This is a genomic window from Ruegeria sp. HKCCA4812, from assembly GCF_013034245.1.
Taxonomy (GTDB): domain Bacteria; phylum Pseudomonadota; class Alphaproteobacteria; order Rhodobacterales; family Rhodobacteraceae; genus Ruegeria.
Map to the genome: position 1 here is coordinate 1 of NZ_WQFQ01000010.1, position 53,864 is coordinate 53,864.

61 protein-coding genes (1 of these 61 running past the window's edge) are annotated in these 53,864 nt (G+C 58.7%); 38 read left to right on the forward strand and 23 right to left on the reverse strand.

Features of this window, described 5'->3' with window-relative positions; genetic code table 11:
* Positions 1–251 precede the first annotated feature (251 nt).
* The 7 genes from GOW04_RS19485 to GOW04_RS19515 all read left to right on the forward strand — a co-directional run bounded on the left by GOW04_RS19485 (position 252) and on the right by GOW04_RS19515 (position 5,960).
* Positions 252–1,406: a phosphoserine transaminase gene (locus GOW04_RS19485; protein WP_171233707.1), complete on the forward strand. Its 1,155-nt coding sequence runs from the start codon at positions 252–254 to the stop codon at positions 1,404–1,406.
* 64 nt (positions 1,407–1,470) lie between these two features.
* Positions 1,471–3,066 carry a phosphoglycerate dehydrogenase gene (serA, locus tag GOW04_RS19490; protein ID WP_171233708.1) on the forward strand — a complete coding sequence of 532 codons (1,596 nt, stop codon included), beginning with the start codon at positions 1,471–1,473 and terminating at the stop codon, positions 3,064–3,066.
* Positions 3,067–3,185: 119 nt separating this feature from the next.
* On the forward strand, positions 3,186–3,914 hold the full coding sequence (locus GOW04_RS19495) for a metallophosphoesterase (protein ID WP_171233709.1): 729 nt from the start codon (positions 3,186–3,188) through the stop codon (positions 3,912–3,914).
* A gap of 36 nt (positions 3,915–3,950) precedes the next feature.
* Entirely contained in the window at positions 3,951–4,829 is an 879-nt protein-coding gene (serB, locus tag GOW04_RS19500; protein ID WP_171119969.1) for a phosphoserine phosphatase SerB, read from the forward strand.
* 42 nt (positions 4,830–4,871) lie between these two features.
* Entirely contained in the window at positions 4,872–5,201 is a 330-nt protein-coding gene (locus GOW04_RS19505) for a helix-turn-helix transcriptional regulator (protein ID WP_171119968.1), read from the forward strand.
* Entirely contained in the window at positions 5,189–5,617 is a 429-nt protein-coding gene (locus tag GOW04_RS19510; RefSeq protein WP_171233710.1) for an SRPBCC domain-containing protein, read from the forward strand. Before GOW04_RS19505 ends, GOW04_RS19510 begins: the two co-directional genes overlap by 13 nt.
* A gap of 22 nt (positions 5,618–5,639) precedes the next feature.
* A complete protein-coding gene (locus tag GOW04_RS19515; protein ID WP_171233711.1) occupies positions 5,640–5,960 on the forward strand; it encodes a YciI family protein in 321 nt (106 codons plus the stop codon).
* Positions 5,961–5,965: 5 nt separating this feature from the next.
* Here GOW04_RS19515 and GOW04_RS19520 read toward each other — a convergent pair whose 3' ends face one another.
* Positions 5,966–6,964 (reverse strand): asparaginase, encoded by a 999-nt coding sequence (locus GOW04_RS19520; protein ID WP_171233712.1) that lies wholly within the window; start codon positions 6,962–6,964, stop codon positions 5,966–5,968.
* A 179-nt stretch (positions 6,965–7,143) separates the two neighbouring features.
* On the opposite strand from GOW04_RS19520, the gene GOW04_RS19525 reads away from it, so the two are divergent.
* The 4 genes from GOW04_RS19525 to GOW04_RS19540 all read left to right on the forward strand — a co-directional run bounded on the left by GOW04_RS19525 (position 7,144) and on the right by GOW04_RS19540 (position 10,201).
* Positions 7,144–7,680: an invasion associated locus B family protein gene (locus GOW04_RS19525; protein WP_171119964.1), complete on the forward strand. Its 537-nt coding sequence runs from the start codon at positions 7,144–7,146 to the stop codon at positions 7,678–7,680.
* A gap of 142 nt (positions 7,681–7,822) precedes the next feature.
* On the forward strand, positions 7,823–7,993 hold the full coding sequence (locus tag GOW04_RS19530) for a hypothetical protein (RefSeq protein ID WP_171119963.1): 171 nt from the start codon (positions 7,823–7,825) through the stop codon (positions 7,991–7,993).
* Between the two features lie 117 nt (positions 7,994–8,110).
* Positions 8,111–9,298, forward strand: coding sequence for a 23S rRNA (adenine(2503)-C(2))-methyltransferase RlmN (gene rlmN, locus GOW04_RS19535; protein ID WP_171230550.1), 1,188 nt, complete (start codon positions 8,111–8,113; stop codon positions 9,296–9,298).
* 285 nt (positions 9,299–9,583) lie between these two features.
* Positions 9,584–10,201: a cytochrome P460 family protein gene (locus tag GOW04_RS19540; RefSeq protein WP_171233713.1), complete on the forward strand. Its 618-nt coding sequence runs from the start codon at positions 9,584–9,586 to the stop codon at positions 10,199–10,201.
* Between the two features lie 6 nt (positions 10,202–10,207).
* Here the strand turns inward: GOW04_RS19540 and GOW04_RS19545 are convergent, their stop codons facing one another.
* The 3 genes from GOW04_RS19545 to GOW04_RS19555 all read right to left on the reverse strand — a co-directional run bounded on the left by GOW04_RS19545 (position 10,208) and on the right by GOW04_RS19555 (position 13,188).
* On the reverse strand, positions 10,208–11,869 hold the full coding sequence (locus GOW04_RS19545) for a U32 family peptidase (RefSeq protein WP_171233714.1): 1,662 nt from the start codon (positions 11,867–11,869) through the stop codon (positions 10,208–10,210).
* Between the two features lie 63 nt (positions 11,870–11,932).
* Positions 11,933–12,271: a hypothetical protein gene (locus GOW04_RS19550; RefSeq protein ID WP_152459322.1), complete on the reverse strand. Its 339-nt coding sequence runs from the start codon at positions 12,269–12,271 to the stop codon at positions 11,933–11,935.
* Positions 12,268–13,188, reverse strand: coding sequence for a DnaJ C-terminal domain-containing protein (locus GOW04_RS19555; protein WP_171233715.1), 921 nt, complete (start codon positions 13,186–13,188; stop codon positions 12,268–12,270). Before GOW04_RS19555 ends, GOW04_RS19550 begins: the two co-directional genes overlap by 4 nt.
* A 160-nt stretch (positions 13,189–13,348) precedes the next feature.
* On the opposite strand from GOW04_RS19555, the gene GOW04_RS19560 reads away from it, so the two are divergent.
* Positions 13,349–13,732 carry a hypothetical protein gene (locus tag GOW04_RS19560; protein ID WP_171233716.1) on the forward strand — a complete coding sequence of 128 codons (384 nt, stop codon included), beginning with the start codon at positions 13,349–13,351 and terminating at the stop codon, positions 13,730–13,732.
* Here the strand turns inward: GOW04_RS19560 and GOW04_RS19565 are convergent, their stop codons facing one another.
* Both GOW04_RS19565 and GOW04_RS19570 read right to left on the reverse strand, forming a co-directional pair.
* Complete coding sequence (locus tag GOW04_RS19565) at positions 13,733–14,830, reverse strand: cystathionine gamma-lyase (RefSeq protein ID WP_171233717.1); 1,098 nt, start codon at positions 14,828–14,830, stop codon at positions 13,733–13,735. It abuts the gene before it with no gap.
* Positions 14,831–14,833: 3 nt separating this feature from the next.
* Positions 14,834–15,676, reverse strand: coding sequence for a TIGR00730 family Rossman fold protein (locus GOW04_RS19570; RefSeq protein WP_152459318.1), 843 nt, complete (start codon positions 15,674–15,676; stop codon positions 14,834–14,836).
* A 79-nt stretch (positions 15,677–15,755) separates the two neighbouring features.
* Between GOW04_RS19570 and GOW04_RS19575 the strand changes: the two genes are divergently transcribed.
* The 3 genes from GOW04_RS19575 (at position 15,756) to dapD (ending at position 18,246) form a co-directional block, all read left to right on the forward strand.
* A complete protein-coding gene (locus GOW04_RS19575) occupies positions 15,756–16,667 on the forward strand; it encodes a threonine/serine dehydratase (protein WP_171233718.1) in 912 nt (303 codons plus the stop codon).
* 44 nt (positions 16,668–16,711) lie between these two features.
* Positions 16,712–17,311 carry a GntR family transcriptional regulator gene (locus GOW04_RS19580; RefSeq protein WP_171119956.1) on the forward strand — a complete coding sequence of 200 codons (600 nt, stop codon included), beginning with the start codon at positions 16,712–16,714 and terminating at the stop codon, positions 17,309–17,311.
* A 107-nt stretch (positions 17,312–17,418) separates the two neighbouring features.
* Positions 17,419–18,246: a 2,3,4,5-tetrahydropyridine-2,6-dicarboxylate N-succinyltransferase gene (gene dapD, locus GOW04_RS19585; protein ID WP_171230556.1), complete on the forward strand. Its 828-nt coding sequence runs from the start codon at positions 17,419–17,421 to the stop codon at positions 18,244–18,246.
* 139 nt (positions 18,247–18,385) lie between these two features.
* On the opposite strand, the gene GOW04_RS19590 is transcribed toward dapD, so the two are convergent.
* On the reverse strand, positions 18,386–18,799 hold the full coding sequence (locus GOW04_RS19590) for a hypothetical protein (RefSeq protein ID WP_171233719.1): 414 nt from the start codon (positions 18,797–18,799) through the stop codon (positions 18,386–18,388).
* Positions 18,800–19,136: 337 nt separating this feature from the next.
* On the opposite strand from GOW04_RS19590, the gene GOW04_RS19595 reads away from it, so the two are divergent.
* Positions 19,137–19,481, forward strand: coding sequence for a hypothetical protein (locus GOW04_RS19595; protein ID WP_171119954.1), 345 nt, complete (start codon positions 19,137–19,139; stop codon positions 19,479–19,481).
* On the opposite strand, the gene GOW04_RS19600 is transcribed toward GOW04_RS19595, so the two are convergent.
* Positions 19,478–20,536 carry a transporter substrate-binding domain-containing protein gene (locus tag GOW04_RS19600; protein ID WP_171230558.1) on the reverse strand — a complete coding sequence of 353 codons (1,059 nt, stop codon included), beginning with the start codon at positions 20,534–20,536 and terminating at the stop codon, positions 19,478–19,480. The genes GOW04_RS19595 and GOW04_RS19600 overlap by 4 nt on opposite strands.
* Positions 20,537–20,746: 210 nt before the next feature.
* On the opposite strand from GOW04_RS19600, the gene dapE reads away from it, so the two are divergent.
* Genes dapE through rnr form a run of 3 tightly spaced genes read left to right on the forward strand, consistent with a single transcriptional unit; the run spans position 20,747 to position 24,771 of the window.
* Complete coding sequence (gene dapE, locus GOW04_RS19605; RefSeq protein WP_171233720.1) at positions 20,747–21,886, forward strand: succinyl-diaminopimelate desuccinylase; 1,140 nt, start codon at positions 20,747–20,749, stop codon at positions 21,884–21,886.
* A 3-nt stretch (positions 21,887–21,889) separates the two neighbouring features.
* On the forward strand, positions 21,890–22,465 hold the full coding sequence (locus GOW04_RS19610; RefSeq protein ID WP_171233721.1) for a TIGR04282 family arsenosugar biosynthesis glycosyltransferase: 576 nt from the start codon (positions 21,890–21,892) through the stop codon (positions 22,463–22,465).
* 47 nt (positions 22,466–22,512) lie between these two features.
* On the forward strand, positions 22,513–24,771 hold the full coding sequence (gene rnr, locus GOW04_RS19615; RefSeq protein WP_171233722.1) for a ribonuclease R: 2,259 nt from the start codon (positions 22,513–22,515) through the stop codon (positions 24,769–24,771).
* On the opposite strand, the gene GOW04_RS19620 is transcribed toward rnr, so the two are convergent.
* Together GOW04_RS19620 and GOW04_RS19625 are read right to left on the reverse strand one after the other, a co-directional pair.
* Positions 24,762–25,148, reverse strand: coding sequence for a DUF1801 domain-containing protein (locus tag GOW04_RS19620; RefSeq protein WP_171233723.1), 387 nt, complete (start codon positions 25,146–25,148; stop codon positions 24,762–24,764). The two genes, rnr and GOW04_RS19620, sit on opposite strands and share 10 nt — an antisense overlap.
* Positions 25,145–25,843 (reverse strand): glutathione S-transferase family protein, encoded by a 699-nt coding sequence (locus GOW04_RS19625; protein ID WP_171233724.1) that lies wholly within the window; start codon positions 25,841–25,843, stop codon positions 25,145–25,147. Before GOW04_RS19625 ends, GOW04_RS19620 begins: the two co-directional genes overlap by 4 nt.
* 85 nt (positions 25,844–25,928) lie before the next feature.
* Here GOW04_RS19625 and GOW04_RS19630 point away from each other — a divergent pair, with 85 nt between their 5' ends.
* Together GOW04_RS19630 and GOW04_RS19635 are read left to right on the forward strand one after the other, a co-directional pair.
* Complete coding sequence (locus tag GOW04_RS19630) at positions 25,929–26,642, forward strand: YafY family protein (protein ID WP_171233725.1); 714 nt, start codon at positions 25,929–25,931, stop codon at positions 26,640–26,642.
* Positions 26,643–26,704: 62 nt separating this feature from the next.
* Positions 26,705–28,021 carry a lytic murein transglycosylase gene (locus GOW04_RS19635; protein WP_171233726.1) on the forward strand — a complete coding sequence of 439 codons (1,317 nt, stop codon included), beginning with the start codon at positions 26,705–26,707 and terminating at the stop codon, positions 28,019–28,021.
* A 53-nt stretch (positions 28,022–28,074) separates the two neighbouring features.
* On the opposite strand, the gene GOW04_RS19640 is transcribed toward GOW04_RS19635, so the two are convergent.
* A complete protein-coding gene (locus GOW04_RS19640) occupies positions 28,075–29,472 on the reverse strand; it encodes an aspartate aminotransferase family protein (RefSeq protein ID WP_152459305.1) in 1,398 nt (465 codons plus the stop codon).
* Positions 29,473–29,549: 77 nt separating this feature from the next.
* The gene (locus GOW04_RS19645; protein ID WP_152459304.1) at positions 29,550–30,233 is read right to left on the reverse strand and encodes a GntR family transcriptional regulator; all 684 of its coding nucleotides are present in this window, start codon (positions 30,231–30,233) and stop codon (positions 29,550–29,552) included.
* A gap of 140 nt (positions 30,234–30,373) precedes the next feature.
* Between GOW04_RS19645 and GOW04_RS19650 the strand changes: the two genes are divergently transcribed.
* The 5 genes from GOW04_RS19650 to GOW04_RS19670 all read left to right on the forward strand — a co-directional run bounded on the left by GOW04_RS19650 (position 30,374) and on the right by GOW04_RS19670 (position 35,665).
* Positions 30,374–31,459 carry a polyamine ABC transporter substrate-binding protein gene (locus GOW04_RS19650; RefSeq protein WP_171233727.1) on the forward strand — a complete coding sequence of 362 codons (1,086 nt, stop codon included), beginning with the start codon at positions 30,374–30,376 and terminating at the stop codon, positions 31,457–31,459.
* Positions 31,460–31,534: 75 nt separating this feature from the next.
* Complete coding sequence (locus GOW04_RS19655; protein WP_171233728.1) at positions 31,535–32,662, forward strand: ABC transporter ATP-binding protein; 1,128 nt, start codon at positions 31,535–31,537, stop codon at positions 32,660–32,662.
* The gene (locus GOW04_RS19660) at positions 32,662–33,552 is read left to right on the forward strand and encodes an ABC transporter permease subunit (protein ID WP_152459301.1); all 891 of its coding nucleotides are present in this window, start codon (positions 32,662–32,664) and stop codon (positions 33,550–33,552) included. Before GOW04_RS19655 ends, GOW04_RS19660 begins: the two co-directional genes overlap by 1 nt.
* The gene (locus GOW04_RS19665; protein WP_152459300.1) at positions 33,549–34,367 is read left to right on the forward strand and encodes an ABC transporter permease; all 819 of its coding nucleotides are present in this window, start codon (positions 33,549–33,551) and stop codon (positions 34,365–34,367) included. The genes GOW04_RS19660 and GOW04_RS19665 overlap by 4 nt, the downstream gene beginning before the upstream one ends.
* Positions 34,364–35,665, forward strand: coding sequence for an FAD-binding oxidoreductase (locus GOW04_RS19670; RefSeq protein ID WP_171233729.1), 1,302 nt, complete (start codon positions 34,364–34,366; stop codon positions 35,663–35,665). Before GOW04_RS19665 ends, GOW04_RS19670 begins: the two co-directional genes overlap by 4 nt.
* Before the next feature lie 9 nt (positions 35,666–35,674).
* Here the strand turns inward: GOW04_RS19670 and GOW04_RS19675 are convergent, their stop codons facing one another.
* From GOW04_RS19675 to GOW04_RS19685, 3 genes are read right to left on the reverse strand one after another with little or no spacing between them, the layout of a single operon-like run.
* Positions 35,675–36,541, reverse strand: coding sequence for a phosphotransferase (locus GOW04_RS19675; RefSeq protein WP_171233730.1), 867 nt, complete (start codon positions 36,539–36,541; stop codon positions 35,675–35,677).
* 53 nt (positions 36,542–36,594) lie between these two features.
* Positions 36,595–37,257, reverse strand: coding sequence for a flagellar hook capping FlgD N-terminal domain-containing protein (locus GOW04_RS19680; RefSeq protein ID WP_171233731.1), 663 nt, complete (start codon positions 37,255–37,257; stop codon positions 36,595–36,597).
* Between the two features lie 3 nt (positions 37,258–37,260).
* On the reverse strand, positions 37,261–38,484 hold the full coding sequence (locus tag GOW04_RS19685; protein WP_171233732.1) for a flagellar hook-length control protein FliK: 1,224 nt from the start codon (positions 38,482–38,484) through the stop codon (positions 37,261–37,263).
* A gap of 110 nt (positions 38,485–38,594) precedes the next feature.
* On the opposite strand from GOW04_RS19685, the gene GOW04_RS19690 reads away from it, so the two are divergent.
* Positions 38,595–38,870, forward strand: coding sequence for a rod-binding protein (locus GOW04_RS19690; protein WP_171233733.1), 276 nt, complete (start codon positions 38,595–38,597; stop codon positions 38,868–38,870).
* Entirely contained in the window at positions 38,860–39,219 is a 360-nt protein-coding gene (locus GOW04_RS19695) for a flagellar biosynthesis protein FlgN (protein ID WP_171233734.1), read from the forward strand. Before GOW04_RS19690 ends, GOW04_RS19695 begins: the two co-directional genes overlap by 11 nt.
* Positions 39,220–39,310: 91 nt before the next feature.
* On the opposite strand, the gene GOW04_RS22180 is transcribed toward GOW04_RS19695, so the two are convergent.
* Positions 39,311–39,439, reverse strand: coding sequence for a hypothetical protein (locus tag GOW04_RS22180; RefSeq protein ID WP_256367488.1), 129 nt, complete (start codon positions 39,437–39,439; stop codon positions 39,311–39,313).
* Between GOW04_RS22180 and GOW04_RS19700 the strand changes: the two genes are divergently transcribed.
* The 4 genes from GOW04_RS19700 to GOW04_RS19715 all read left to right on the forward strand — a co-directional run bounded on the left by GOW04_RS19700 (position 39,429) and on the right by GOW04_RS19715 (position 42,284).
* Complete coding sequence (locus GOW04_RS19700) at positions 39,429–40,640, forward strand: flagellin (RefSeq protein ID WP_171119936.1); 1,212 nt, start codon at positions 39,429–39,431, stop codon at positions 40,638–40,640. The two genes, GOW04_RS22180 and GOW04_RS19700, sit on opposite strands and share 11 nt — an antisense overlap.
* Before the next feature lie 77 nt (positions 40,641–40,717).
* Complete coding sequence (flaF, locus tag GOW04_RS19705; protein WP_170345565.1) at positions 40,718–41,092, forward strand: flagellar biosynthesis regulator FlaF; 375 nt, start codon at positions 40,718–40,720, stop codon at positions 41,090–41,092.
* Complete coding sequence (gene flbT / locus GOW04_RS19710) at positions 41,092–41,493, forward strand: flagellar biosynthesis repressor FlbT (protein ID WP_152459291.1); 402 nt, start codon at positions 41,092–41,094, stop codon at positions 41,491–41,493. Before flaF ends, flbT begins: the two co-directional genes overlap by 1 nt.
* Positions 41,490–42,284 (forward strand): DUF1217 domain-containing protein, encoded by a 795-nt coding sequence (locus tag GOW04_RS19715; protein ID WP_171233735.1) that lies wholly within the window; start codon positions 41,490–41,492, stop codon positions 42,282–42,284. Before flbT ends, GOW04_RS19715 begins: the two co-directional genes overlap by 4 nt.
* 100 nt (positions 42,285–42,384) lie before the next feature.
* Here GOW04_RS19715 and GOW04_RS19720 read toward each other — a convergent pair whose 3' ends face one another.
* The 3 genes from GOW04_RS19720 to GOW04_RS19730 form a co-directional block, all read right to left on the reverse strand.
* On the reverse strand, positions 42,385–43,959 hold the full coding sequence (locus GOW04_RS19720; RefSeq protein WP_171233736.1) for a DUF427 domain-containing protein: 1,575 nt from the start codon (positions 43,957–43,959) through the stop codon (positions 42,385–42,387).
* 106 nt (positions 43,960–44,065) lie between these two features.
* Positions 44,066–44,767, reverse strand: coding sequence for a helix-turn-helix domain-containing protein (locus GOW04_RS19725; RefSeq protein ID WP_152459288.1), 702 nt, complete (start codon positions 44,765–44,767; stop codon positions 44,066–44,068).
* The gene (locus GOW04_RS19730) at positions 44,739–45,026 is read right to left on the reverse strand and encodes a hypothetical protein (protein WP_171119933.1); all 288 of its coding nucleotides are present in this window, start codon (positions 45,024–45,026) and stop codon (positions 44,739–44,741) included. The genes GOW04_RS19725 and GOW04_RS19730 overlap by 29 nt, the downstream gene beginning before the upstream one ends.
* A 176-nt stretch (positions 45,027–45,202) precedes the next feature.
* Here GOW04_RS19730 and GOW04_RS19735 point away from each other — a divergent pair, with 176 nt between their 5' ends.
* From GOW04_RS19735 to GOW04_RS19750, 4 genes are all read left to right on the forward strand, one after another.
* The gene (locus GOW04_RS19735; RefSeq protein WP_171233737.1) at positions 45,203–45,661 is read left to right on the forward strand and encodes a hypothetical protein; all 459 of its coding nucleotides are present in this window, start codon (positions 45,203–45,205) and stop codon (positions 45,659–45,661) included.
* Between the two features lie 110 nt (positions 45,662–45,771).
* On the forward strand, positions 45,772–46,389 hold the full coding sequence (locus GOW04_RS19740; RefSeq protein WP_171233738.1) for a ribonuclease HII: 618 nt from the start codon (positions 45,772–45,774) through the stop codon (positions 46,387–46,389).
* Positions 46,390–46,496: 107 nt separating this feature from the next.
* Positions 46,497–47,597 (forward strand): site-specific DNA-methyltransferase, encoded by a 1,101-nt coding sequence (locus GOW04_RS19745; protein WP_171233739.1) that lies wholly within the window; start codon positions 46,497–46,499, stop codon positions 47,595–47,597.
* A gap of 140 nt (positions 47,598–47,737) precedes the next feature.
* Positions 47,738–49,120, forward strand: a complete 1,383-nt coding sequence (locus GOW04_RS19750; RefSeq protein ID WP_171233740.1) for an adenylate/guanylate cyclase domain-containing protein — start codon at positions 47,738–47,740, stop codon at positions 49,118–49,120.
* A gap of 79 nt (positions 49,121–49,199) precedes the next feature.
* On the opposite strand, the gene GOW04_RS19755 is transcribed toward GOW04_RS19750, so the two are convergent.
* Together GOW04_RS19755 and mutY are read right to left on the reverse strand one after the other, a co-directional pair.
* Positions 49,200–50,336, reverse strand: a complete 1,137-nt coding sequence (locus GOW04_RS19755; RefSeq protein WP_171233741.1) for an alkane 1-monooxygenase — start codon at positions 50,334–50,336, stop codon at positions 49,200–49,202.
* Between the two features lie 61 nt (positions 50,337–50,397).
* On the reverse strand, positions 50,398–51,453 hold the full coding sequence (gene mutY / locus GOW04_RS19760; protein ID WP_171233742.1) for an A/G-specific adenine glycosylase: 1,056 nt from the start codon (positions 51,451–51,453) through the stop codon (positions 50,398–50,400).
* 81 nt (positions 51,454–51,534) lie between these two features.
* On the opposite strand from mutY, the gene GOW04_RS19765 reads away from it, so the two are divergent.
* Together GOW04_RS19765 and GOW04_RS19770 are read left to right on the forward strand one after the other, a co-directional pair.
* The gene (locus GOW04_RS19765) at positions 51,535–52,041 is read left to right on the forward strand and encodes a DUF721 domain-containing protein (RefSeq protein ID WP_152459280.1); all 507 of its coding nucleotides are present in this window, start codon (positions 51,535–51,537) and stop codon (positions 52,039–52,041) included.
* A gap of 13 nt (positions 52,042–52,054) precedes the next feature.
* Complete coding sequence (locus GOW04_RS19770) at positions 52,055–52,717, forward strand: DsbA family protein (protein WP_171233743.1); 663 nt, start codon at positions 52,055–52,057, stop codon at positions 52,715–52,717.
* A gap of 39 nt (positions 52,718–52,756) precedes the next feature.
* Here GOW04_RS19770 and lpxK read toward each other — a convergent pair whose 3' ends face one another.
* Both lpxK and GOW04_RS19780 read right to left on the reverse strand, forming a co-directional pair.
* Positions 52,757–53,758, reverse strand: coding sequence for a tetraacyldisaccharide 4'-kinase (lpxK, locus tag GOW04_RS19775; protein WP_171233744.1), 1,002 nt, complete (start codon positions 53,756–53,758; stop codon positions 52,757–52,759).
* Positions 53,745–53,864: the final stretch of a 3-deoxy-D-manno-octulosonic acid transferase gene (locus GOW04_RS19780; RefSeq protein WP_171233745.1), read on the reverse strand. It continues 1,119 nt past the right edge of the window; the window shows 120 of its 1,239 coding nt (coding positions 1,120–1,239); its start codon lies beyond the right edge, outside the window — the gene reads right to left on this strand; the stop codon is at positions 53,745–53,747. The genes lpxK and GOW04_RS19780 overlap by 14 nt, the downstream gene beginning before the upstream one ends.

Consider the following 53,864-nt stretch of genomic DNA (forward strand, 5'->3'; position numbering starts at 1 on the left):
GAAACCTCGTCTGCACATGCCCCCCAATGGACGCATACGCAGACGCCGCGGAATAACATCAAAAAACCCCGCCGAGTTTCGGCGGGGTTTTTCGCCAATAGGAAACTCATGTTCTGATTTGTGCCCTTTTTGGATGTCGTTTTTACCCAGCGAAGCGTCTTTTTCGCTTGCTGCGGGTGCGAAGGGCCCATAGCTCTTTGCGTGGGACACCCCTCCCCAACGAGGGGCGTGTATCTGGAAGGGTAATACAGATGAGTACTCAAAAACCGGCGACGCGGCCGGCCAATCCGCGTTTTTCCTCGGGCCCTTGCGCCAAACCCCCCACATTTGATCTGACCAAACTGGCCGATGCGGCCTTGGGACGCTCGCACCGTGCCGCCGTTGGCAAGGACAAGCTGAAAGCGGCCATCGAAGGTACGCGCGAGGTGCTTGGCATTCCGGCGGATTACAGGATCGGCATTGTTCCCGCCTCGGACACGGGCGCGGTTGAGATGGCTCTTTGGTCGCTATTGGGCGAACGCAAGGTCGAGATGCTGGCGTGGGAAAGCTTTGGGTCCGGTTGGGTGACCGATGTGGTCAAGCAGCTTAAGATCGACGCCGAGGTGAAGACCGCCGATTACGGACAGATCGTGGATCTGGCATCGGTCGATTTCGCCAATGACGTCGTATTTACCTGGAATGGCACGACTTCGGGCGTGCGCGTACCGAATGGCGATTGGATCGCCGATGATCGTCAGGGTCTGACGATCTGCGACGCAACCTCGGCCGCCTTTGCGATGGACCTGCCTTGGGACAAGCTGGATGTGACCACCTTCAGCTGGCAGAAGGTTCTGGGCGGTGAGGCCGCGCATGGGATGCTGATCCTGTCGCCCCGTGCTGTTGAGCGCCTGGAGAGCTACACGCCGGCATGGCCGCTGCCGAAGATTTTCCGCCTGACCAAGGGTGGCAAGCTGATCGAAGGCATCTTCACGGGGGCGACGATCAACACGCCGTCAATGCTGGCGGTTGAGGATTATCTGTTTGCACTGGATTGGGCCCGTTCGGTGGGCGGTCTGAAGGGCCTTATTGCCCGCGCGAACGCCAATGCCGATGCCGTGCATGCGTTCTGCGATCGGAACGACTGGATCGAAAACCTGGCCGAAGACGCTGCGACGCGGTCGAACACATCCGTCTGTCTGAAATTCACCGACGCCCGAATTCAGGACGGCGCAAGCTTTGCCAAGGCCGTGGCCAAACGGCTGGAGTCCGAGAATATCGCGCTGGACATCGGTGCCTATCGTGACGCGCCTGCGGGCTTGCGGATCTGGTGCGGCGGTACGGTCGAGACCTCGGATATCGAAGCGATGCTGCCTTGGCTAGCATGGGCCTTTGAGGCCGAAATCGCGGCGCAAACAGAAGCCGCCTGATCGCATCCCATCTTCACCGGGCCGCATCGGCCCGGACCTTTCAATACATTCAAGGACCACAAACATGGCTCCCAAAGTACTCGTTTCCGACAAACTCAGCGAAACCGCCGTTCAGATTTTCCGTGATCGCGGCATCGACGTGGATTTCATGCCTGATCTGGGCAAGGACAAGGACAAGTTGGCCGAGGTGATCGGCCAGTATGACGGTCTTGCCATCCGCTCGGCCACCAAGGTCACGCCGACCATTCTGGAAAAAGCTGACAAGCTGAAAGTGATCGGCCGCGCCGGAATTGGCACTGACAATATCGACAAGGAAGCAGCGTCGAAAAAAGGTGTGATCGTGATGAACACGCCATTCGGCAACATGATCACCACTGCCGAACACGCCATTGCGATGATGTTTGCCGTGGCGCGACAGATCCCCGAGGCCTCGACTTCGACCCATGCGGGCAAGTGGGAAAAGTCCAAATTCATGGGGATCGAGCTGACGAACAAGACGCTCGGCGTCATTGGTGCGGGGAACATCGGTGGCATCGTGTGCGAGCGCGCGCTTGGCCTGAAGATGAAAGTCATCGCCTATGATCCCTATTTGGGCGAAGAGAAAGCCGCCAAGATGGGCGTGGAAAAGGTAGAGCTGGACGAGTTGCTGTCCCGCGCCGACTTCATCACCCTGCACGTGCCGCTGACGGATCAGACCCGCAGTATTCTGAGCCGTGAAAACCTTGCCAAAACCAAGAAAGGCGTGCGCATCATCAACTGCGCTCGGGGCGGTCTGGTCGATGAGGATGCCTTGGCCGAGGCGCTGCAATCCGGTCACGTTGCGGGCGCCGCGTTTGACGTGTTCAGTGAAGAACCCGCCAAGGACAACCCCCTGTTCAACCTGCCCAACGTGGTCTGCACGCCGCATCTTGGTGCGGCAACGACTGAAGCGCAGGAGAATGTGGCGCTGCAAGTGGCCGAGCAGATCTCGAATTATCTGCTGACAGGTGCGGTCGAGAACGCTTTGAACATGCCCAGTGTGACGGCGGAAGAAGCCAAGGTGATGGGGCCGTGGATCAAGCTGGCCGGCCATCTGGGCAGCTTCATCGGCCAGATGACGGATGAGCCGGTCAAGGCGATCAATATCCTGTATGATGGTGTGGCCGCTGAAATGAATCTGGCGGCGTTGAACTGCTCGGTGGTCGCCGGGATCATGAAGAAGTTCAACCCCGAGGTGAACATGGTGTCGGCCCCGGTTGTCGCCAAGGAACGTGGGATCAAGATCTCTACCACCAACCAGGACAAATCGGGTGCCTTCGAAGGCTATATCAAAGTTACCGTTGTGACCGACAAGCGCGAGCGTTCCATAGGTGGCACCGTGTTCAGCGACGGCAAACCGCGGTTCATCCAGATCAAGGGCATCAATATCGACGCCGAGGTCGGTGCCCATATGCTCTACACCACCAACGAAGACGTGCCGGGCATCATCGGTGCTTTGGGGCAGACCATGGGCGAAAACAACGTCAACATCGCGAACTTTACCCTTGGTCGATCCGAGGCTGGCGGAGAAGCGATTGCGTTGCTTTATGTCGACGAACCCGTTCCGGCTGAGGCACGCGCCAGGCTGGCGGAAACGGGTCTGTTCACGCAGATCAAGCCGCTGGAATTTGATGTCACCTGACGTGGCCTGTTGAGTTTGAGAAACAGTTCAGGACCCGGTTGACCGAAGGCCCGGGTCCTTTGTTTTCTCGGGCTGCAATCTGCGGCACAAGCGAGCTGAACCTTACCGTCGGAGGATCTATGACACAGCCAGTCTACGTTGTTGGTGATCTGCACGGGCAGGTGGCCGAGCTGGAACGCGCGCTGTCTCTGATCCGGGGCGATGGCGGCCCGGACGCCCAGATCGTGTTTCTGGGTGACTACGTGGATCGCGGCCCGGACAGCCGCGGGCTGATCGAGCGTCTGATTGTCGGGCGCGATGCGGGCCTGAACTGGATCACTCTGCTGGGCAACCATGATCGCATGTTCGCCTGGTTCATGGAGGATACGCCGCGCCACGATCCGCATTTGCTTGTCGGCTATCATTGGCTGCATGAAAGGCTGGGTGGTGTCGAGACCCTGCGCAGTTACGGCTTGGAGTTCGAAGGCCAGATGCGTCTGGAAGATCTGCATCAGATGGCGCAGGCGGCGGTGCCGAAATCGCACCTGACCTTTTTGCGAGATCTGGTTCTGATGCATCAGACGCCCGAGCTTGCCTTTGTTCACGCAGGCATTCGCCCGGGCGTACCGCTCAACGCGCAGCGGGGCAATGACCTGGTCTGGATCAGGCAGGATTTTCATGCTCATCGGGGTCCGCATCCCAAGCTGATCGTGCATGGCCATACTCCGGTAGACCGGGCAACGCATTATGGAAATCGCGTCAATCTGGACACAGGTGCCGGATATGGGCGCCCGGTGGGTGTCGCGGTGTTCGAAGGGCAGACCTGCTGGGAATTGACCGATCAGGGCCGTTTGCCGTTGACCCCCTAGATCACCTCGCCCGGCCAAGAAATTTGGAGATTGAATATGTATGTGGCCACTTTGCTGACCAATCCGGCAGCGCCTTCGCTGGACAGCGCATTGCCCGAGTCATTGCGCAATGCGTGGGGTGGCGGGGACATCCTCTGGCTCAACCCGGATGAGGCGGCAGAGTTCGAGTTGAACGCCATCCCCGACAATCGCTGGGACGTTTGGGCAGACCTGCAAGGGATGGGGGTGGACCTGATCGTGCAACCTGCGCAAGGACGGCGCAAACAGATGCTGCTGGCCGATATGGACAGCACGATGATTCAGCAGGAATGTATCGATGAACTGGCGGATGAGGCCGGCGTCGGCGACCGGGTCAAGGACATAACGGCCCGCGCCATGAACGGAGAGCTTGATTTCGAAGGCGCCCTGATCGAGCGGGTTGGTTTGCTGAAAAATCTGGATGAACGCGTCATCGGCAAAGTTCTGCAGGAACGGATCACCCTGATGCCCGGAGGCAGGGAATTGCTGGCGACGATGCGGGCCAACGGGGCCTATACAGCATTGGTATCCGGTGGCTTTACGGCCTTTACCGCGCGGGTGGCAGAGCTTTTGGGGTTTGATGAAAACCGGGCCAACACTTTGCTGGCGGAAGATGGCAAGCTGACCGGAGACGTCGCGCGTCCTATTCTGGGGCGTCAGGCCAAGGTCGAAGCGCTGGCGCAGATTTCAACGCGTCGGGGTCTGTCGGAAAGTGACGTGATCGCCGTGGGTGACGGGGCCAATGACCTTGGAATGCTTGGCCGGGCCGGGACTGGGGTTGCCCTTCATGCCAAACCGTCGGTGGCCGCACAATGTGATGTGCGGGTGAATCACGGCGACCTGACGGCGCTGCTTTACCTGCAAGGCTATTGCCGCGCCGATTTCGTAGGCGGCTGATCAGGGCTATCTTTTATTTAACATTTGTGTTAAATAAGGGGTATGAACACACTTCTGACCACGTTTTCCGCTTTGTCCGATGCCACCCGGTTCTCGATTGTCGAGCAACTGATGGAGCAGGGCGAACTGCCTGCCGGTGATCTGATCGACGGGCGCGGCATGTCCGGCGCCGCGATTTCGCGCCACCTCAAGGTGTTGCGCGAGGCCGGGTTGGTGCAGCAACGCGTGCAGGGAACCCAGCGCATGTATTCCATCCGATCCGAAGGATTGCGGGCGATTGCCGACTGGACGATTTCCAAGCGGCAATTCTGGGAAGGCAGCCTGGATCGTCTGAGTGAAATAATTGAAAGGGAGAATTCATGGCCGACCTGAAACTGGAACGGGAATTCCCCGTCAGTCCCGAAGAACTGTTTGCATGGATCAGCGATGGTGCCAAGCTGTTGCAATGGTGGGGGCCCGAAGGGATGCACGTGCCGGACCACAACCTGGATTTCTCGCGCACCGGTCCTTGGTACTCGGTGATGGAGAACGGCGAGGGCCAGCAATACAAGGTTTCGGGCCACGTGACGCATGTCGACCCGCCTAAATCGGTGGGTTTTACATGGGGTTGGCATGACGATCAGGATCAACGCGGTGCCGAAAGCCACGTGACCCTTTCCGTTTCCGCAACCGGAAACGGTGCCCGCCTTGTGCTGGACCACCGTGAACTGGCCGATGCCGAAGCAGCTGCGAACCACACTCAGGGTTGGACGTCTTCGCTGCGCAAACTCGAAGCACTTTGCACTTAGTTTTTTGTTACGGAGGAGCGATATGCCCAAGTTTCTGTTTGTCTATCACGGGGGTCACACCCCGACCGACCCCGCCGAGATCGAGGCGACAATGGCCGCCTGGGGCGCCTGGTTTCAGGATATGGGAGACGCCCTCGATATCCCCGGAAACCCGGTGGGGCAGTCTTACACCGTCAGCAACAACGGAGTGGCCGATAACGGCGGCGCAAACCCGGCCTCGGGCTTCACGGTGATCAAAGCTGACAATATCGACGCTGCGACCGAGATGGCCAAGGGCTGCCCGATGGTCGTCAACGGCACAGGCTCGGTTGAAGTGGCCGAAATCCACGAAATCGAGATGTGAGGGCCTTAGTCGGGGAAACCCGTCGCAGGCTTGATCACGCCGCATTCCAGCCCGCGACGGCTGTATTGCGTGGCGTTCATGAATTTGCGGGTGGCCGGGTGTTCGGCCTCCAGCACGCCAAGGCTTACCAGTATCGCGGCAATCGCGCATTCACTGGCGCGGGTGGTGCCATCGGTGATCTTCAGCGCAACGCCCATGCGTTTTTCCGGGATGATGGCCACGAACACGGCCTCGGCCCCGGTTTTGATGGCCACACGTCCGTTCATCGCGCGCATCAGCTCGGTGCAGGCCCGGGTCTCACCGGCGACAAGTTCCGGGTGTTTCACCATCGCGGCCACCAGCTGCATCGCTGCATCGCTGGAACGGTCGGACCGGTCTGCGGCTGAAGCAAACCAAGCCATCGAACGTGCCAAACCGAAAAGAGATGTGGCGAAATTCGGGGCGGAGCAGCCATCGATGCCGTATGCCGGGCTGTTCTCAGCCGTTGTTTCTTCGACGGCGGACAGGCAGGCTTGTTGCACCGGATGATCAATTTCAAGGTATTCCGGCCCGGCGCCCATATGCTGTGCCAGAGTCAGAAAGCCGCAATGCTTGCCGGAACAGTTGTTGTGGATCTGGCAAGGCGTGTCGTCCGCCAAAATCAGCCGGTCGCGCGCGGCGGTGTCGGCGGGCTCCTGTGGGCCGCACCGCAGATCGTGCTCGTTCAACCCCAGATGGTCCAGCCACGCCGTCACGCGATCTGTATGGATCGCCGCCCCGTTATGCGAGGCGCAGGCCAACGCGAGGTGTTCGCTGGTCAGCCCGTATTTCGCCGCCGCCCCTGATGTGACCAGCGGAAGCGCTTGAATCATCTTGGCGGATGACCGCGGATATATGACGGATTGCGGGTCGCCCCAACTGCGCACGATCTGGCCCGTGTCATCGCAAATAACCGCATGACCCAGATGCAGACTTTCCAGCAGAGGGCCGCGCCAAAGTTCTGTCATGGGTACGGGCTGCGTCATCTGGACCTCCGAAATTTATGCGCAAAATTCTGCCAATCGCCCTTTCGCCTGTGGCGAAATCTGCGTTAGTGTGTGTATGTCGGCAATCATCGGAAGACGCAAACGAATAGACGAACTGGCAGGGTTCGCAGACGTGTCCGATGGGTATGAGGTAAGGGTCGAGCTAGGAGGCTGGACAAATGGGATCAATGCTCGTTCGCACAATAGCGGGCCTGTGTGTGGCAGGCATCGCAGCAACATCTGCAATCGCCCAACAGGCGACAAGCACCAACCGCGTTGCTGCAAAAACGGATTGGAGCGTTTTTGTCGAAGACGATCCCACCGAATGCTGGAGCGTCTCGGCACCCAAGGAAACCGTAAACACCCGCGGTGGACGTGTGGTTTCCGTACGGCGCAGCGATATCCTGCTGTTTGTGTTCTATCGCCCGAATGCCGAGGTGAAAGGCCAATTGACCTTTACCGGCGGCTACCCGTTTGCCGCGGGTTCGACGGTGAACCTGAATGTGGACGGGACCGAGTTCGAACTGTTCACAGAAGGCGAATGGGCCTGGGCCGCATCGGATGCGGATGATGCCAAGATCATCACCGCCCTGAAGCGCGGAACCGAGGCTGTTCTGACCGCCCGGTCCGAGCGCGGTACGCAGACGAAAGACACCTTCTCGCTGCTGGGCTTTACCGCAGCGATTGAAGACGCTGAGAAGCGCTGCACCAACTGATCTTGTCGCGTCGAGTGTTGAAAAGGCCCCGCCTCGTAGCGGGGCTTTTGACGTCTGGTCATCTGCCAGTTTTGATCCGTATCAAAGTTTCGCGCTCGGCAATGTGAACTAAGTGGTTCAGCCACCTAGAGAGGACATCGTGATGAAACAGAAAACTTGGATCACTCTGGTTCTTGCCGCATCCGTCGCCGTACTGAGCGCTTGCGAGAAGAACGCTGATTCCTATCCGATATCGGGCGAGCAATGTGGCCCGGAAGATCCGGTTCAGACCCTGGACGCCAGTGATTGCTACACACCGCCGCCGGTAAACTGATCAAAAAGGCCCGGCATGTGTATCGTGCCGGGCCTGCCAGCTTAGGAAACCTTTTGATCTTTGCACAGGTTCCTATATAGAGGCGCATCCCAAGCCCGATTCCTTTGAGATACGCCAATGTCGCCCAAAGCGCCGATCACCCAAGACGTCATGACCATCCCGCGCAAATTGCCCGACGGGAAGATCAACCTTGTCGGTCTTACGCGCGACAGGTTGCGCGACACCTTGATTGAACACGGCACGCCCGAGAAACAGGCCAGGATGCGCACCGGCCAGATCTGGCAATGGATCTATCAATGGGGTGTGCGCGATTTTGCCCAGATGACCAATCTCGCCAAAGCCTATCGCGCACAACTGGCCGAGCATTTCGTGATAGAAATCCCCGAAGTGGTCACGCGTCAGGTGTCCGAGGATGGTACCCGCAAGTATCTGTGCCGCATCGCCGGCGGGCATGAGGTCGAGGTGGTCTATATCCCCGAAGAAGATCGCGGAACCCTGTGCATCTCGTCTCAGGTGGGCTGTACGCTGACCTGTTCGTTCTGTCACACCGGAACCCAAAAACTTGTACGAAACCTGACATCCGCAGAAATCGTCGGCCAGATCATGATGGCGCGCGACGATCTTGAAGAATGGCCAACCCCCGGCGCACCCAAGGACGAAACTCGCCTGCTGTCGAACATCGTTCTGATGGGCATGGGCGAGCCGCTTTACAATTTCGAAAACGTGCGCGATGCGATGAAGATCGCCATGGACCCCGAGGGCATTTCTCTGTCGCGCCGGCGGATTACCCTGTCGACCTCGGGCGTGGTGCCCGAGATCGCGCGCACGGCCGAGGAAATCGGGTGCCTGCTGGCGATCTCGTTCCACGCCACCACCGATGAAACCCGCGACGTTCTGGTGCCCATCAACAAACGTTGGAATATCGAGGAACTGCTGACCGCTTTGGCCAGCTATCCCAATGCTTCGAATTCCGAACGGATCACGTTTGAATATGTGATGCTGGACGGTGTGAATGACAGTGACGAAGATGCGCATCGTCTGATCGATCACATCAAGCGACACAACATTCCGGCCAAGATCAACCTGATCCCGTTCAACGAATGGCCCGGCGCACCGTACAAGCGCAGCTCGAACAACCGCATCCGCGCCTTCGCCAACATCATCTATCAGGCCGGCTATGCCTCGCCCATCCGCAAGACACGCGGTGAGGACATCATGGCGGCTTGCGGTCAGTTGAAGTCGGCGACCGAACGGGCGCGCAAATCACGCAAACAAATCGAGGCCGAAACGGGTCTGAGCCGATAGGGTTTGGTCCATCTGGGCCAGGCTTGATCGGATCGCGCCTTAAGTGTTTTCAGGCTCTGTCTGCACGTCACAATTGTTTTGTTCAAACTTAATGTTTCAGATGCTGAAACCACATGCATAATTTGCTATATTTCTCGTGCCCGTCGCTGAATTTGCCTCTTCAATTCGATGCACAAGCCGGTGAGGTGTCCGGGTCAGAGATGGCGAGTTTTTGCGATTCCGCTAGACTGTTCCGAGTGGTGCAGAAAGCGCTCAGGTGAACTGAATTTCAGGTGGGCCACGATTATGAATGCAAGTACTTTTTCGATCATCCGTTTTGGTGCCGCCGCGCTTGCTATCGTCTCGGGTTCAGGCTTGGCCTTCGCTGACGGCCAGGACGCTCATATCGCAATCGAAAACCCTGCCGAGCTGAGCAAACAAGAGGCTTTGGAACACTACCGATCCCTCAATCGCCGCATGGCGCGTGGCTACGCCGTGGCGCAACTGGACCTGATCCTCAACTACCAAAGCTGGCCGCTTTTTAACGATGCGCCCTATATTTCGGCAACCCACGGGCAAAGGTATGTGAACAGCTATGCCAATCGCATGGCGCATAACTACGCGACATTGCAGGAAGGTGAAAAACTTCCCATGGGGTCGGTTCTTGCCAAGGACAGCATGACCGTGACGGATGAAGGTCACGTGCATCCCGGTGCCATGTTCGTAATGGAGAAACTGGCAGAAGATGCCAGCCCGGACACGGCGGATTGGCGTTACATCATGGTCTTGCCGGACGGCTCGGTCTTTGGGGACACTATGGGCGACCGCGCCGGTGCCGTGGCCTATTGCCATGTCTGCCACGAACAGGTGGCAGATCGGGACTACACGTTTTACGTGCCGGAAGAGTATCGAACACGCGACTGAGCAGGCTCAGGCTTGTTGTGCGCCCGGCAGTTTCAGTTCCGTCGCCTCGCGGCGGCTGAGTTGTTCGCCCTGCTTGCGCTTTGACAGAACTTCACGGGCCAGCGCGTATTTGTCGTCCTGCCAGAAAATCAAGCAGCCGTTGCAACCTTTGCCACAGCAACCCTCGGTGCCGATGCGGTTGGTTTTGAAACGGCGTTCGGTGCCGTCTTCGCCGATCTTTCCAACCAGGGCGTCGCGACGGCGGGCGTAGGCGCCAGGGTTGTCACGGCCCGAGGTTTCCAAACCCTGCACCAGCTTGTCAAAGCGGATGCGGCTCCAGTGTTCGTCGGTCAGGGCGCGCTCCTTGCGCAGAACGGAATAGGCGGGGAACCGGGCGCGCAGATCGTCGATATCCTCGTGGTCGAACAGGGTGAAGGGCAGGCGGATCACTGTTTTGGTGCTGCCATGCACCACGTCCATCTGCGCACCATCGGATGCGCGTTCGAAATCATAGACCCGCAGCAGAACCGTCTCGCGCGAGATGGGCGAGACGAAATCCAGCACATCGCCCGGTTCCAGCTTGTTCTTTACCTCGACCAGAAAGGCATCCTCGGTCACTTCGGTGACGATCCCGGCATATTCCCACTGCGCGATGGACGCCGTGTGCTCGTAATCATGGGCGTAGTTGGTCAGACGCCCTTCGTGGAAGGCCAGCGTATAGCCGCGGTTTCCCACGGTCTCCAACTCGCGCATATAGGGTTTCGGGTCCCAGTTCTGGGGGTCGGCATAGTAATCGTCGATGGCCATGCGATAGGCGCGTGCGACGATGGCGGCGTAGTATTCCGACTTGCCGCGCCCCTCGACCTTGAGGCTGTCGACCCCGATCTTCAGGTATTCGTCCAGCTTGGGCATGATGCACAGATCGCGCGAATTGAGGATGTAGGAACCGCGATCGTCTTCCTCGATCGGCATCAGATCACCGGGGCGGCAGCCTTCTTCCAGCAGGAATTCGAACAGGTCGGCGTTTTCTTCGGTGATGCGCAACTCCTGATGGGTGCCGTCCTTCAGGCGCAGTTTCAGCGCATAGTTCCAGCGGCAGGAATTGGCGCAGTTGCCCTGGTTCGCGCCGCGTTCCGCCATGAAGTTCGACAGCAGGCAACGGCCCGAATAGGTCATGCACATGGCACCGTGGACGAAGGCCTCGAGCTTGATGTCGGGGCATTTTTCACGGATCTCCACCAGTTCGGGGTAGGAAACCTCGCGCGCCAGAACCACCAGTTCCGCGCCCTGATCCTGCCAGAACTTCACCGACAGCCACGAACAGATATTGGCCTGGGTCGAGATATGCAGCGGCAGTTCCGGCGCGCGGTCGCGGACGTACTGGAACACGCCGGGGTCGGCGATGATCAACCCGTCGGGCCGCACTTTGCGGACCGTGTCGATATATTCGTCCAGCTTCGGGATGTCCTTGTTGTGCGAAAACAGGTTCAGCGTCAGATAGGCGCGCCGGCCATGGCTGTGGCAGAACTCGACGCCCTCGATCACTTCTTCCAGCGAAAACTCGGATTTCGTGCGCAGCGACATATCGGGCGTGCCCAGATACACCGCATCCGCCCCGTAAAGGACAGCGAGTTTCAGTTTGCGCAGATTGCCCGCAGGCATCAGCAATTCGGATCTGGACTGGGTCATGGCGCCACTTGTAAAAGGATCAAGCCGGCCTTCTAATCCAAATGTTTCGAGTCCAAAACCCCGTTATCTGCGACGGAATCGCGCTGTGCCGATCACTTCAACCAGTTGCTGACGAACTGGTTCGGGTTGAGCCTCGACCGCGTTCAAAACCTCGCGCAACTCGGCCCGCAGCCCATGCATCTGATCAATCAGCGAGATCATCATCGACAGTGCATCTGCCTCCATGTCGTACTGTTCGTGCAACTCGCAGGCAAGTTCCAGACGGGCGACGTCGATACTGTGATAGATCAGCCCTTGGTCTGATTGTTCGGGGATCACAATCTCGGCCGCCAGATATTCGGTCAGCCGATCCGAGGTCAGTCGGGCGACGGTTTCGATCAGTTCCTTCTCGGTCAGGGTCATGACGGCATTCCTTTCCGCGGGTCGTAGCTGTGTGTTTTGCGCCAGGTCTCCATGAACTGTTTCAGATCGTCATCGATTTTGTCGGGCATCGAGACGGTCAGTTCGATCAACTGATCCCCACGCTCGGATGAGCCGCGTTTTTTGACACCCTTGCCCCGCAATCGCAGGGTTTTACCACTGCTGGTGCCCGCTGGTACGCTGACATTCACGCCGCCATCAATCGTAGGGGCGGGGACTTTGCCGCCCAGAATCGCCTCATCAATGCTGATGGGCAGGGTGATGTGGATGTCGTCGCCCTGACGATCAAACACCGGATGGCTGGCGACCGAGACAGTTACCAGAGCATCGCCCGGAGGGCCTTCACCATATCCCGGGGCCCCTTTGCCCCGCAGGCGGATGGTTTGGCCGTCGGTAATACCTGCGGGGATTTTGACTTCGATCCGGTCGCCGTCGGGCAGGGTCAATTTCTGACTGGCGCCGAACACGGAGTCCAGGAAGCTGATTTGAAGCGAGTAGTTCAGATTGTGACCCGGTGCGTGAAACTGGTGGCCGCGCTGGCCCCCAAAACCGCCGCGACCACGCATGAACTCGGCGAAGATGTCTGACATGTCGTCGGGATCCGCCTGACGCCCCCGATAGGGGTTTCCAGCGGCCTCGGCATACTCTCGGTAATACTGCTGTTGCGGGTGCTCCTGACCCGAGGCGTCTATTTCCCCGTTGTCAAAACGCGCACGTGTTTTAGGATCTTTCAACAGATCATAAGCAGCCGCGGCGGCCTTGAACTTGGCCTCAGCCGCGTCATCGCCCGGTTTCAGATCCGGATGGCAATTCTTGGCGATACGCCGGTAGGCTTTTTTGATATCGGCTGTACTGGCGTCCTTCGAGACACCAAGAACGGTGTAGGGGTCGTCGCTCATATCACTCTCTCAGGTCAAGGACGAGTCTGATCAGGATGAAGGTGTTCTACCATGCGATTTCAACGGGTAAAACGAAAGAGGCGATTGAATTGTTTCGTAAAATCCCGAAGACCTGATAGTATCTGCATATTTATAATTGTCGAATGACGGAGACCACCGCATGTCACGCAGAATAAAATCCGCCCTGGCCCTGCTGGCCGGGAATGCCATTGGGTTGTTGCTTGCCGCGCTGATATTGTCGGGATTTGCGATCAAGCCGATCTCGTTCATCGTGGTAGTGATTGTCTTCACCGTCGTGCAGGTTGTCGCTGAACCCCTGATCCTGAAAATTGGCGAAAGGAAAGCGCCCGCCCTGAAGGGTGGGATCGCCCTGATCGTGACCTTCGTGGGCCTTTTCGTGACCGACCTGATTGCTGCCGGGCTGACCGTTGGCGGGGTTTCGAACCTGCTTGCGGCAACATTGCTGGTCTGGCTGGGGGCGTTGATCGCCAGCGTGGTGCTGCCGATCTACGTGTTCAAAGAACTGCGTGAGCCCAAAAAGTAATCACACAGCGTTCAGGCTGGCTTCGATAGCTTGCCACAATTCTTCCACGGGTTCGCACCCGACGGACAGGCGGATAAAGGCCGGATCAACGTCGTCGCCCCAGCGCGCGCGCCGCTCGGCCGAGCTGTGAACGCCCCCGAATGACGTGGCCGGGCGCAGAAGCGGGCAATTGTTGATGAAGGCTTCGGCCTGTTCTTCGCTGTTCAGCGTCAGGGACAGAAGAAAGCCGAAACGTGTGGTCTGTTCTTGCGCCAGTTTATGCGACGGGTCGTTGGCCAGCCCGGGATAGCGCACCTGTTTCACTGCGGGATGTGCCGCCAGGCGTTCGGCCAATACTTCGGCCGAGCTGCACATCCGGTCGAACCGAACGTCCAGCGTTTCAAGGCCGCGATGCAGCAGCCATGCTTCATGTGGCCCCGGTATCGAGCCAGAGACTTTCCGCCATTCCCCGACCCGTTCCATGATGTCGCCGTTGCGGCTGGCCACATGGCCCATCAGCATGTCGGAATGCCCGCCCATCGCCTTGGTATCGGACGAGACAACCATGTCGATGCCTAGATCAAGAGGACGCTGACCCAGCGGAGTCATCGTCGTATTGTCGGCAATGGTTATGCCCCCGACAGCGCGCACCCGATCCGCCACCTCGGTCAGATCGATCATGTCCAACCCCGGATTCGAGGGGCTTTCAGCAAAGACAACATCGAACCCGTCAAAACCGCCTTCGGCAAAGGCGGTGGTGGGGCGTTCTTCAACGATCACACCCAGCCGCGACAGGAAACGATCGGCCAAAAGGCGCGTCACGTAGTAGCCGTCGGAGGGGATCAGCAGGCGTGATCCGGCCTTTGCGGTGGCAAACAGTGCCGCGGAAATCGCCGCCATGCCCGAGGGAAAGCTGAGGCAGGGCGCGTCCTCCAAATGCGACAGAACATGTTCCAGATGCACCCAGGTCGGGTTGTCCACCCGACCGTAACTCGCCCGCCCGTCCGGGGTGCCCGGCAGGTGGTACATGCTGCTTTGGGTCAGTGGCAGCGCTACGGGTTCGCCCTTGCTCAGGGTATTTCCACGCAGATGCAGCATCTCTCCGGTCTTGGGTGCCATGGTTCAGCGCCCCGGAATTTCGTCGCGGGGCGGGGCGGGCTCCCAGTTTTCGATGATCTCGACCGCCTCCTGCGCCGTGTCCACAAAGCGGAACAGATCAAGATCCTCGTCCGAGATGGTTCCGGCATCGGCCAGCGCTTTCCAGTTGATGACCTTTTCCCAGAATTCGCGACCAAACAGCAGGAAGGGCACGCGGTCCATCCGGCCGGTCTGAATCAGGGTCAGGGATTCGAACAGCTCGTCCATGGTTCCGAAACCGCCGGGGAAAATCGTGATGGCGCGCGCGCGCATCAGGAAGTGCATCTTGCGGATGGCGAAATAGTGGAAGTTGAAGCTGAGATCCGGCGTCACATAAAGGTTCGGGGCCTGCTCGTGCGGCAGAACGATATTCAACCCGATAGAGCATCCGCCCGCGTCCTGTGCCCCACGGTTGCCTGCCTCCATCACACCGGGGCCGCCGCCCGTGACGATCACGTTTTCACGGCAGCCGGTCTCGTTCGATTTCACGGTCATCAGCCGCGCGAACTCGCGCGCCTCGTCGTAATAGGCCGACAGACCAGCCAGCGTTTCCGTTCGTGCGGTGTGTTTCTGCGATGGTTCAGGGATGCGCGCGCCGCCGAACATCACGATGGTCGAGGTGATCTCGCGTTCGCTCATGATCATCTCGGGTTTCAACAATTCCAGTTGCAGACGTACCGGGCGCAGCTCGTCCCGGCACAGGAATTCGTCATCGGCAAAGGCAAGGCGATAGGCGGACGATCGCGTTTGCGGCGTGTCCGGCACTTCGCTCGCGGTCGAGCGATCTGTCTGCGCATCGCGAAACGGATTGTGGCGGTCTTCTCTCATGGGTGATCGATCCCTGCTTGCGTGTTTTCCAAACAGCTATAGGGTTCGCGGGCAGAGTGCCAGTCACGGAAAGACAAGAATGAATTGGAAGAGCGAAATATCAGCGGCGCGGGATCGTATCGCCGGACATACGCAGGTGACGCCGGTGATCGAGAGCCGAATTCCGGGCCATCCCATTGAGCTGAAGCTGGAGCACATGCAGCACACGGGCAGTTTCAAGGCGCGCGGTGCGTTCAATACGTTGCTGAGCCTCGACGTACCCGATGCAGGTGTCGTGGCTGCATCCGGCGGCAATCATGGTGCAGCGGCGGCCTTTGCGGCGCAGGCGCTTGGTTATCCGGCCAAGATTTTCGTGCCCGAACTGGCAGGGCCATCCAAGATCGCATTGATCCAGCAAACCGGCGCGGATCTGAGCGTTGTGCCCGGCGAATACGCCAATGCGCTGACACAGGCCCAGGCGCATGAAGCGGAAACCGGAGCGATGCAGATTCACGCCTATGATGCGCCGGCTACCGTGGCGGGGCAGGGGACCTGCTTTGCGGAATGGGATGCGCAGGGGCTACAGGCAGATACGGTTCTGGTCGCTGTCGGCGGGGGTGGGCTGATCGCCGGCGCGTTGGCCTGGTTTGACGGAGCGCGCAAGGTCGTGGCAGTCGAACCCCAGACCTCCTGCGCATTGAATGCGGCGTTGCAGGCCGGTGAACCGGTGGATGTTTCCGTATCCGGCATCGCGGCAAATGCGCTGGGCGCGCGCCGGATCGGGCAGATCTGTTTCGACCTGGCACAGGGGATGACGTCGGTCCTGGTGTCGGATGATGCCATCGCGGCGGCTCAGAAGATGTTGTGGCAGGCGCATCGTATTCTGGTGGAACCGGCGGGCGCTACGGCGTTGGCAGCCTTGACCTCGGGCATGTATCGGCCCGAACCGGGCGAGCGCGTGGCCGTTCTGGTGTGCGGCGCGAATATCGCGCCGGACCCGCTTGCGGGGTGAATTATCTGGTTGAGGATAGCTGTCGTAGATTTTATCTATAATTTATGACCGCTACGATCTCGGACACGATTTACCAGAACCTCAGCCAGCAAATCATCACCGGAGAGCTGAGCGCCGGGGAAAAGCTGCGGCAGGATCATATTGCCCGCACCTTTGACACCAGCCATGTTCCGGTGCGTGAAGCCCTGTTGCGGCTTGAGGCGCATGGATTGGCCCGGCACGAGCCGCGCCGGGGCATGCGGGTTACGGCGCTGGACCCGGCAGAGGTGCGAGAGGTCATCGAAATGCGCGTGGCGCTGGAAACACTGGCGTTGCAGCAATCGGTGCAGAACATGTCTCCGGTCGCATTGGACAAGATCGATCGCGCACGCATCGCCTGTGACGAGGCGCAGACGATGCCCCAATGGGAAGCGTTGAACAGAGCATTCCATCGCGCCATCCTGACACCTTGCGGGTTGCCCCGTCTGTTGCACACCATCGACGATCTACATATCGCAAGCGCACGCCACTTGTTTGCGCACTGGCGGTCGAAATGGGTGCAACAAACTGACAAGGATCACGCCGCACTTGTTCAGGCGCTCAGGCGGAAGGACCTGAGCACGGCAAAAGGTATTCTGACCCGACATATACGCCGCGCCAGCTGAATAGCGCCTTTCAGACGCAAAACGGCCCGTGTTCGTCGCATTGCGCCATTGGCCCGGCTTGCGTATAGGCCAAACCAACATGAACAGATTCTGTAGGGAGACGCCCCATGTCCAACGCGCAATTGGAAGCCGCCATCGAAGCCGCCTGGGAGGCGCGCGACACGATCACACCCGCCACGGCAGGTGAACAACGCGAAGCGATCGAAGACACGCTGGACGCGCTGGACAGTGGGTCGCTGCGTGTTGCCGAAAAGCTGGAAAACGGCGACTGGCACGTGAACCAGTGGGCCAAAAAGGCGGTTCTGCTGGGCTTTCGCATCAAGGACATGGAAATTCAGACTGGCGGTCCGCAGGACGGCGGTTGGTGGGACAAGGTGGACAGCAAGTTCGCAGGTTGGGGTGAAGATCAATGGCGCTCGGCTGGATTCCGTGCGGTTCCCAACTGCGTTGTGCGCAAGTCGGCCTATATCGCGCCGGGCGTGGTGCTGATGCCATCCTTCGTCAACCTTGGCGCCTATGTGGATGAAGGCACCATGGTCGACACCTGGGCGACCGTCGGCTCATGCGCGCAGATCGGCAAAAACGTCCACCTGTCGGGCGGTGTAGGCATCGGCGGCGTGCTGGAGCCGATGCAGGCCGGCCCGACCATCATCGAGGACAACTGCTTTATCGGCGCGCGCTCCGAGGTGGTCGAGGGCTGCATCGTCCGCGAAGGCTCGGTTCTGGGTATGGGCGTGTTCATCGGCAAATCCACCAAGATCGTGGATCGGGAAACCGGCGAAGTGACATATGGTGAAGTCCCGCCCTATTCGGTGGTCGTTGCGGGTTCGATGCCGTCAAAGAATAACATAAGCCTGTATTGCGCGGTGATCGTGAAGCGGGTGGATGAAAAGACCCGGTCGAAAACCGGCATCAACGAATTGCTGCGGGACTGATCGCCCCGGTTGTACAGAAAGGCCGGAGCTGAACCGCTCCGGCCTTTCCAGTTTTTGGGGTGTTTGACTTATGCGACCGCACCTTGGTCAGAGCCGGTCCTGAGATTGTGTCCAGGCTCGGACGAACGCTCTGTGTGGGTCAGCGATTTTCACCCTGCATAGCGTCAACTTCTGAGTTTCCTGCGTTGGTTTCCGCACCTTCGCTTTCGCTGTCGCCGCCGCTTTCGTTGTCGCCGCCGCCTTCGTTGTCGCCGCCGCCTTCGTTATCACCGCCGCCTTCGTTATCACCGCCGCTTTCGTTATCGCCGCCGCCTTCGTTGTCGCCGCCGCCTTCGTTGTCGCCGCCGCCTTCGTTATCACCGCCGCCTTCGTTATCACCGCCGCCTTCGTTATCGCCGCCGCTTTCGTTATCGCCTCCGCCTTCGCTTTCACCGCCGCCGTCTTGGGCGTAAGCTGCACTTGGCGTCACAAAAGACAGCACGGCGACAGAAGGTACTCCGGAAAGCACAATCACACTTGCAGTTGTCATCATTAACTTGGACAGAACACTCATTTTAATTCTCCTGTAAAAAATGACTTACGCAGTGGCTGCATCTTAGAGTTGGCTTCTCTTCACCGTTGTGAAAGGCAGGAAACGCGTCGAACTCAGCAGGAAATGGCCAAAAATGAGGCCAAAATGTGGCAGAAATGTGCCCGATTCAACTCAGGGAATGGAGATGAAACGCTGCTCAATTTTTGGGCGAAAACGGGAAAAGGGCTTTGCTGAGTCGCATTTCTGCAAGTCCTCAGTGCCTATGGGCGGGGCAAGGGGCTGCGTAAGATCCCATACTTAAAGCTAGGATCGATGGAAGCAGTTGACCCTTCAAAACGCCGCGCGTAATGCAGGGCCCATGGAAAAGCGCAAGAAGCCCTCACGTCAGCAAGTCTATACCCTTCTGGTCCAGATCGGCCGTAAGGATGGCGACGGGCTGCCCGACGGTGCGACCGGGGCGGCACTGATCTGCTACGCCAGTGGCGTGGACGAAGCCGAAGCCGTGCGCGAGACGGTGGCTATTCTGAAGCAGGCCGACACCGCGCCTTTGGATGTCACCGGGTACGGGACCTTGGCCGAGCGTGAGGCACAGGGACATGAAATCGAACCTGACGAACGTGCCCTGATGCAGCGTGCTCTGGATGAAAACGCCGTGATCGTCGCGCAGATGACACCGTTCTTCGGAGACGAGGCGCAGGCCTAGTTCCGCATACCGAACCACTTGCGATAGATTTCGTCATAAGTTCCGTCTTCACGCAATGAAAGCAGAGCCTGGTTGACATCCTCGACCAGAGGCGACCCGGTCGGGAAAGCGATGCCATAGTTCTCGCGCAGGAAGACGCCGCCTGTCATCGACGCCGTTCGCCGGCCTTCATGAGCCGCATAGTAGGAAAGGATCGGCGCGTCGAATACGACGGCATCCAGTTGTTTGGACTGGAACGCATCCAGCATCTGCTCCAGCCCGGGATAGCCGGTGAATTCAATATCACGCCGGTTCAGAAAACTTGCCGCGGTCGAGTCCGTGATTGTCCCGACACTTTTGCCATACAGGTCATTCACCGAATTCACGCTGCCTGTGATCGCATCCACGGTCATGACCGAGGTGATGCGGGCCGTGAAAACGGACACGATGAACAGTGACGAAACAACCAGAACGACACCCAGAAGCCGGCCGAACGGCGTGCGCGGCATCCTCTCTTCGAACCCGCCGTTCACGACTAGGTTCAGCGCCCACCAGAACGAGGGAAACCATGCCTCGTTCAGCTTGCGATCGAAATAGGGTTGAGCACTACGCTCAAAGCTCCACATCAGCATGCCGCCGCCCAACAGAATGGCGAAGGCCAGGCCGATGGCGATAAACAACTCTTTTGAGAGCAGCGCATGCAGCAGCGAAGGCTGGCGCGCGGCTTCCGATGGCACCATGATCTGTAGGCCCGCCTCAAAGATCGGCTGGCTGAAGTCCATTTGCGTTTCCCGCAGCGCGGTTATCGAGATATTGGCGACCGCAAGATCGGCGGACCCATTCTGAACCGCCTCCAGCATTTCCGAGAATGAATCGACCCGATTGATGGAATAGTCCCAGTTCAGCGCCTCTGCCAGCGCGGCGAGCAGATCCATCGAAAAGCCGGTTTCCGCACCGTCCTCTACATAGGAAAACGGGGGGCGGGTCACCGTCGTGACCGTGAGGGACTGTGCCATGCTCTGCTGCGCTAGGACGGCGAAAGTCAGGCAGATCAGTGCGTAGAATGCGCGCTTCATTTTCATTCACCTGTTTCGCGGCCCTGTAACGCGATTGTGCAGCGGGCGGCAAGATGGTCGCCGGGTAAACCACCATGATTTGTTAGGGTGTCGCTTTGATATCTGCACATTTGGTCGCAACGATATTTTTGCGAATTGGGGTTGGAAAACCGGCCAATTCGTTGAATCTGTGCGCGAACCCGCGAAAGATACAGTTCCAGAGGCCATTGCATGACCGACCCCGTCCAATTGACAGCCGATCTGATCCGTTGCCCATCGGTCACACCTGCCGAGGGTGGCGCGCTGGTTCTGCTGGGATCGGTGCTGGCGGATGCGGGGTTTGAATGCACGCGTGTCGACCGTGGTGGCGTCAGCAACCTGTTCGCACGATGGGGTCAAAAAGGCCATCCGCGCAGTTTCGGGTTCAACGGCCATACTGATGTTGTGCCGGTCGGCGACGAGGCCGCGTGGACGATGCCGCCTTTCGGGGCCGAAATACGCGATGGTGTGATGTATGGGCGTGGGGCAACGGATATGAAATCCGGCGTTGCGGCGTTTGCGGCGGCGGCAATCGATTTCGTGCGCGACACCCCACCGGACGGAGCCATCATCCTGACGATCACCGGCGACGAGGAAGGCGACGCGCTGGATGGCACGACCGCCTTGCTGGATTACATGGACGGCGCGAATGAACATATGTCTGTCTGTCTGGTGGGTGAGCCCACCTGCCCGAACAAGATGGGCGAAATGATGAAGATCGGCCGTCGCGGGTCGATGACCGCATGGTTTACGATCACCGGTGTTCAGGGGCATTCCGCCTATCCGCATCGTGCTAAAAACCCTTTGCCAGCCATGGCGCGGCTGATGGATCGGCTGGCGGGGCACGAACTGGACCAGGGCACGGACCACTTCGACGCTTCGACATTGGCAGTGGTGACAATCGACACCGGGAATGCGGCCACCAACGTAATCCCGGCGCAGTGCAAGGGAACGGTGAATATTCGTTTCAATGATCTGCATTCCGGGGCCAGCCTGAGTGACTGGCTGAAGTCGGAAGCGGATCAGGTGGCCGCTCAGTTCGGCGTTGAAATAGATGTCGCAATCAAGATTTCAGGCGAAAGCTTTCTGACCCCGCCGGGGCCCTTGTCGGATCTGGTGGCCAAAGCGGTAGAGGCGGAAACAGGCGCAACGCCCGAGCTTTCGACGACCGGTGGTACGTCGGATGCGCGTTTCATCAAGAACCATTGCCCGGTTGTAGAGTTCGGTCTGGTCGGTCGCACGATGCATCAGGTCGACGAGTGCGTCGAGGTAGCCCAGATCCAGCAGCTCAAATCGATTTATACCCGAATCCTGACCGACTATTTTGCCTGATCCATGCAGCGCACATTGGTGATCATGGTGAAGGAACCTCAACCGGGCCGCGTCAAAACGCGGCTTGGGCGAGAAATCGGCATGGTCGCGGCGGCGTGGTGGTTTCGGCACCAGACCCGGACCTTGATCCGACGGCTGCGTGATCCCCGTTGGCGAATCGTTTTGGCCGTCTCACCCGATCAGCAGGGTCTGAACAGCCGGGTATGGCCTGCGGACCTGCCGCGCGCCGCGCAGGGGCGTGGGGACCTGGGGGATCGCATGGGGCGGATGCTGCGCGGGATGCCCAAGGGGCCGGTTTGTCTGATCGGTGCGGATATTCCGGGCATTTCGCGCCGCCATATTGCCCGTGCTTTCGACGCATTGGGGCGTTCTCAGATGGTGTTTGGGCCAGCACCGGATGGTGGCTATTGGCTGGTCGGCGCGCAACGATATGCGGCCTTGCCGGCAAGTCTGTTCCAAAACGTGCGCTGGTCGACAGAACACGCATTGGCTGACACGCTGGCCTCGATTTCTGGCGGTCGGGTGTCATTGCTTGATCAGCTGCGCGATGTGGATACGGTTGCCGATCTTGAACCCTGAGGCTTTTTGGTCATGACGCGGTCGCAAACGCGTGCTAGGCCGGACGTATGACTCGCATCCCTACCAAGCAGGAGGTCCTGGACTGGATCTCGGCGAACCCCACCCTGACCTCGAAACGCGATATCGCCAAAGCCTTTGGCATCAAGGGCGCGGATCGGATTGATCTGAAACGTATCCTCAAAGAGCTTGAGGCCGAAGGCCATCTTGAGAAGCGCAAGCGCAGTTACCGCGACCCGGATCGCCTGCCGCCGGTCAGCGTGTTGCAGGTAAAGGCGCCGAATGCCGATGGCGACCTGTTCGCGCGGCCGCTGGAATGGCATGGCGAGGGGGTCGAGCCCATCGTTCTGATCATTGCTCGCGCCAGCGACCCGGCGCTGGGCGAAGGTGATCGCATTCTGGCTCGTCTGACCGTGGTGCATGAAGAAGATCACAATTACGAAGCCCGCCTGATCCGCCGTATCGGGACGAACCCTCGTAAAATCGTGGGTATCTTCCGCAAAGGTGCTGAAGGCGGGCGGATCGTGCCGATCGACAAGGCCGGATCGACCGAATGGCTGGTGGCCGAAGGCGCTGCGCTGGGCGCCCGGGATGGCGAACTGGTCGAGGCTGAACAAGCCGGGCCGAAAAACCGCATGGGTCTGCCACGCGCGCGTATCGTAGAACGGCTGGGCGACCCGACTGCGCCCAAGGCCGTTTCGTTGATTGCGATCCATCAGCACGGCATCCCGGATGATTTCCCCGACAAGGTGATTGCCGAGGCCGACAAGGCCAAACCTGTCGGCCTGAAAGGCCGCGAGGATCTGCGGGATATGCCTTTGCTGACGATAGATCCCTCGGACGCGCGCGATCATGACGACGCCTGTTATGCCCATGCAGACGATGATCCCAAGAACCCCGGAGGGCACGTCATCTGGGTCGCCATTGCTGATGTCGCCGCCTATGTGCGGCCCGGCACCGCGCTGGACCGCGAGGCGCGCAAGCGCGGCAATTCCAGCTATTTCCCCGACCGCGTCGTGCCGATGCTGCCCGACCGTCTGTCGGGTGATCTGTGTTCGCTGCATGAAGGAGTGCCGCGCGCCTGTATCGCGGTGCGGATGCAGATCGACGCAAACGGCAACAAGATCGACCACCGGTTCGTGCGCGGGCTGATGCGCTCGGCCGCGTCCCTGAACTATGCCGAGGTGCAAGAGGCCATTGACGGCACCCCCAATGACCGGACCGGCCCGCTGCTGGAGAGCGTTCTGAAGCCGCTTTATGCCGCCTATGGCGCGCTGAAAAAGGCCCGTGCTGATCGCCAGCCGCTGGAGTTGGACCTGCCGGAGCGCAAGATCGTTCTGAACGACAAGGGCGAGGTCGAAAGCGTGGCCTTCCGCGAGCGGCTGGACGCGCACCGGTTGATCGAGGAATTCATGATCCTGGCCAACGTGGCCGCCGCCGAGACGCTGATCGCCAAGCGCAGCCCGCTGCTGTTCCGGGTGCACGAAGAACCCGCGCCCGAAAAACTGGAAAGCCTGCGCGAGACGGCGCAGGCCGCCGGGCTGAATCTGGCCAAGGGGCAGGTGCTCCAGACCCGTCACCTGAACGCGCTGCTGAATGCCGCCGCCGGCACCGAGGATGCCGAGCTGATCAATCTCAGCACCTTGCGGTCGATGGCGCAGGCCTATTACAGCCCGGAAAACTTCGGCCATTTCGGGCTGGCGCTGCGCAACTACGCGCATTTCACCTCGCCCATCCGGCGCTATGCCGACCTGATCGTGCACCGGGCGCTGATCTCGGCCCATGGCTGGGGCAAGGACGGGCTGACCGAGGACGAAATTGCCCGGCTCGAAGAAACGGCCACGCATATTTCAGATACCGAACGCCGCTCGATGATGGCCGAGCGCGATACGACCGACCGCTATCTGGCGGCTTATCTCAGCGAACGTGTGGGCAACGAATTCACCGGTCGGATCAGTGGCATTGCCCGGTTCGGGGCCTTCGTGAAAATGGAAGAAACGGGCGCGGATGGCCTGGTGCCGGTGCGGTCTTTGGGGCGCGAATTCTTCCATTTTGATCGAGAGGCCGGAACGCTGATGGGCTCGGATTCCGGGCTGATCATCGCCATCGGCCAGCGGGTCACGGTGAGACTGACCGAGGCGACACCTGTGACCGGCGGGTTGGAGCTGGAGCTGCTGTCCATCGACGATCAGGCGCTGCCGCGCGGGCGCGGGCCCGCCAAACGGTCGACGCGACGCAAGGCAGCCAGCACCAAGCGCAAGAAGGACAAGATCAAGCGCAAGGTTGAACGCAAGCGCCGTCAAAGGTGATAGGTCAGCGCCCGGGCAATCAGCCAGCCATGGCGGGTTTCATCGATCTGGCTCGGGTCATCGAACAGAATGGCCCGGTTCCCGTCAATCCGGTCCTCGCCCGGAAAGGCCGTGGTGAAATCACCGATCAATCGGCTTTGGCAGTGTACGAACAGTGCGAATTCCGCGGATTTGTGAGCCCCCAGCCGGATCGTTGATCCTTTGGGGGCAAGATAGGCGGGCTGGCCCCAGCGCAGCTCTTCTCGCAATGGATTGGCGGCGGGCAGAGACTCTGCTGTGTTCAGTATCAGGTCGCGAAGCGCCAGCGCCCCTGCGCGTGCGTGCGGGGGCATGGCTTCAAAGGCCGAGGCGACCGAGGGGTCATCAAAAGGTTTCATGCAATCGGTATCGCCTGTTCCATCCGGTCCACGTAACTGTTCAACAGATTATCCTGTTTGATCCTGCGGGTCAGTGGGGTATCGGCAGGCGTTGCGCGCATGGCGGCGAGCATCGGGCCGACGCTCATATCTGCTGATGTCGGTTGATCCGCCAGCAGGAAGCGGGATTGCCACAGATGGGCCGAGATCGCCTCGAGATCGCGTTCGACCCGGTCCAGGCGCTCGGACAACGAGAACCGGCCGATCCCTTGCGAGGTGATCCCTTTCAGAACGGATTTTCGGATCGCATTGGACGCCGGCTTTCGGATCAGGGCCGGAATGCCGGTGAAAAAGGTTTCGCGAAGGATCGGCCAGACCTCGTCATTGCCCCAGCGGTCCAGAACGATGTGGAAATACAGATGCTCTTCGGCCATGCGTACCAGCGCGCGGGATTGCGCTTTTTCCACATCCGAAAGCCCCTGATCGAACGCGGCCCCCTTCTGTTCCAGCCAATCGCGGATCAGATCGCTGTCCGGTATCAACCGCTCTGGCGTGCGCAGGACGGGCAGTTTTTGATGCGGCATCCTGCGCGGGTCAAGCATGTCCGAACGCTGCCAGATCTGACCGGAGTGCTGAAGCATCAAGGCTGTCTTGACGCAGAACGGACTGGCGCTGAACAGTCCGAAGGCAGAAGGATAGGTGAGAAGGGTCAGCATCGCGTGGCTCCGTGTTTTTGGCGTGCCGGATGAGTAAACCGAGCTGATGACAGTTTTTGTCATTAGGGATAGGCTAGGGTTCATCATGTCCCGCACCGCCCGATTGTTCCAACTGATGCAAGCCCTGCGTTCTGGCCCATCGCCCAGAACGTCTGAACAACTGGCGCAGGATCTGGGTGTTTCTGCCAGAACGATACACAGGGATATTGACGCGCTGCGTGGTCTGGGGGCCGTTATCGACGGTGAGGCAGGGTTTGGGTTCACCCTGATCGAAGATGCAACTTTGCCACCATTGGGTTTCACCGATGACGAACTTGAGGCCCTGGTTCTTGGCCTGCGCGAAGTTCAGGTGATTGGTGATCCGGCCTTGTCAGATGCAGCCAGCGCCGCCCTGCGGAAATTGCAGGGGCGATTGCCACAGCGACAGTCCCATCGGCTGAGCCACGCGGTTCTGGCGGCAACGCGGTTCAATCGCCCGCCCGCGCCGACAATCGACGTGGCCATTTTGCGGCAGGCGACGTGGGACGAACGCGCGGTCGAGTTCTCGTATACGGACGCAAAAGGCGATGCCACACAAAGACGGGTCAACCCGCTGAGCATCGTCTATATGGATCGATCAAACGTGTTGCTTGGCTGGTGCCACCTGAGACAGGATTTTCGCGTTTTCCGGTTGGATCGTATGCAGGACATGTCCGTGACAGATCAAAGCTTTAGACCGAACCGGGTGCCCATGCTGCGCGAAGTTTTGGCGCAAATCCGCGCAGCGCGCGACGCGCAAGAACGCGATGACGATGCCTGAGACTTTGTGATTCGCCGATTTTGCGCTACCCTGAGGTCGAGCAGTAATCAGGAAAAATCGGAATGCAAAAATGCGTAGGCGGCGTCATGACCGTCGCATTGTGGGCATCCATGGTGCAGGCGGACATATCAGAAAATACGACTTGGCCAGACAGTGCAGTGTCCGGCAAAACGATACAGCTGGCCTCGGCGGATGTGGCGGTTTCGATCCGTCCAGTCCCGCGCCCGGCGGTTGAGGCTTTGCGGGTGTCCGCGGCCGTGAGCGCACGGTTTCAGGCCTGGCTCGGCGCGTTTCAGGAGCGCGCGAAGCAGCAGGGCATATCGGAAAGAACATTGAACAGGGTGTTCCCGGACATGATCTTTGACGAGGACATCCTGAAAAAAGACCGCAATCAGGCTGAATTTTCGAAACCGATCTGGGAGTATCTGGATTCCGCCGTCTCGGACACGCGCGTTTCCAATGGTCGTGCCGCGATGCAACGACATCGGCAGGTGTTGCAGCAAATCGAGGCGGAATATGGCGTTGAAAAGGAAGTGGTCACGGCAATCTGGGGGCTGGAAACATCATTCGGCTCTTATCGTGGCAGCAACCGGACGCTGAGTTCCCTGGCGACGCTGGCCTTTGATGCACGGCGGGCGCAGTTCTTTGAAACGCAGTTGATCGCCGCGCTGAGGATCGTGCAGGCAGGCGATGTCAGCGCCAAAAACATGCTGGGCAGCTGGGCAGGCGCGATGGGGCACACGCAGTTCATGCCAACTTCATATCTGGATCACGCGGTTGATTTCGATGGCGATGGTCGGCGTGACATCTGGTCGGATGATCCGACGGATGCGCTGGCCTCGGCCGCGTCCTATCTGGCGCGGCACGGTTGGAAAAAGGGGCAACCCTGGGGCGTCGAGGTGCGCCTGCCCGAAGGGTTCGACTATGCCACCGCCAAACGGGACTACACCCTGCTGCCGTCAGAATGGGCGGCGCGCGGCGTGGTGGGGCGTGACGGCAAACCGGTCCCGGATCACGGGCAAGCCGCAATCCTTTTGCCCGCCGGGGGGCAGGGTGTGGCGCTGATGATTTTCGACAATTTCAGCGTGATCGAGGCCTATAACGGGGCCGACGCTTACGTGATCGGTATCGGGCACCTGTCCGACCGGCTTGCGGGTGGCGCACCGTTTCAGTCCAACTGGCCCCGAGGTGAGCGGGCGCTGAGCTTCACCGAGAAGAAAGAGCTGCAAACCCGCCTGACTGATGCGGGGTTCGATACAAAGGGTATCGATGGGCGCACCGGGCCGAACACCATCAATGCGGTTCGCGCCTACCAACTGGCGCAGGGCTTGGTACCGGATGGCTATCCAACTGCGACACTTTTGGAGCGGCTGCGGTGAACAATAAGAGGCGACCCAGGCGGGCCGCCCCTTAATAGACCCTTTTTCTGATCTCAGGAAGCGGCTTTCATCAGCCCCTGAGCGATGATTTCCGCCTGTGCTTCGTCCAGCGATTTGTAAATCCGCACGAACATCTCGTCGATATCCGCCGGGGTCAGGATCAGCGGCGGCGAGATGATCATCCGGTCGCCCACGTGGCGCATGATCAGATTGTTGGCAAAGCAACGGTCACGGCAGATATAGCCGACCGTGCCGGGCTCGGACGCGAACTTGGCGCGGCTGGCTTTGTCGGGTGTCAGAGCGATGGAGGCCATCATTCCGACGATCTTCGCCTCGCCCACCAGCGGGTGATCGGCCAGCGCCTCCCATTTCTGTTTCAGATAGGGGGCGGCAACATCGCGCACATGCTCGACGATCTTCTCTTCTTCCAAAATGCGCAGGTTCTCAAGCGCCACGGCAGCGGCGACGGGGTGGCCGGAATAGGTGTACCCGTGGTTGAATTCCGTCCCGCCGATCACTTCGGCGATCTCGTCATTCACGATGGACCCGCCGATCGGCGCATAGCCCGAGCTGAGCCCTTTGGCGATGGTCATGATATGCGGTTTGATGCCCACGGTTTGCGATCCGAACCAGTTGCCGGTTCGACCGAACCCACAGATCACCTCGTCTGCAATCAACAGGATATCGTATTTGTCGCAGATGCGCTGAATTTCCGGCCAGTAGGTATCGGGCGCCACGATCACGCCGCCTGCACCCTGAACCGGCTCGGCGATGAAGGCCGCGACACGGTCCTCGCCCAGCTCCTGTATGGCCTCTTCCAGCTCGCGCGCGCGGGCCAGGCCGAATTCCTCGGGCGACATGTCGCCGCCTTCGGCCCACCAGTTGGGTTGGTTGATATGGTGAATGTTCGGGATCGGAATGCCGCCCTGCGCGTGCATGCCTGCCATGCCGCCCAGCGAAGCCGACCCGACGGAAGACCCGTGATACGCGTTTTTCCTGCTGATGATGATGTTTTTGTCCGGCTGCCCCTTCTCGGCCCAGTATGTGCGCACGAGGCGGATATTGGTGTCGTTTGCCTCGGACCCGCCAGCTGCGAAAAAGACATGGTTCAGATCACCTGGTGCCAGTTCGGCGATTTTGGCCGCCAGTGCGATTGCCGGCACATGGGTCGTCTTGAAGAAGGTGTTGTAGTAGGGCAGTTCGCGCATCTGACGCGCCGCGACATCGGCCAGCTCATCGCGGCCATAACCGATGTTGACGCACCAAAGACCTGCCATTGCGTCCAGAATTTCCTCACCTTCGCTGTCGGTCAGGTAAACCCCGCTGGCGCGTGTAATCACGCGGGCCCCTTCCTGCCCCAGCGCACCATTGGCCGAGAAAGGATGGATGTGATGCGCCGCATCCAGCGCCTGCAACTCGGCGGTCGGCATATGGTTGGTTATGGTGGACATCGGAGAATCTCCTACAAGAACGCGGTTGCGGATCACAATATGATCAAATTCATCGCTGTCAATCGAATCAGGCTGAGTTAAGCGGAAGTCAGGGCGTCCGACATCAATTCCATGCCTTGCTCAATGTCCTGAGCCGTTGCCTTTGCCGCTTTTTCGGCGTCGCCTTCGCGCAAGGCTGAAATGATATCCTTGTGCCGATCCGGCAGGCTTTGAGTCCCGAATCGACCACACACGACACGCAGCGAAGGGCCGAACCGCAACCAAAGCCTTTCGGCGAGATCACTGAGAATCGGTGCGTTTGCATGAGAGTACAGCGTTTCGTGGAACGCCTGGTTCAGGCGCAGATATCCGCCCACATCCCCGTCGGCAATCATACGGTCCAAATGGGTATCCAGCAGCTCGAGATGATCGATGTCCTCGGCTTGCAAATTCGACGTCGCGCGCCTTGAAAGCTCTGATTCTATTGAGGTTCTGGCAAAGATCATTTCCTGAATATCGCCCGGGGACAGCAGCGGCACGCTTACACGCCGATTGCCCTGGAACACCAATGCCCCGTCCGAGATCAACCGGCGGATGGCTTCGCGCACCGGTGTCATGCCAACACCCAGCGAATCAGTCAGGCCCTGGATCGTGACAGGCTGGCCCGGAACCAATTCGCCGAATAGGATCTGTGATCTGAGCGTTTGATAAACCTGCTCATGCGCGGGCTGTTTCCCTTTGTCGATTGTCGACGCAGATGCCTTATTTTTGATCAAATCCAATTGGTTCTTCCCATTTCGACTAACCCTGACTTGTCAGGTGACAGACCTCGTGAAACCATACGCTGGATCGAGGAAAAACGCAAAACTTGATCAAATCCAAAAAAACGGGAAAATAGCCGTACACTTGCAGGGAGAAGAATATGACAATCAAAACGCTGACCATGACAGCGGTCATCGCATTGGGGACTTCGGCGGCATTCGCCGAAGAGGTGCGTGTTTACAACTGGTCTGACTATATCGACGAAGATTTGCTGAGCAAATTCGAGGAAGAAACCGGTCTGACCCTGATTTACGATGTGTTCGACAGCAATGAGGTTCTGGAAACCAAGATGCTGGCCGGTGGTTCGGGATACGATGTGGTGGTGCCATCGGGCACATTCCTGCAACGCCAGATTCAGGCGGGCGCATTTCAGGAACTGGACATGGCCAAGTTGCCGAATGCGGTAAATCTGTGGGACGTGATTCAGGAACGTACCGCAGGGTATGATCCGAACAATGCCTACTCGATCAACTACATGTGGGGAACGACGGGCATCGGCGTGAACGTCGACAAGGTCAGGGAAGTCTTGGGTGACGATGTGGCCCTGAACAGCATGGATTTGGTTCTGAAGCCGGAGAATATGGAAAAGCTGGCCTCGTGTGGCGTTCACTTCCTTGATGCGCCAGCCGAAATGATACCGATGACCTTGCAGTACATCGGTGAAGACCCCGACAGCCATGACCCGGAAGTGATCAAGAATGTCGAAGACGTTCTGACAAGCGTTCGCCCCTACATCCAGAAGTTTCACAGTTCGGAATACATCAACGCGCTGGCCAATGGCGATATTTGCGTAGCCGTGGGTTGGTCCGGTGATATTTTGCAGGCGCGGGACCGCGCGGCCGAAGCCGACAACGGTGTGAACATCGAATACCACCCGTTCGCAGAAGGGTCGTTGATGTGGTTCGACCAGATGGCAATTCCCGCCGACGCGCCGAATCCGGAAGGTGCGCACAAATTCCTGAATTTCATTCTGGATGCCAACAACATGGCTGCTGCGTCCAACTACGTGTACTACGCCAACGGCAACAAGGCGTCTCAGGAATTTCTTGAGGAAGACGTGATCGGCGATCCGGCAATTTATCCGGATGAAGCCACGATGCAGAACCTGTACATCACGACTCCGTACCCCGCGAAGACACAGCGGGTCGTGACCCGTCTTTGGACCAAGATCAAGTCAGGCACCTGATCCGGTCAAAAGCGCGGGGCGGTCTGGCGATCGCCCCGCCGCACTATTGTCCAAACTGACTATGCGGGGGCTGCTTTGAGTTCTGACGTTTTTGCGCCGTGGAATGACCCACAGGCGAAACCCTTGATCCAGTTCCAGAACGTGACCAAGCGCTTTGGCGAGTTCACGGCGATCGACAACCTGTCTCTGGATATTTTCGAACGTGAGTTTTTTGCCCTACTCGGCCCTTCAGGGTGCGGCAAAACAACGATGATGCGGATGCTGGCCGGGTTCGAGACCCCGACCGAAGGCCACATCTTGCTGGGCGGGCAGGATATCGACCCCATCCCGCCGAACAAGCGGGCCGTGAACATGATGTTCCAGTCCTATGCCCTGTTCCCGCATCTGAGTGTCTGGGAAAACATCGCTTTCGGTCTGCGCCGAGACAACATGCCCAAGCACGATCTGGAAGACCGGGTCGAAGAGATGCTGCGCCTGACCCGGCTGGAACAGTTCGCCCGTCGCAAACCGCATCAGATCTCGGGCGGTCAGAGGCAGCGCGTCGCACTGGCGCGTTCGTTGGCCAAAGCGCCCAAGCTTCTGCTGCTGGATGAACCGCTGGGGGCGTTGGACAAGAAGCTGCGTCAGGATACCCAGTTCGAATTGATGGATATCCAGGAAAAGACCGGCACCACCTTTGTCATCGTCACCCATGATCAGGAAGAGGCGATGACAGTCGCCACCCGCGTCGCGGTGATGGATCAGGGCCAGTTAAAGCAAGTGGCCACCCCGGATCGGATCTATGAAAACCCTGAATCTGTTTATGTCGCTGACTTCATCGGAGATGTGAACATCATCGAAGGCCGCGCGACACCATCCGGAGAGGACGCCTATCAGATCGATTGGGCCGAAGGTCAGGCCCCGTTCACGGCATCTTCGCCTGTCGGTTTCTCAGACGGTCAGCCCTGCCATCTGGCGATCCGCCCCGAGAAAGTGACGATCTCTGCCGAACGGCCCGTCGATGCGGTCAACGCCGTGCAGGGCAAGGTTCACGACATTGCCTATCTGGGCAATCTGTCCACCTATCACGTTGAATTGGCAAACGGCACAATCATCAAGGCGCAGACGGCCAATACCCGCCGCATCTCGCGCCGTTCTTTCACCTGGGAAGACCCGGTCTGGCTGTCCTGGACAGCCACGGCTGCGGTTCTGCTGGCCAACTGATGCGCCGCGCCGTTCTGATCGCCATTCCTTACGTCTGGCTGTTGGCCCTGTTTCTGGTGCCGTTCTTCATCGTTCTGAAGATTTCGCTGTCGGATACCGCGCTTGCCATCCCGCCTTATACTCCGACTTTGGACCTGTCTGCCGGTTGGGCGGGAATCAAAGAGTTCTTCAGCCAGCTTGATCTGGAGAATTATGTCTGGCTGACCGAGGACGACCTGTATTGGAAAGCCTACCTGTCCAGCGTCAAGATCGCTTTGATTTCGACCTTCCTGACACTGCTGGTGGGCTATCCCATTGCCTACGGCATGGCCCGCGCGCCTCAGGAATGGCGACCGACACTGATGATGCTGGTCATCCTGCCCTTCTGGACTTCGTTCCTGATCCGGGTTTACGCTTGGATGGGCATTCTGTCGAACGAAGGGTACCTCAACCAGATCTTGCTGTGGACCGGGATCATCTCGACGCCGCTGACGATCCTGAACACGTCAACTGCCGTCTATATCGGCATCGTCTACACCTATCTGCCTTTCATGATCCTGCCGATCTATTCTGCGTTGGAACGGTTGGACGGATCATTGATCGAAGCGGCCGAGGATCTGGGGTGTTCCCGTTTGCAGGCCTTCTGGCTGGTGACCATCCCGCTGTCCAAACCCGGCATCATTGCAGGGTGTTTCCTGGTGATGATCCCCGTGATCGGTGAATTCGTGATCCCATCCCTTCTGGGTGGTTCCGGTACGCTGATGATCGGCAAGGTTCTGTGGGAAGAGTTCTTTTCGAACCGTGACTGGCCGGTGGCAAGTGCGGTGGCCATCGTGCTGCTGCTGATCCTCGTCATTCCCATCGTGCTGTTCCAGCGCAACCAGCAGAAACAGGCGGAGGCCGAGGGATGAACAGATTGAGCTGGTTCAACACGGTTTCGCTGACGCTGGGTTTTGCGTTTCTGTACATCCCGATGATCATCCTGATCGTCTTCAGCTTCAACGAAAGCAAGCTGGTCACGGTCTGGGCCGGGTTTTCGACGAAATGGTACGGAGAGCTGCTGCGGAACGAAGCGTTCCTTGATGCTGCCTGGGTCACGATCCGGGTCGCGGTCTTTTCGTCGACGCTGGCGACAATTCTAGGAACGGCCGCCGCTTATGTACTGGTCCGCAGCGGGCGTTTCTTTGGCCGGACACTGTTTTCCGGCATGATCTATGCACCGTTGGTCATGCCCGAAGTGATCACCGGCCTGTCGCTGCTTTTGCTATTTATCGGCATCGGCCTGGATCGGGGTATTCTGACCATCGTTCTGGCGCATACGACCTTTTCGATGTGTTTCGTTTCCGTTGTCGTATCCTCGCGCCTCATCACCTTTGACCGGTCGCTGGAAGAGGCTGCGCTGGACCTTGGGTGTTCGCCCGCGCAAGCCTTCCGTCTTGTCACCCTGCCGATCATCGCACCTGCGGTAATCTCGGGCTGGTTGCTGGCCTTCACCTTGTCACTTGATGATCTGGTGATTGCATCCTTCACTTCGGGGCCGTCGGCAACGACATTGCCGATCAAGATATTCTCGGCCGTGCGCCTTGGCGTCAGCCCGGAAATCAACGCGTTGTCGACGATCATGATCGCTGTGGTGACGGTCGGGGTAATCACGGCCTCGCTTGTGACCAAACGCGCGATGGTACGTCAGCAGCAGGATGAAATGGCCGCAGCGCGCACCGAATGAAGCGGATTTTTCCAGACTACGCCTATGGCAGCGAACCTCGCGACGGCTGTTGGTGGGACGAAACTGTTGCCAGCCCGGATTGGCCAGAGTTCCAGGGTGACATGCATGTGGATGTGGCCATCATTGGCGGCGGATTTACAGGCGTTTCGGCTGCTCTGCATTTGGCTGAAAATGCTTCGGTTGCGGTGTTCGAAGCCGGCGCACCGGGGTGGGGTGCCTCGGGCCGGAATGGCGGGTTTTGCTGTCTAGGCGGGTCAAAACTTGGCCACGCATCCATGCAGCGCCGATTTGGCCGCGATGCCGCTTTGGACTATGCGGCAGCGGAACAGGACGCGGTCCGACTGGTCGCCGATCTGTTGGAACAGCATCAGATCGATGCGGATACCCACTCCAGCGGGGAAACCCAGCTGGCGCATTCCAGGCGGGCGATGGACATGCTGCGCCGCAATGCCGACGAGGCGGGAACCCTGCACGAAGCCAGAGACCTGCCCGCGAAGGGCATGGGTGGCGCGTTTCATGGTGGATACACTTCGCCGGTTGGTTTCGGGTTGAATCCCCGCAAATACCTGTTCGGGATTGCCCGAGCCGCCGAAGCAATGGGCGCGCATCTGTTCCGGAATTCCCCGGTTCTGAGCGTTGAAAAAACGGCGTCCGGCTTTGTGTTGCAAACGCAGAGCGGGACAGTCAAAGCGCAGGCTGTGTTGGTGTGTACCAACGGCTATTCCAGCGAGGATATCCCGGCCTGGATGTCCGGACGATACATGCCTGCTCAGTCGACCGTCATGGTAACGCGACCCCTTGGTCGAACCGAGCAGATGGCACAGGGATGGACATCGGATCAGATGTGCTATGATACGCGCAATCTGTTGCACTATTTCCGCCTGATGCCGGACGGGCGCTTTCTGTTTGGTATGAGGGGCGGCCTGCGGTCATCGGCCGAGGCTGAAGCAGCCATTCGGCGAAAGGTTCAGCAGGATTTCAAACATATGTTTCCTGCTTGGTCGACGGTCGAGGTCACTCATATCTGGTCCGGTTTGGTGTGCCTGTCGCGGGCCCTGACACCTTTTGTCGGCCCCGTTCCGGATCAACCGGGGATGTTTGCCGGTTTTGCATATCACGGCAATGGCGTCGCCATGGGCACGTATTGCGGTCGAGCATTGGCGCGGTTGGTTCTGGGGCAGGACGCCAGGCTGCCGGTCGTGATGATGCAAACACCGGGTCGGTTTCCTTTGGGTCGCTGGCGCCGTGTGCTCATGCCGCCAGCCTACGCCATGCTGGCGCTGGCCGACCTGCGATGAGGCGGGGCGTTACAGAATTGCGGTTTCCAAGTTCAACCCTGTCGCGTAATCGGGCGCACCATTTTCAGCGCGCCAGAGGCAATACGTCGCCATGCGCCACGCATACCATGGCCTGAGTTGTTCATAGCGCGCGACGATTTCGGGCCTGCCGTAGGCCGAAAGAAACTGGTCTTCCTCTTTCTTCGACAGCGGTGAGCCTCGGTAAAGCTGCTGCATTGCAGGCGACAAAAACAGCGCAAGGTCTTCGCAGGGATCGCCCTGGGCCGGGCATTGCCAGTCGATCAAGGTCAGACCACCGGTCGCCACCAGGATATTGCCTGCCACGGGGTCGCCATGGATCAGGCACGGCTGTTGCGTGGGTGCGACCGAATTTGATGGTTGCAAATCAGCGAGTTTGTCGCGCCCGTTTGACGTACAGCCTTGCAGAATTCTTTTTCCATGAGCGCGCAAGTCTGCGCTGCCATTGCATCCGGCTGGCGCCTGGACGACAATGGGCAGGGTATGAAGCTTGCGCAGCAAGGCGCCAACCTGTGCTGAATCCTGCCGCCAGGGGGCTCCGGGGGCGTGGTCGTAAAACACCCAACGGGCTTCTTTGTATTGCCCTGTGGCCCGCAGCCTTGGCACGAAGCCCGTGGTGCCAAGCGCCTTCAGGCATTGGGCCTCCAACTCAGCATCATTGCGAAACAAAGGATTGCGCAATATCGTGCTGTAGAGTTTCAGGACTTTGTCACTGTCGCGGCCCTTGACCTTCCACACCTTGTTGGTGCGCCCGCCGTACAAGGTCTCGAACCGAGGATGCGCGTTGACCAATCCTTGCGCGTGAAGATGGTCAACCAGATCACGAGGGGGGGCAGGCAGGTCGGGCAGAGGTTCCATCACTTCTTATGGCGAGTCGATTTGCCAAGGTTTGGCCCGTCCCGCCCGACAGATCAAGCACCAGTTCGGACTGCGGTGACCTGAGTTGCGGGAATCACTTGACCGCCCTGCAAGGTCAGCAAAACAGCATCGTCGCAAACCTGTGCTTCGACAACGCGATTGTAGGCGGCGACAGGTTTTTCAGAGAGCAACTTGTCGCCTTTGTAGCTTTCCAGGGTTGCGCTGTAGTTGCCTGATGCCAATGGATTGCCTGAGGAACCCACTCCGGCCCAAACAAACTCCTCGGTTGTCGTGGGTACGATGACGTTATCGATTACCGTGCCATCACTGTCGCGGATCACCAATTCCGTCGCGTCCGCATCAGGGTCGGCCTGGGCAAACAATGTCACGGGCTGGCCGTCAAAGTGAAAAGCTGACGTCGAACGGACGTCCATGCCCACCCAGCTTGCAAGCTCGTTCAGTTTCGTGCCGCCCAATGCGTTGGCCAGGTTGGACAAGAGGTCATTGGTCTGGACTTGTTGCTCGACCATCGAGAACTGCGCCAACTGAGACGCATATTCGGTCGAATCCATCGGCTCCAACGGATCCTGATTCTTTGCCTGCGCCGTTAGCATCAGCAAGAATGTCTCAAAGTCCGACGTAATCGCGGATTTCTGAGATGCCCCGGCCTTTTGTTGATCCGTAACGTGCTGCGTGGTGTTGACAGGCGTAATCATTGGTCAAAACCTCATGTCGATGCCCCGGCCCGAGGCCGAATACTGTGGATGGGAAGTTGTGTGATCGATCCGTTCGTGCGGCGCAGCTTCTGAATGTGAAGGGGATTGTGTGTCAGCGTCGTTTGCGTCCTTTTGATGTGCGCCAGAACCCCAAGAGGTTCCCAGATCAAAGCTCAGATCCCCATAACCCAGCTTCTGAAACTCTTCTGTCAGAACGGACAAATGACGCCGCATTAAATCGAGGGTTTCCGGGCGCTCGGTCGCAATGGTGATTTGCAGGCCGTCCTCCCGGCCGTTCAGAACAATGGATACACGTCCAAGCTCTTCCGGGTTCAGCGCTATTTCCGTTGCTCCTGATCCGATACGAGTCTGGACAGCTGCCGACAGCTGACCAGCGATCGCCCGGGCGATTTCCGCTCGGGCGGCAGTGGACGGAGCCGCGAGTTGAGGCACGGACTCACGCGAGGTCAGCGGCAAAGGTTCCTCTCTGGCGGCAGGCAGGGCCTCAGCATCGACTACGGGTGCCACGGGTTCGGCTTCAACGGCAGTTGCCATCAGCTGAAGCTGCGCCACCGAGGGCGCCCGGTCAGGCGCTGACGGTTTGGGCGTCAGAATGTTCACTTCGGGCAAAAGCTTCTTTTCAGGGCCCAGCGGGAGGGGGACGGCCCCCGTTTGTTCGACCGTGCCTTTGGGCTTTGCAAGCTGATCAAACATCTGAACGATTTCGGTCATGGCTGTCACTTGCACAGGCTGGGGCGTCGGACCCTGCACCTTCTGCGAGAGCGCCGGAACCGGGGAAGGCGTGTCGCTTTGTGTGGGCAAACCTTTTGGTACCGATACCGGTGGTTGATCCGGTGTTTCAGAGGGTGCTTGATTTACCTCCGCCATCTGAACCGGCGCCACCTTTACCTTGTCCAAGTCCGGGGTTTCCAGGAATGCAGAATGGGGTTGCTGTTCGCCTATGTGTTCTGAAATCGGGGTGGGATGGGCCGTTGCAGATGCCTCGGCCGATGTCTCCGGCACAGGTTCGGGCTCTGCTTCGACACTTTTCAGCTTGGCATTGATGGCAGCGTTTTCGCCTTCTGGGTGGCCGGTGGCACCAACCTCTTGCCCGAGGACGTCCTGAAAGCTCTCCGAGCCAGTGTTTTGGCCCGGAGTCTTACGCGATGTGACGGCTTTCTCAGGCGTGGTCGGCGTTGCGTTCGCCAGCGTTATGGGGTTGGGCATTTTGCTCCGGCTCCGTGTGACTGGTCGGAACACTGCCTGTAGGAAGTTACGTTTATTTTAACCGCTTTCACCTTTGATCGAGAAAGTTCGAAGCAAATTCGGAGAATGCCATGAAGGTTTCCACCTTTCCTCACGTATCTCAATCACAGTCACCCCAGACCCGGCTGAAAAACGCCGCCATAGAGCTTGAGGCCGCGTTTCTGGCCGAAATGCTGAAATCCGCCGGGTTGGGAAAGACCGGTCAGTCCTTTGGCGGTGGCGCCGGTGAGGATCAGTTTTCTTCGATGCTTGTTCAACATCAGGCGCAGCAACTGGCCCGGTCCGGCGGCGTGGGCCTTTCCGAAATTCTGTTCAAGTCACTGATGGAGAAAACCGATGACGTCTAAGGCCGACAAAGCGTTGATCAAGTCTTTGGAAGAAGTCCTGGATTTGGAACGTGCCGCGCTTGTGCAGGGGGATCTGGACCGTTTGTCCAGCATGGTGCCTGAAAAAGAAAAGCTGATCGGGGCAATCAATGATCTTCAGGTGCTGGAAAGTGAGGCACTGATTCGCGTTCAACAGAAAGCCGAGCGCAATCAGGCGCTGCTGAACAGCGCGGCTGAAGGCATCCGGGCGGTCGCCAGCCGAATGGCTGAATTGCGGCGCGTTCGGCAGGAGTTCAGCACCTATGGTGCAGACGGACAGCGAAGTGAATTCGCGGTGCGCGGCACGGCAAAGCTGGAAAAGCGGGCATAGGCAGAAGTTTGATTCAAATCCGAAATTTCTGGGCCGGGCGCTTTAGCACTCCGTTAGGGGATCGAGTTCAAAAGTGGTGTTGCACCTGAGATCAACAGGTGGCGCGAACGGCCACGCGGCGCGTCGCACAGGTCAGAAAGACACCAATGCCCGCAAATAGTGCGGGGTGAACATGGGCAAAATGGCCCGAACGGAAAAGGATGAAAGCTATGTCCAGCATTCTGACAAACAATGGCGCGATGGTTGCGCTGCAAACTCTCAAGTCGGTCAACAAAAACCTGGCGATGACCCAGAACGCAATCTCGACCGGCAAGGACGTCGCGACGGCCAAGGACAACTCGGCAGTATGGGCGATTTCCAAAGTGATGGAGTCGGACGTCAAAGGTTTCAACGCCATCAAGGACAGTCTCGCGCTTGGGGAATCGACCGTTGCCGTTGCGCGGAATGCTGCGGAGACCGTCACTGATCTGCTGACCCAGATGAAAGGCAAGATCGTCGCGGCGCAGGAAGACAACGTTGACCGCGGCAAAATCAATGATGATGTGACTGCACTGAAAGATCAGATCGCGTCCGTTGTCAGTGCGGCGCAGTTCAATGGTCTGAACTTGGTTGACGGCTCTGCCGGTTCCGCTTCGATCCTTGCATCGCTGGATCGTGACAACACAGGTGCTGTGACCTCGTCGTCCATCACCGTTGCCGGGCAGAACCTGTCGACCGGTGGTTATGTCACCAAGCAGGTTTTTGACGGTTCGACCGGCGCATCGACAGGCAACGATCGCGTCGGCGCAACCATCGATAACGGCGCAACCGCCGCAACCGCGCTGGTCACCGACGAATCCAGCGGTGTTTTTGCCGCCGGGGACAAGGTTGTCGTCGCGATCAACGATCAGGTCGTATCCTATACCGTGTCTGCCGAAGACGCTGCCGCGACAACAACCGGTGATCTGGTTGCCGTTGGGTTGAAATCGAAGATTGAAGAGCTTGGGATTACCGGTCTGACCGTCGATTATGACTCGGGTACAGCCGGAACCTTGTCTGTCACCAACGGTACGGGCTCGGACATTTCGTTTTCGGCTCAATTCGTGAACGCCGGTGCAGGTGGTCTGGGCGCGCTGGCCGGCATTGATGTTTCGACCGGTGCGGGTGCGACCGCTGCCCTGGCCGCCGTTGAGTCGCTGATCGATACTTCGATCGACGCGTCGGCTGCTTTCGGTTCCTCTCAAAGCCGGATCGAAACTCAGAAAGAGTTCATCTCGAACCTGTCCGACTCGTTCAAGTCAGGCATCGGGTCGCTGGTCGACGCGGACATGGAAGAGACTTCGGCACGGTTGCAGGCGCTTCAGGTTCAGCAACAGTTGGCGACACAGTCGCTTTCGATCGCCAATCAGGCACCGCAGTCGATTCTGTCGCTGTTCCGCTAATTCGCGAAATCGGTTGGGGCGCGGTCTTCGCGCCCCATCAATGACTGCCTGATGACGGCCCTTTGGAAGGATTTCAAGTGACACCGCAAACCCTAGCCCATCAAACCTATGCGCAAACCGCCGCGCCGACTCGGACGCCTCGAGACACGGAATACGAAGCGATTTCAAGGATCACACGGCGCTTGAAGGCAGCAACGGCACAAAAGGCAACGGATTTTTCGGGCTTTGTACAGGCCGTGCACGAAAACCGGCGGCTATGGGGGGTGCTCGCCACCGGCGTTGCCGATTCCGAGAATGCCCTGCCCAACGACCTGAGAGCCAGGATCTTCTACCTTGCCGAATTCACCGAACAACACAGCAGCCGCGTTCTGGGAGACGGCGCAACCGTTGAACCGTTGGTGGAAATCAACACGGCTGTATTGCGCGGATTGCGCCAGATGAGGGCAACTTGATGAGTGGTCTGGTCCTGAAGCTTGCCCCGAAAGAAAGGGTTCTGATCAACGGGGTCGTGATTGAGAACGGCGATCGCCGCGGCCGGTTTTCGATCATGACGCCACAGGCAAATGTACTTCGACTGCGGGATGCGATTCATCCGGATGAGGTGAATACGCCGGTGCGCCGCGTCTGTTATGCTGCGCAGCTTGTATTGTCGGGGGACATCGAACCTGGCCAAGCACGTCAGCAATTGTTGCGCCGCGTGGAAGAGCTGAGCCAGGTTTTTACGGATGCAGATAGCCGTCGGGTCTTGGCCGAAGCCACGGATGCCCTGGTTGCAGAGCATTATTACAAGTGCCTCAAATCGCTTCGCTCGCTTCTGCCGCGCGAAGAGCGGCTGATGGCTTACCAGCAATGAAATTCCAACCCGTCATCCCAAGCGGCGGAATCGTGGGCTGGCGGTTCCTGCAACGTACCTATGAAAGTCAGCTCCAGAGTTTTTCGTCGTCCGCTGCGAATGAAAGAGAGACAAAGTACTTTCTGGACAACATTGGGAAAATCCAATCCGCCGAAGAGCTGGTTTCGGATCGCAGGTTGTTGCAGGTCGCTTTGGGTGCGTTCGAGTTGGAAGGAGATTTGGACAACCGGTTTTTCATACGCAAAATCCTCGAGGATGGGACACAGGCGGATGACGCGTTGTCCAATCGATTGGCCGACAAGCGATACCGGGAATTTTCTGACGCCTTTGGGTTTGGTCCCGGTGCTGTCCGAAAAACCGCTCTGACGTCCGACATGGAGCAAATCGCCCAGGCCAATTTGACGGCCCGGTTTGAAATTGCCGTTGGCGAGTCGGATGAAACAATGCGTATTTCGCTCTATGCACAACGAGAGCTTTCGGATCTTGCCAACAGGACCTCAAGCGCAGACACAAAGTGGTTTAATCTTATGGGGCTGCCCCCTTTGCGCAGCATGATGGAAACGGCACTTGGACTGCCGTCATCCTTTGCGCAGCTGGACATTGACAAACAACTCGTCGAGTTCAAGGCTAGGTTGCTCAAACTGACCGGCTCGGAGGATCTGGCACAGTTTTCGAACCCAAAGTCCATCGAGAAACTGACCGACACCTATTTGGCCAGAAGTCAGATTGCGCAACTTCAGAACACGATCTCGCCGGCGCAGACCGCATTGATCTTGTTGGGGGCCGTTTGAGCAGAACGCCTCCGGATCGAAGTGGTCGGTGAAGCATGATCGCAAGGGCCTCACGCTGATCAAGGCAATGCGGTTTTCTTCAGAACTGCAACGAAAGGCCTCAACCGTTCAGAATCTCATCGGCTGCGGTTCGCAAAGCATATGATCTGACGGGTCGGGACACGTTGTGCAGATTGACGTCTCCCAGCGGTACAGCATTGGAACAGGCCGGTTCGATGTCTTCTGAAACGACAATGCGGTGCCCTTGCGACTTGCCGAACTCGCCCAAACGTGCGGCGACGTTTGCGGCCTGACCGATAACTGTGAAATCAAGCCGTTCGCGAGATCCCACATTGCCGTAGGTGACACGCCCATACGCGACGCCGATCGAACAGTCGCAATGCCTGTCCGTACCTTCTTTGCGCAGCTCTCCCAAAGTTTCGACGATTTTGATCGCCGAGCGCTGGGCATTGGTGCGGGCCGTACTGGCATCCTCGTCCGTTGCCGGGAAAACGGCCAGAACAGCGTCGCCAATGAACTTCAGGACTTCTCCGTTGTTGTCATGAACAATGCCCGAGACCGTTTCAAAGAACTCGTTAAGGAGATTGATATACTCGCCCCGGCCCAGCTTCTCTTCCAGGCTCGTTGAATTACGGAGGTCGCAGAACATGATGGCGGCGTCGATCTCATCCCCGTCACCCCTCCTGATTTCGCCGCCCAATACGCGCGCGCCGGTGCGTTTGCCGACATAGGTTTCCAGCAGGACCTGCGCGTTTTCGCGCTGCATGAACACTTCGTAGAAACGGGCGATTACCGAGGAACATTCAAAGACAAGGCCCAGATTTTCGGTGGTAAACCCGTCCGGGTGATCGCAGGTCAGCGTCAGAACATTGGTGCGCCCGTCGGAAAACGGCAAGGGCATGGCCACGTAATCTGTTGCGCCCTTGGCCCGCAGATCCTCCATGATCGGGAAGCTGTTTTGCGGGTTTTCATCATTCAACCTTTGCCGCACGCCACCCAGGCCGTTCGAGACATGCCGCAAGGGGCTGTTGATGAAAGCTGGGTGATCATAGATTTCGTATGTCGGAGCCCTAGTCAGAATCTCTTCTTCATCTTTTTCCCAGATATAGTGTTTTCCCGCGATCAGGGGGTGAAGGGACCAGGCCAGAATGCTCAGCCTTTGTATTGCGATGCCGTGCTCCAGCATCTTTTCGGCCAGCGCTTTGGTAAAGCTTTCGGGCGTTGCCGCGGTCGAAGCACCACGCATCAACCAATCGATCAGGGGGCCGCTGATGTTGCCGTCTTCTGGTTCGCGAAGGCGGTTGTCGCCCAGATCGATTTTCGTATAGGCACCGGGCACAAAGCCGATACAGCCTTGAATGGCCGCGCTTTCGGGCAGAGCCTCCTCATAGGCCCAGACAGAATTGGCCAGGTTTTCGGAACCCAGATTGATGTCGTGATATGTGGCAGTGCCTTTGAACGGACAGAATGTTTGCAGGTCTGTTTCTTCGCTCAGATCAACACAGACATCCGCGCGGGGAACATAGATCGTGGGCGGCAGGCGCGTTTCATACATGACCTTGGCATCTGTGCTTTCAGCCATAAGCACATCGTTGCGGTAAATGGCAATTCTGCCATTCAGCGATTCAACCGAGATTCCATACCCATTGATTTTTGGTGCGGCGTGGACGTTCATATGCGACCTCCCTTGCCTGGGTTTTTTCTAGAATGGGGCTTTGCATCCCACATTCCAAGAGGCGCAGAAGGGAAAAGTGCCAACGCATACGGTCATGCAGCAAGGCTCAGACCATTTGTATCACGTCTTTTTCGATGGACAGCATATACCCTTTTTTGGCGATGTTCTTGACCAGAAGTTCACTGACCATCTGGTTGCCAAGCGCATCCCGCAACCGTTTGATCCGCGTCGCGCCTGCGGCTTCGTCGCAATCGGCCTCATTGCGGCCGGAAATCATCGCCTCGATCTGGGCGCCGGACAAAACCTCATCATCCAGCCGGGATTCAGCCAAAACAGACAGGGTTTCCATGGCGGCGGGCGTGAGTTTGAAATCCATGTTGTTGAGGTAGACGGTGTTTTCCTCGCGGCTGATCAGCAACGAGGTCACCTGAATGCCGGTGCGTTCGATCTGCGCCATGCGTCGGTTCAGCAGTACCAGCATAACCAGAAAGACCAACGCCGAGGCCATCATGGCGCAGGCAAAAACCAGCAGCACATAGATCACCATCCGATAACTGGACAGGGTGTCGGCGAAGGCGGTGCCGGACTGGGCCAGAATTTCTAGCAACCGGATTTCGGTTTGCGAGGTCAGATCGGTCTCGATGAACAATCGCTCGACTCGCGCGTTGAATGCGTTGGCGTCCGGCAGGGTCCAGAACAGGAAAACGGCGGCGGTGATCAGAATGGCGACAATGGCTGCGACGCCCAGCACGACCAGACGGACCCCCGACCGGCGTGCGTCAGAAACGGAGATAGAATTTTCCGGCATTGCCTTTCCTCTGATCCAACCCTTCCGGCCCGAAAACGGACTGCACTTCAAGCAAGGTCCAGCCTGACGCGCTCAGGCGCTGGGCGATTTCTGCCTGGGCCTGGCCCTTGTCGCAGTTCGAGACCTGAATGACCCCATAGTGTAGACGCAGCGGGTTGTCTTTCTTGGCCTTGTAGTCCGCATAGCAATCCGCCGCAGACGCAGCAGAGCCAAGCGATATCAGGACCGCAAAGGTCAGAGAAGAGAGGATCTGTTTCATAGGCCGCATCCTGCGCATGAGTTGCCGCGATATTCAATAACTCAAGGGGTTTGCGGGCTCTGATATCCGATAACACCGGGCCGTTATTGCTTGTCTGGACCGGTCGCACCCAGTGTCAGGGCAATCATTACGCGCTCCGTCACACGGTCGCCCAAACACTATGAAGGACACGCATCATGCACAGGAAATTCATCGCTTTCATCGTTGCGACCGCGGTTGCAATAACCGGGGTTTCTGCGACTCAGGCACGGGCCGCGGACGCAAAGGACATTCTTGGCGGGCTGGCGGCCATCGCGCTCATCGGGGCCGGGGTTCACTATTACAACAAGGAAAAGAAAAAGGATCGGGCGACTCGCCATCAGACCTATACCCCGGCACCTTACACGCCGCAGCCGGTGCGCCCTCTGCCGCCGCGCGTGGCGCGCTACGATCTTCCCCAGCGCTGCCTGCGCACATTCAACGGGTATTCACAGGATCATCCGCTGCTTGGGCCGAAATGCCTCAAGAAGCACTACAAACATGCCAATAGCCTGCCGCAAGAGTGCAAAGTCGGTTTCTGGAATGGCCAAAAGGTCAAGCGGGCATACGAACCCGCGTGCCTGCGCCAGAAAGGATACCGTGTCGTTTACCAGTAACACCGGTTGAGCAGGAGCGGCGCCAAAGACGCGCCGCGTGAGAGAGGGCGGTGTGGGCTGCCCTCTCTTTTTTTCTTGCGGCGCTGTGTGAAACACGGTTTTCCAAAAGGATGACAAAACCAGATTTCGAACTTGAACAGGCGCTGCTGGACCGGGGCCATTGCCGTATCGCGGGTGTGGATGAGGTCGGGCGCGGCCCTTTGGCCGGCCCGGTCGTCGCGGCAGCGGTGATCCTGAACCCACAGGCCATCCCCAAAGGGTTGAATGATTCCAAGAAGCTGACGGCCAGACGTCGGGCCGCGCTGGATGCCGAGATCCGGCACAGCGCCGAGTTTGCCGTGGCCGAAGCCTCGGTCGCCGAGATTGACGAGATCAACATCCTCAGGGCATCGCATCTGGCGATGCTGCGCGCAGTCGAGGCACTGACACCGGCCCCCGATTTCCTGCTGATCGACGGGAACATGATTCCACGCGGCCTGAAAATCCCGTCGCAGGCCGTCGTGAAGGGGGACGCCCGATCGGTGTCGATTGCAGCCGCGTCGATCCTTGCGAAAAACTGGCGCGATCAGGTGATGGTGGATTTGGCGCAACAGCATCCGGGATATGGATGGGAAACCAACGCCGGTTATCCGTCAAAACAACACAAGGAAGCACTGCAAAATCTTGGCGTGACCCCACACCATAGACGTTCGTTCAAGCCGGTGCACAATATCTTGTATCAAGAGTAAATCGTAAGTCGCTGATTCAAAAAAGAAATTGACGCCGATTCGTCTTTGACTCATCCTTGTCTCAACCAAATGAGCGCAAAAGCGCCGTGGACACTTGAGGCAGTGATATGACGACAACCACCAAAAAGGGCGCAATAGCGCCCCCTTTAAACACGATTCTATCCGGGGACTGCATCGAAGTGATGAACAGTCTTCCCGAGGCATCCGTTGACCTGATTTTTGCGGATCCGCCCTATAATTTGCAGTTGAAAGGTCAGCTGCATCGCCCGGACAATTCTCAGGTGGATGCGGTGGATGATCACTGGGATCAGTTTTCCAGCTTTGGGGCCTATGACCAATTCACCCGCGCGTGGTTGAAGGCGGCGCACCGTCTGCTCAAGCCAAATGGTGCGATCTGGGTGATCGGCTCTTACCACAACATCTTCCGTGTGGGTTCGGCCTTGCAGGACGAGGGCTATTGGATTCTGAACGATGTGGTCTGGCGCAAGTCAAACCCGATGCCCAACTTCCGCGGCAAACGTTTTACCAACGCGCATGAGACGATGATCTGGGCATCCAAGCGCGAAGGGGCCAAGTACACCTTCAACTATGAGGCGCTGAAGGCCCTGAACGAAGGCGTGCAGATGCGCAGCGACTGGGTGCTGCCGATCTGCACCGGGCATGAACGCCTGAAGGATGAAAACGGTGACAAGGCACACCCGACGCAAAAGCCGGAATCACTGCTGCACCGTGTTCTGATCGGCTCGACCAACCCCGGGGACGTGGTGCTGGATCCGTTCTTCGGCACCGGAACGACCGGAGCCGTCGCCAAGATGTTGGGCCGCGAGTTCATTGGTATCGAACGCGAGGAAAGCTACCGCAAGGTGGCCGAGAAGCGCATTGCCAAGGTCCGCAAGTTCGACCGTGAGGCTCTGGAAGTCAGCGCCAGCAAGCGCGCCGAACCCCGCGTTCCCTTCGGCCAGCTGGTCGAGCGTGGGATGCTGCGCCCGGGCGAAGAACTTTATTCCATGAACCGGCGTCACAAGGCCAAAGTCCGGGCCGATGGCACATTGGTCGGTGACAACGTCAAAGGCTCGATCCATCAGGTGGGCGCCCATCTGGAAAATGCGCCGTCCTGCAATGGCTGGACCTATTGGTGCTTCAAGCGTGACGGCAAAACGGTTCCGATCGACGTTCTGCGCCAACAGATCCGGGCCGAGATGAACTGATACAAAGAACACCGCCGGTGCCTGTGGCCTGACACAAGGCACTACGCCTTGCCCCGCCGATCCTACGGCGGGGTCTTTTGTTTTCGGATCAACAGTGATTGCATGTTGTTGACCCTGACACTGCAAGAAAGATCACGGCCATGACCGAGACAACCGCGCAGCCCCGCCGCAGTCTGTTTTTCACGGAACCTGACACGTTCGATATGGACAACAAATACACCGAGGCCGCGTTGGAGCGGCACAAGCGAGAAGGGTTGGAACTGGCCGTCCGCGCGCGGTGGGTGGCGATGGCACTGACCGGGGTTCTTCTGGTTTTCCTGAACCCGCAACGGGAGGTGCTTTGGTATCACTTCATTCTGCTGCTGATCTGCGCCAACGGTTGGCTGATCCGCCGTTCCGGTCGGGTGGGGCAATCACGGGTCGAGCTTCTTTTGATCTTCGTGGATCTGCTGATCATGACCCTTGGAATGATCGTGCCCAACCCGTTCAGTGACGATGTCCGCCCTCTGGCCATGCAATACCGGTTTGACAACTTTCAGTACTTTTTCGTCATCCTGGCGGCTGGAACCTTGGCCTATTCCTGGCGTACGGTCATTGCCATCGGTTCGTGGACGGCATTGATGTGGACGATCGGTTGGATCGTCGCCTCTTGGGTGGCAACGCCGATTCCGGGGATCAGCGAAAAAGTTGCAGAGGCCTTGCAGGGCTATCCGGATGTTGCCGAGCTGTTGGATCCAAACAGTTTCATGGTCCCTCAACGTATCCAGCAAGTGATCGTATTCATAATGGTCGCGGTAACGCTGGGCATTTCGATGCGGCGTCTCAATCAATTGTTGATGAACAACGCGGGATTGGAACGGGAACGGGCCAACCTGTCGCGGTATTTCTCACCCAATGTGGTGGATGAGCTGAGCCAGAACGATGAGCCGCTGAAACAGGTCCGCAAAGAAGATGTGGCCGTTCTGTTCATCGATATCGTCGGGTTCACCAAATACGCCGCCGGGCGGGATCCCTATGAAGTGATCGAGGTTCTGCGCGGGTTTCATGCCCGTATGGAAACCGAGGTATTCCGGCACCACGGGACCTTGGACAAGTATCTGGGCGACGGTTTGATGGCGACCTTCGGCACTCCGGTGCCAACGCCCCTGGACGCGAGCAATGCCCTGGACTGCGCGCGTGCGATGGTGGGTGTGATCGACCGTTGGAATCTGGAACGTCGCAGGGTGGGAGAGCCCGAAATCCATGTCGGCGTTGGGGTGCATTACGGCTCGGTCGTACTTGGGGATATCGGTGCCAACCGGTTGGAATTCGCGGTGATTGGCGATGCGGTCAATGTGGCGGCTAAGCTTGAGGCACTGACGCGTGAATTCAAGGCGCGTATCGTTGTCAGCGATGCCGTGCGTTTGCGGGTTGAGGAAGAAAACCCGCAGGTGCGGGAGGTCATGGCCGGTTTTGTTGCCTGTCGTGACCAAACCGTGCGAGGGGTCGAGGCGCCGATGGATGTCTGGGTGATGAAAAGCTGAGGGCCTCCCGCCCGTCAGAACAGCATCGCAGATGCCGTGCTGACAGTTGGGCCAAGCAGCGCGCCTGTGCGCGCTGCGGTCACGATTTTGGCATGGGGTTCAAAGATTTGTTGTAGGGGTGCCAGTCGGTGATCTCGGGATAATAGTGGCGTCGCCACGCGCGAACGCGCGGGTTCATGACCCGCCGCCAAAGCGGCGGTATCATCGCGGCCACAGTCATGACGGGATAGCCATAGGGCAATTGCGGTGCCGTGTCCGACGCGTGATGTTGCAGCAGCGGAAACCGGCGATTGGGTTTGTAATGGTGGTCCGAATGGCGTTGAAGATTGATCAGCAACCAGTTCGAAGCTTTCTGCGAGGCATTCCAGGAATGGCGTGGCAGGACATGCTCGTACCGTCCCTCGCCCAGGTGTTTTCGGGTCAGGCCGTAATGCTCGACGTAATTGACCAGCTCGAGCTGCCATATTGCGACACCAGCCTGAAGCAGAAACAGCGCCACGCCGGACCATCCTCCGATCAGGCCGGCCAGTGCCAGCATCCCACCTTGCAGCGCCCAGTACCGCCAGAACGGGTTTGAACGATCTGTCCACGGTCTGTCGATACGGGCCAGCTTGTTGCGCTCGGCGCTGAAGGCCGAAACCCAGCATTGCCACAGAACGCGGGGATAGAAGCGATGGAAACCTTCGTTGTAGCGCGCCGTTACCGGATCGCGCGGGGTGCCAACATGGCGGTGGTGGACCAACAGGTGCTCGGACCGAAAATGAGAATACAGCACCATGGCAAGAAGGATGTCCCCCAGCCAGCGTTCCAAGCGGCTTTTCTGGTGCATCAACTCGTGGCTGTAATTGATCCCAATCGTGCCCGAAATGACGCCCATGCCAAAGAAGAGGCCGATTTTCTCAAGCGTTGACAGATGGGTGCCCTGGGTTGCGTACCAGATCAAACCAAAAAGGGTGACGAACTGGATCGGGGCCCAGAGTTTTGTCAGCAATATGTACCATTGCAGCGCCGTGTCCGGCGTCTCGGGGTAGGCGTTTTGAGTGTTGAGCCCGGTGATCCGGTCCAGCACTGCAAAAGCCCACCAGGTTGCGGCAGGAACCAGCAGCAGTGACCATCCACCGGTAGCAGCTGAAAACCAGACCAGCGGAATCAGCAGCAGCGACACCCAGAAAGGGGATGCAGATTGCCAGCGGGACAATGTGCCTGTTGCGATCATCTTTTCTGCTCCGACTTTACGGAGATATCCTAGCCATGGCCCGAAGACTTGCACAGCGGACTTATTGTCCTCGCCAAAGATCATAGGCCTTGCGCATCACGGTTGGCAGGTCGCCGGGCCTGAAGCTGTGTTTGTCTACAACTGTCAGATGTTCGGGTATGTCGTGATCGGCGGCATCTGTTGTCCAGATCCGCAAAATCAGGTGGAAATGCGTAAACGTATGGCGCACTTCGCCCGGCAACATCGTCCAATTCGCGGGGAATGGAGGCTGTTCGGCCGGGGCATCGTTCCACTCTGATCCGGGCCAGCCCAGCATTCCGCCCAGCAAACCTTTGTCAGGCCGGCGTTCCAGCACCATGGCCCCGTCTGCGCTTTGCGCAACATACACGTGCCCATAGCGCGTGGGTTTGGGCTTTTTGGGTGTTTTTCGTGGCAGGTCGGCTTGGGTGCCTGCGACGCGGCTCTGACAGGGGTCACGCAGGGGGCAAATGCCACATGCCGGCGACTTCGGCGTGCAGATGGTTGCCCCCAAATCCATGACGGCCTGCGCGTAATCGCCCGGACGTATGGCCGGGGTCAGGGCCGACGCCTTTTCCTTCAGCAGGGGTTTGGACCCGGGTAGCGGATCGTGAATGTCATGGAGCCGGGCCATGACACGCTCGACGTTTCCGTCCAGCACGGTTTCAGGCCGATCAAACGCTATGGCCGAGATCGCTGCGGCGGTATAGGGGCCTATGCCGGGTAGGTTCAGCAGCGCTTCTAAGCTGTCGGGAAACCGGCCATCGTAGTCCTGCGTGACGGCACGGGCGCATTTCAAAAGATTGCGGGCGCGGGCGTAATAGCCAAGCCCGGCCCATTCCCCCATGACCTGATCGTCGGGTGCGGCGGCCAGAGCCTGAACCGTGGGCCAGCGGGTGGTGAAGCGCAGGAAATAGTCGCGAACGGCGGCAACTGTAGTTTGCTGCAACATCACTTCGGACAGCCAGACCCGATAGGGGTCGGGGCGCATCCCGGCGGCGCGATCTGCCGGACCGATGCGCCATGGCATTTCGCGGGCGTGGCGGTCGTACCATTCCAGCAACGCATCACTGACGATGATTTCAGCAGAGTCACGCAAGTTTTATTCAACTCCCGGTCGGGTTTCGCTGGCACATGGTGGCCTGCCCAGTACAATAGAGGTGTAGGAGCAGGAAACCAGATGCAACGCAGACGTTCTTCGACCCGCGGGTTCAAACGCACCGCATCCTTGCTGAACGATCAGATCCGGCGCGCCGGGGAAAGCCGGGGGTTTGCCGTGTCACGGCTTTTGACCCACTGGGCCGAGATTGTCGGCCAGGAAACCGCCGCCATCGCGCGCCCGGTCAAAGTGGGTTATGGCAAGGGCGGATTTGGTGCCACCCTGACCGTGTTGACGACCGGGCCACAGGCTCCGATGCTGGAAATGCAGAAGGAACAGCTGCGCGGCAAGGTAAACGCGGTCTATGGCTATAACGCCATCAGCCGTGTCCGTATCACCCAGACCGCTCCGACCGGATTTGCCGAGGGGCAGGCCAGTTTCGACCACAAGCCGAAGCAAGCCAAACCCCAGATTGCGCCTGACATTGCCACCGAGGCCGACAAAATGTCACGCGATGTACATGATGAAGATTTGCGCGCGGCTCTTGAACGTCTCGGGCGCAACGTTTTATCCAAACAGAAACGCTGAGAAAGGGCTGAAAATGAGCCGTATTGCAACCGTAATCTGTGCGGCCGTCGCCGTGGCCGCTGGCGGCTATTGGCTGACAGGGTCGAACACCAATGTCACCGTTCCACTGGTCAGTGCCGCCGAAGCGCAGGAGGCGGACCTGGATACTTCGACGATCGTCGAAATGGTGCTGGGCGCCGAGGATGCACCTGTCGAAATCATCGAATATGCCTCCTATACCTGCCCGCATTGCGCGAGTTTCCATCAGGGAGCCTTCAAACAACTCAAGAAAGACTTCATCGACACCGGCAAGGTAAAGTTTACCTATCGTGAGGTGTATTTTGACCGCTACGGCCTTTGGGCATCGATGGTTGCACGCTGCGCTGGCCCCGAAAAGTTCTTCGGTATCACAGACCTGATCTATGAAGGGCAGGCAGAATGGACACGCGCAGGTGGTCCGGCCGAGATCGTGGACGAGCTGCGCAAGATCGGTCGTTTGGCCGGCATCGATGGCGATCAGCTCGAGGCTTGCCTGCAAGACGGTACCAAGGCGCGGACATTGGCTGCGTGGTATCAGGAAAACGCCGAACGAGATGGCATCCAGGCGACGCCATCATTTGTGGTGAACGGCAAGAAGGTCGACAACCAGTCCTACGCTGACTTTAAAAAGCTGATCGAAGACGAACTGGGTGGCTAAACACCCTTTTCCGGTTGGCCCTGCGTGGGCCGAGCGGACCTATTTTGGTGCAGGTGCTGCATTCAGCAGCATGTCGCGGACCTTGTCAATTTCGCCGACTCGCAGACGCACCGGCAGAGTGATCACTTTGCTCCGAAAAGCCGGGGGCAGACGTACGGCATCTTTCTCGGTCGTTATCATCTGAGCACCCAGTTGGCGCGCCTCGTTTTCCAGACGGGCCATCAGTGCCTGAGTCAGAGGCTGGTGATCGTCCAGGGCTTCGGCGCGGACCAGGTCTACGCCCAGCTGCCGCAGGGTTGTGAAGAACTTCTCGGGGTGGCCGATCCCGGCAAATGCCAAAGCGCGTGTGCCGGTCCAGTCCATGCCGGTTTGCAGGGGCTCGATTGCTCCGGTGACATGGGGAACGGACAACTTGTCGCCCCACTGAGCAGTGAAAGCCATTTGCGCGGCCTCATCGCCCAAAGACAACACAAGGTCGGCCCGTTTCAACCCGATGTCGACCGGTTCCCGCAGTGGCCCGGCAGGCAGGCACAAACCGTTTCCGAACCCGCGTTGAGCATCGACAACAATGATCGAGAAATCCTTGGCCACCGAAGGGTTTTGAAACCCGTCATCCAGCACGATTACCGTGGCGCCCGCCGCTGCGGCGGCCCGTGCGCCCGCCGCCCTGTCCTTGGCAACCCAGACTTCGGCAAACATCGCCAGAAGCAGCGGCTCGTCTCCTACTTCGGCAGCCGTGTGCCGGGCCGGATCAACCTGCACCGGCCCGTCCAAAGAGCCTCCGTGCCCCCGCGTGACAACATGTGGTTCGTGCCAGGCGCCTCGAAGCTGTTCAAGGGTCCAGATCACCATAGGTGTTTTACCGGTTCCACCAGCATTGAGGTTGCCGATACAGATCACGGGTACACCCGGCTTTTCGCCGGATTCCGAGGCGATCCTTCGGGCGGTTGCCGCTGCATATAGGCGCCCCAACGGTGCCAGCAGACGCGCCCTCAGATCCGGTTGGTCCGGGGTCGTGTTCCAGAAATCAGGTGCCCGCATGATCCGCACTCCGCTGATCCAGAATATCCTGTACCATTTCGATCAGGGCGTCAGCCTGCGGTGCGCCTTCGGTCAACAACTGCCATCCAGCCAACGCCATGTCGGC

What these genes read in the sequence shown, in the direction of transcription:
- GOW04_RS19725 (WP_152459288.1), bottom strand. Translation starts at nt 44,767, where the DNA reads ATGCCGGAAAATTCTATCTCCGTTTCTGACGCACGCCGGTCGGGGGTC.
- GOW04_RS19600 (WP_171230558.1), bottom strand. Translation starts at nt 20,536, where the DNA reads ATGAAGCGCGCATTCTACGCACTGATCTGCCTGACTTTCGCCGTCCTA.
- rnr (WP_171233722.1), top strand. Translation starts at nt 22,513, where the DNA reads ATGACTCGCATCCCTACCAAGCAGGAGGTCCTGGACTGGATCTCGGCG.
- GOW04_RS22180 (WP_256367488.1), bottom strand. Translation starts at nt 39,439, where the DNA reads ATGCTGGACATAGCTTTCATCCTTTTCCGTTCGGGCCATTTTGCCCAT.
- GOW04_RS19715 (WP_171233735.1), top strand. Translation starts at nt 41,490, where the DNA reads ATGAAATTCCAACCCGTCATCCCAAGCGGCGGAATCGTGGGCTGGCGG.
- GOW04_RS19700 (WP_171119936.1), top strand. Translation starts at nt 39,429, where the DNA reads ATGTCCAGCATTCTGACAAACAATGGCGCGATGGTTGCGCTGCAAACT.
- GOW04_RS19580 (WP_171119956.1), top strand. Translation starts at nt 16,712, where the DNA reads ATGACCGCTACGATCTCGGACACGATTTACCAGAACCTCAGCCAGCAA.
- GOW04_RS19685 (WP_171233732.1), bottom strand. Translation starts at nt 38,484, where the DNA reads ATGCCCAACCCCATAACGCTGGCGAACGCAACGCCGACCACGCCTGAG.
- GOW04_RS19560 (WP_171233716.1), top strand. Translation starts at nt 13,349, where the DNA reads ATGTCACGCAGAATAAAATCCGCCCTGGCCCTGCTGGCCGGGAATGCC.
- GOW04_RS19750 (WP_171233740.1), top strand. Translation starts at nt 47,738, where the DNA reads ATGACCGAGACAACCGCGCAGCCCCGCCGCAGTCTGTTTTTCACGGAA.
- GOW04_RS19640 (WP_152459305.1), bottom strand. Translation starts at nt 29,472, where the DNA reads ATGTCCACCATAACCAACCATATGCCGACCGCCGAGTTGCAGGCGCTG.
- GOW04_RS19485 (WP_171233707.1), top strand. Translation starts at nt 252, where the DNA reads ATGAGTACTCAAAAACCGGCGACGCGGCCGGCCAATCCGCGTTTTTCC.
- GOW04_RS19510 (WP_171233710.1), top strand. Translation starts at nt 5,189, where the DNA reads ATGGCCGACCTGAAACTGGAACGGGAATTCCCCGTCAGTCCCGAAGAA.
- GOW04_RS19575 (WP_171233718.1), top strand. Translation starts at nt 15,756, where the DNA reads ATGAATTGGAAGAGCGAAATATCAGCGGCGCGGGATCGTATCGCCGGA.
- GOW04_RS19495 (WP_171233709.1), top strand. Translation starts at nt 3,186, where the DNA reads ATGACACAGCCAGTCTACGTTGTTGGTGATCTGCACGGGCAGGTGGCC.
- GOW04_RS19520 (WP_171233712.1), bottom strand. Translation starts at nt 6,964, where the DNA reads ATGACGCAGCCCGTACCCATGACAGAACTTTGGCGCGGCCCTCTGCTG.
- GOW04_RS19555 (WP_171233715.1), bottom strand. Translation starts at nt 13,188, where the DNA reads ATGAGCGACGACCCCTACACCGTTCTTGGTGTCTCGAAGGACGCCAGT.
- GOW04_RS19635 (WP_171233726.1), top strand. Translation starts at nt 26,705, where the DNA reads ATGCAAAAATGCGTAGGCGGCGTCATGACCGTCGCATTGTGGGCATCC.
- serB (WP_171119969.1), top strand. Translation starts at nt 3,951, where the DNA reads ATGTATGTGGCCACTTTGCTGACCAATCCGGCAGCGCCTTCGCTGGAC.
- GOW04_RS19610 (WP_171233721.1), top strand. Translation starts at nt 21,890, where the DNA reads ATGCAGCGCACATTGGTGATCATGGTGAAGGAACCTCAACCGGGCCGC.
- GOW04_RS19740 (WP_171233738.1), top strand. Translation starts at nt 45,772, where the DNA reads ATGACAAAACCAGATTTCGAACTTGAACAGGCGCTGCTGGACCGGGGC.
- GOW04_RS19770 (WP_171233743.1), top strand. Translation starts at nt 52,055, where the DNA reads ATGAGCCGTATTGCAACCGTAATCTGTGCGGCCGTCGCCGTGGCCGCT.
- GOW04_RS19505 (WP_171119968.1), top strand. Translation starts at nt 4,872, where the DNA reads ATGAACACACTTCTGACCACGTTTTCCGCTTTGTCCGATGCCACCCGG.
- GOW04_RS19545 (WP_171233714.1), bottom strand. Translation starts at nt 11,869, where the DNA reads ATGACCCAGTCCAGATCCGAATTGCTGATGCCTGCGGGCAATCTGCGC.
- GOW04_RS19680 (WP_171233731.1), bottom strand. Translation starts at nt 37,257, where the DNA reads ATGATTACGCCTGTCAACACCACGCAGCACGTTACGGATCAACAAAAG.
- GOW04_RS19755 (WP_171233741.1), bottom strand. Translation starts at nt 50,336, where the DNA reads ATGATCGCAACAGGCACATTGTCCCGCTGGCAATCTGCATCCCCTTTC.
- GOW04_RS19730 (WP_171119933.1), bottom strand. Translation starts at nt 45,026, where the DNA reads ATGAAACAGATCCTCTCTTCTCTGACCTTTGCGGTCCTGATATCGCTT.
- lpxK (WP_171233744.1), bottom strand. Translation starts at nt 53,758, where the DNA reads ATGCGGGCACCTGATTTCTGGAACACGACCCCGGACCAACCGGATCTG.
- dapE (WP_171233720.1), top strand. Translation starts at nt 20,747, where the DNA reads ATGACCGACCCCGTCCAATTGACAGCCGATCTGATCCGTTGCCCATCG.
- GOW04_RS19650 (WP_171233727.1), top strand. Translation starts at nt 30,374, where the DNA reads ATGACAATCAAAACGCTGACCATGACAGCGGTCATCGCATTGGGGACT.
- GOW04_RS19720 (WP_171233736.1), bottom strand. Translation starts at nt 43,959, where the DNA reads ATGAACGTCCACGCCGCACCAAAAATCAATGGGTATGGAATCTCGGTT.
- GOW04_RS19695 (WP_171233734.1), top strand. Translation starts at nt 38,860, where the DNA reads ATGACGTCTAAGGCCGACAAAGCGTTGATCAAGTCTTTGGAAGAAGTC.
- GOW04_RS19745 (WP_171233739.1), top strand. Translation starts at nt 46,497, where the DNA reads ATGACGACAACCACCAAAAAGGGCGCAATAGCGCCCCCTTTAAACACG.
- GOW04_RS19665 (WP_152459300.1), top strand. Translation starts at nt 33,549, where the DNA reads ATGAACAGATTGAGCTGGTTCAACACGGTTTCGCTGACGCTGGGTTTT.
- GOW04_RS19570 (WP_152459318.1), bottom strand. Translation starts at nt 15,676, where the DNA reads ATGAGAGAAGACCGCCACAATCCGTTTCGCGATGCGCAGACAGATCGC.
- GOW04_RS19540 (WP_171233713.1), top strand. Translation starts at nt 9,584, where the DNA reads ATGAATGCAAGTACTTTTTCGATCATCCGTTTTGGTGCCGCCGCGCTT.
- GOW04_RS19525 (WP_171119964.1), top strand. Translation starts at nt 7,144, where the DNA reads ATGGGATCAATGCTCGTTCGCACAATAGCGGGCCTGTGTGTGGCAGGC.
- GOW04_RS19765 (WP_152459280.1), top strand. Translation starts at nt 51,535, where the DNA reads ATGCAACGCAGACGTTCTTCGACCCGCGGGTTCAAACGCACCGCATCC.
- GOW04_RS19595 (WP_171119954.1), top strand. Translation starts at nt 19,137, where the DNA reads ATGGAAAAGCGCAAGAAGCCCTCACGTCAGCAAGTCTATACCCTTCTG.
- rlmN (WP_171230550.1), top strand. Translation starts at nt 8,111, where the DNA reads ATGTCGCCCAAAGCGCCGATCACCCAAGACGTCATGACCATCCCGCGC.
- dapD (WP_171230556.1), top strand. Translation starts at nt 17,419, where the DNA reads ATGTCCAACGCGCAATTGGAAGCCGCCATCGAAGCCGCCTGGGAGGCG.
- serA (WP_171233708.1), top strand. Translation starts at nt 1,471, where the DNA reads ATGGCTCCCAAAGTACTCGTTTCCGACAAACTCAGCGAAACCGCCGTT.
- GOW04_RS19590 (WP_171233719.1), bottom strand. Translation starts at nt 18,799, where the DNA reads ATGAGTGTTCTGTCCAAGTTAATGATGACAACTGCAAGTGTGATTGTG.
- GOW04_RS19660 (WP_152459301.1), top strand. Translation starts at nt 32,662, where the DNA reads ATGCGCCGCGCCGTTCTGATCGCCATTCCTTACGTCTGGCTGTTGGCC.
- GOW04_RS19565 (WP_171233717.1), bottom strand. Translation starts at nt 14,830, where the DNA reads ATGGCACCCAAGACCGGAGAGATGCTGCATCTGCGTGGAAATACCCTG.
- flbT (WP_152459291.1), top strand. Translation starts at nt 41,092, where the DNA reads ATGAGTGGTCTGGTCCTGAAGCTTGCCCCGAAAGAAAGGGTTCTGATC.
- GOW04_RS19530 (WP_171119963.1), top strand. Translation starts at nt 7,823, where the DNA reads ATGAAACAGAAAACTTGGATCACTCTGGTTCTTGCCGCATCCGTCGCC.
- GOW04_RS19625 (WP_171233724.1), bottom strand. Translation starts at nt 25,843, where the DNA reads ATGCTGACCCTTCTCACCTATCCTTCTGCCTTCGGACTGTTCAGCGCC.
- GOW04_RS19620 (WP_171233723.1), bottom strand. Translation starts at nt 25,148, where the DNA reads ATGAAACCTTTTGATGACCCCTCGGTCGCCTCGGCCTTTGAAGCCATG.
- GOW04_RS19550 (WP_152459322.1), bottom strand. Translation starts at nt 12,271, where the DNA reads ATGACCCTGACCGAGAAGGAACTGATCGAAACCGTCGCCCGACTGACC.
- GOW04_RS19670 (WP_171233729.1), top strand. Translation starts at nt 34,364, where the DNA reads ATGAAGCGGATTTTTCCAGACTACGCCTATGGCAGCGAACCTCGCGAC.
- GOW04_RS19735 (WP_171233737.1), top strand. Translation starts at nt 45,203, where the DNA reads ATGCACAGGAAATTCATCGCTTTCATCGTTGCGACCGCGGTTGCAATA.
- GOW04_RS19690 (WP_171233733.1), top strand. Translation starts at nt 38,595, where the DNA reads ATGAAGGTTTCCACCTTTCCTCACGTATCTCAATCACAGTCACCCCAG.
- GOW04_RS19675 (WP_171233730.1), bottom strand. Translation starts at nt 36,541, where the DNA reads ATGGAACCTCTGCCCGACCTGCCTGCCCCCCCTCGTGATCTGGTTGAC.
- GOW04_RS19630 (WP_171233725.1), top strand. Translation starts at nt 25,929, where the DNA reads ATGTCCCGCACCGCCCGATTGTTCCAACTGATGCAAGCCCTGCGTTCT.
- GOW04_RS19515 (WP_171233711.1), top strand. Translation starts at nt 5,640, where the DNA reads ATGCCCAAGTTTCTGTTTGTCTATCACGGGGGTCACACCCCGACCGAC.